We start from the raw sequence: 55090 nt of genomic DNA, 5'->3' as shown, positions 1-55090 counted from the left end.
GTCATTCGCGTCTCCCTGAAACCTGTCCTTCATATGCCCATAGAGGCCGTATATCACAACCCTGTATCGCCCGGCCGCGGCCCAGTATTGCCGCGCGGGCGCTTTGGGCCTATAGGCGGGGCAATTCCATCCTGCCCTGAAAGGACAGCGCATCCCATGGCACCCCGGCGCAAGAAGATCTACGAAGGCAAGGCCAAGATCCTGTATGAAGGCACCGAGCCCGGCACGCTGGTGCAGTATTTCAAGGATGACGCAACCGCCTTTAACGCGCAGAAGAAGGCCACGATCGAAGGCAAGGGCGTGCTGAACAACCGCCTGTCCGAATTCTTCATGCAGGGGCTGACCAATATCGGCGTGCCGAACCATTTCATCCGCCGCATCAATATGCGCGAGCAACTGATCCGTCAGGTCGAGATCATCCCGCTCGAGGTCATCGTGCGCAATTTCGCCGCCGGCAGCCTGGCCAAGCGGCTGGGGCTGGAGGAAGGCACGCAGCTTCCCCGCCCCATTGTCGAATACAGCTTCAAGAATGACGAGCTCGGCGATCCGATGGTGTCCGAGGAATATGTCATCGCCTTCGGCTGGGCCAGCCAGCAGGATCTGGACGATATCGTCAGCCTCGCCCTGCGGGTGAATGATTTCCTGTCCGGCGTGTTTTTCGGCGTCGGGATCAAGCTCGTTGACTTCAAGATCGAGATCGGGCGGATCTGGGACGGCGATTTCATGCGGCTGATCGTGGCCGACGAGATCAGCCCCGATTCCTGCAGGCTCTGGGACGTGAAGACCGGGCAAAAGCTCGACAAGGACGTGTTCCGCCGCGATCTGGGCAATCTGACCGACGCCTATACCGAGGTCGCGCGCCGGTTGGGGCTGATGCCCGCCAATGCCGCGCCGATCAACAAGCCGACCCTGATCAACTGAAGGACTGCCCGATGAAAGCTCGTGTGACAATCATGCTGAAGGATGGCGTGCTCGATCCGCAGGGCGAGGCGATCCGGCACGCGCTGTCCGGTCTGGGTCACAAGGGGGTGGACGCGGTCCGCCAGGGCAAGGTGATCGAACTGGACCTGTCCGCCACTGACAAGGCAGAAGCCGAAGCCGAGGTGGCGCGGATGTGCGAGACGCTGCTGGCCAACACGGTCATCGAGAAATACACGGTCGAGATCGCCTGATCCGACAGGATCGGGCCACGCGCAGGATGACAACGGCGCGGCCGCCCTGCAGCCGGTGTCAGAAGTCGAACAGCTCGCTCAGGAAACTGTCCTTGCGCTTCTTGCGCCTGCGCCGATCGCGATCATCTTCGTCATCGTCAAATCTGTCCCTGCGGTCCCGGCGCCGATCGCCGGTATCATCATGGCGGGTGTCGCGCCGGTCTTCGTCACGCCGATCACGCCGCCATGCCGCTGGATCGACGTCGCGCGGATCGCGGAGGGGCTGACCGAAGGCCGCCTGCGCCTCGGCGGCGGGCTGCGCCAGCATGACGGGCGGCGTGGCCTCGCCCACGCTTTTGTCGATGATCTTGTCCAGCTCGCCGCGATCCAGCCAGACTCCGCGACATTTCGGGCAGTAGTCGATCTCGACACCGCTGCGGGTGGTCATCAGCAGGGTCTCGTCATCGATCGGACATTTCATCGCGGCTTCCTTTGCTTGGGTTCTGCCGTCTAGATGGGGACGGGTCCGGCCCATGCAAGCCGGCGCGGTTGCAGGCGGCCCGCCGGGCGCGTAACACTCTGCCCGAACCCGTCCCGACAGCATGGTGAGACCTATGGTGCGAGAGCTGAAATCCGAACGAAAGGGCCCGGCCAATGCCAGCAGCGCCGTGGTGTTCCTGCATGGCTACGGGGCGGACGGCGCCGATCTGCTGGGGCTGGCCGACGTGCTGGGTCCGCATCTGCCGGACACCGCCTTCTTCGCACCCGATGCGCCCGAACGCAGCGCCGGCAACCCGTTCGGCAAGCAGTGGTTTCCGATCCCGTGGATGGACGGCTCGACCGAGGAGCAGGCGCGCGCCTCGATGGCCCAGTCGGTCGACGACATCAACGCCTTTCTCGATCAGGTGCTTTCGTCCGAGGGGATCGCCCCGGCGCGGCTGGCGGTGGTCGGGTTTTCGCAGGGCACCATGATGGCGCTGCATGTGGTGCCGCGCCGGGCCGAGCCCGTGGCGGGAATTGTCGGGTTTTCGGGTCGTCTGCTGGTGCCAGAACTGCTGGCGGCCGAGGCGCGGTCGAAACCGCCCGTGCTGCTGCTGCATGGCGATCAGGATCCGGTCGTGCCCTTCACCGATCTGGCGAAGGCAGAGGCGGGGCTTTCGGCGGCGGGTTTCGAGGTCGCCACCCATGTGATGGCAGGCACGCCGCACGGCATTTCGCAGGACGGGCTGCTGGCGGCGCTGCAATTCCTCCAGCGTCACCTAGGCGACTAGATACGGCCCACGGCGCCGCGCCCGTTCGCGCCCCGTGGCGCCGAAATTCCGCGCTCCGCCCGCCTGTCACGCATACGTCACGCAGCAGGGTTAAAACAAAACCACATTCTGGGTCTTGCCTGTAGGAGACCCCGATATATAGTCAGGCCAAGGCGGACCGGCGAAGGACCGGCAGGACGGGGTTGGAGATGCTCGACGACCACCACCACGCGGATTTCAGGACGCAGTTCGTGCGCGAACCGGCGGCGCTGAAACATTACCCTGCCCTTGTTCTGAACGCGGATTACCGGCCGCTTTCCTACTATCCCCTGTCTCTCTGGCCCTGGCAGGAGGCGATCAAGGCGGTATTCCTCGACCGGGTCAGTATCATCGCCGAATACGAGGAGGTCGTCAGGTCGCAGCGACAGGCCTTCAGGATCCCCTCGGTCGTGGTATTGAAAGATTTCGTCAAACCCCAGAAGCGCGTGGCATTCACGCGCTTCAATCTTTTTCTGCGGGACGGTTTTGCCTGCCAGTATTGCGGATCGAAAGGCGATCTGACCTTCGATCACGTTGTACCGCGCTCGCGCGGCGGGGTGACAAGCTGGGAAAACGTGGTCGCGGCCTGCTCGCCCTGCAATCTGCGCAAGGCGAACCGATCACTGCGTCATTGCGGGCTGAAGCTGCGGCGCACGCCGCGCCAGCCGACGGCAGAGGACATGCACCGGATCGGCCGGCGCTTTCCGCCGAACCATCTGCACGAGACCTGGATGGATTTCCTGTACTGGGATGCCGAGCTGGACAGCTAGGCGTCAGAGCCTGCGGTCATGCCGCGTGAAATGGACCACCGCCGCCGCGATCAGCGCGGCAAGCGCCAGCGCCACGACCGGAACCCCGTTCGCCAGGCTGAACCACAACGTGGCGGCGGCGGCGAAGACGACGGCTGCGATCATCAAAAGAAACTGCGGCAAAGGCATGTCTGATCCCCCTTCGCTGCCAATATGGGCAACGGCGAAGGGATTGGAAAGGGCTGCGGCCCGAAAGCTGATGATTGTGGACTATGTTCCCGGTATGTTCTAGCCTGTTGTCATGTTACCACCTCGCGATCCCGACGAGATCATCAAGGCCCGCGGCGCCGATACGCGGCCCGCGAACCGATTCGACCGGCTGCATTCCGAGCGCGCGCATGACGGCTGGGACATGGTGGAGGACACCCGGCTGCTGCGCACCGAGGTAACGGACGAACATCCCCGCCGGATCCTGACCCGCAACACCTCGCCGGATGTGCCGTTCGACCGCTCGATCAATCCCTATCGCGGCTGCGAACATGGCTGCATCTATTGCTTCGCGCGGCCCAGCCACGCCTATTGGGGGCTGTCGCCGGGGCTGGATTTCGAGACGAAGCTGACCGCCAAACCCGATGCGGCGAAACTGCTTGCCGCCGAGATCGCCAGGCCCGGCTACCGCGTCGCCCCGATCGCCTTCGGCACCAATACCGATCCCTATCAGCCGGTCGAGGCGAAGCGGCGGATCATGCCGGAGCTTTGGCAGGTGCTCCTGGACTGGAATCACCCGGCCAGCCTGGTGACGCGCGGCCAGATTGTGCTGCGCGACCTGCCGCTTCTGGCGGAAATGGCAGCGCGGCAACTGGTGCATGTCGGCGTGTCCATCACCACGCTGGATGCCGGCCTCGCCCGCAGCATGGAGCCGCGCGCGCCCGCACCCGCCACGCGGCTGAAGATGATCCGCGAGATGGCGGCGGCGGGGATCCAGGTCCGCGTGATGGTCGCGCCGGTCATCCCGGTCCTGACCGAGCCCGAGATCGAACGGATCCTGGCCGCCGCGCGCGAGGCCGGTGCCACGAACGCCAGCATGATCCCGCTGCGCTTGCCGCGCGAAGTCGCGCCGCTGTTCCGCGACTGGCTGGACCGCCACCGCCCCGATGCGGCGGCGCATGTGATGAACCGGGTGCGGGCCATGCGGGGCGGGCGCGACAATGATCCCAGATTCGGCAGCCGGATGCGCGGCGAAGGGATCGAGGCCGATCTGATGATGAAGCGCTTCAGGCTCGCGCGCAAACGGCTGGGATACGCCGAGACGACCCCGCCGCTCGATTCCGGCCGCTTCGGACAGCCGCCACGCAGTGGCGATCAGCTCTCGCTGTTCTAGTTCGCGGGCCAGCCGGGACGGTCGTCGATCGGGGCTGCAAGCGACATGCCGCCGCTGCTCTCGGCACTGCGCTGCAGCGTGCTGACCAGCGGGATCGTGTCGGTCAGGATCAGAAGCCGCGTCATCTTCCCCCAGCGAAGATGAACGACATGAACGCCGTGATTGGTCATCTCGATCCCGTCCGTGCCGCTATTGCGCTCCGTCCACTCGATCGAGGCGATGGTGTTCCAGGGCGTGCCGGCAATATCGATCCGGTGCAGGTCGAAATGGATATCAGGCGTCAGCGCCATCAGCCGCTGATACCAGGCCCGGATCGATTCAGGCCGGTCGCGCCGCCCGGCGAGCGCGTGATCCGCGCCCAGAAACACATGCTCGCCCTCCGGCGCGAAGGCGTCGAGAATCGGCTGCGTATCGCCCCGATTGATCGCGTCGAACAGGCCGCGGATGCGGCGGCGGACAATGGCGTGATACATGTGACCTCCTGCCCCGGACACGGGAAAAGCTGCGGGTTCCGGCCAATGTAAGGCACTCTTACATTGGAACTGCAATGCAACATTTGGCAACTCAGCCGAGCGGACCCGGCCGACGCTCTTCCGACAACATCACATTGGCCTCGACTTGTCCCAGGCCCGGCAGGGTCATGATCCGCCGCCGCAGGATGCGCTCGAAATCCGCGATGTCACGGGCGACGATGCGCAGGCGGTAATCGAACTGGCCGAGGACATGCTGGACAAGCTGCACCTCAGGGATGGCGGTGACGGCGCGCTCGAACTCCTCAAGGCTGGTGCGGCCCTTCGTGGCCAAGCGGATGCCCAGAAACACCGTTACACCGAACCCCAACGCCGCATTGTCCAAGACCACGCGCTGCCCGGCGATCACCCCCGCCTCCTGCAGCCGCCGGATCCGCCGCCAGGTCGCCGGCTGGGTCAGGCCGAGCGCGCGGCCGATCTCCGCCGCGCCCTGCGTCGCGTCCTGCGCGAGCATCCGCAGAATGGCCAGATCGGTCTGATCGACACTCACAGCGGCAACTCCGCGCTGTTCTTGATGGTCGAGACCAGCATCAGCGCGTCGCTCGTCTCCACATGCGGCAGGGTCAGGATGCGTTCGCGATAGATCTCCTGCCAATGCGCCATGTCGCGGGCGATGACCGACAGCCGGAAATCGACACTGCCCAGGAATGTCTGGATCTCGATCACCTCGGGCACCTCGCGGGCGGCGGCGGTGAATTCGTCAAAGCCGCGCGGATTGGTCTTGTCGAGGGTGAAGCGCAAGCTCACCTCGACCTCATAACCCATGCGGCGCCAGTCGATCTGCGCCTGCTGCCCGACGATGATCCCGCTCTGCCGCATCTTGTCGAGCCGCCGCCACAGCGTCGCCGGCGTGACCCCGGCGCGCGCGGCCAGATCCGCCGCCGGCAGATCGGGGTCGGCCAGAAGCTGGCGCAAGATGCGGCGGTCTGTGGTGTCAGGCATGATTTCAGAGCAATTTCTGTGATACCGGCATGATTATTTCAGATTGCGTCGATATACTGCGAAGATTGCGGCGATCACCAGTCCAAACTTCGCTAGAACCTCTCCAGTCAAACGGAAAGGAGCGCATCATGCGCGTGTATTACGACCGCGATTGCGACGTGAACCTCATCAAGGACAAGAAAATCGCCATTCTCGGCTATGGCAGCCAAGGCCATGCCCATGCGCTGAACCTGCGCGATTCGGGTGCCAAGAATGTCGTCGTGGCGCTCCGCGACGGCTCGCCGTCCAAGGCCAAGGCCGAGGGCGAGGGGCTGCAGGTCATGGGCATCGAAGAGGCCGCGCAATGGTGCGACCTGATGATGTTCACCATGCCCGACGAATTGCAGGCCGCGACCTACAAGAACCATGTCCACGACAATCTGCGCGAAGGTGCCGCGATTGCCTTTGCCCACGGGCTGAACGTGCATTTCGGCCTGATCGAGCCGAAAAAAGGCGTCGATGTTATCATGATGGCCCCGAAGGGGCCCGGTCACACCGTGCGCGGCGAATATGTCAAAGGCGGCGGCGTGCCCTGTCTGGTCGCTGTCGATCAGGACGCGACCGGCAAGGCGATGGATATCGCGCTCAGCTATTGCTCGGCCATTGGCGGCGGACGTTCGGGCATCATCGAGACGAATTTCCGCGAGGAATGCGAAACCGACCTGTTCGGTGAACAGGCGGTGCTGTGCGGCGGTCTGGTCGAACTGATCCGCATGGGCTTCGAGACGCTGGTCGAGGCGGGTTACGAGCCCGAGATGGCCTATTTCGAATGCCTGCACGAGGTCAAGCTGATCGTCGATCTGATCTATGAGGGCGGCATCGCCAACATGAATTATTCGATCTCGAACACTGCGGAGTATGGCGAATATGTCTCCGGCCCGCGTATCCTGCCCTATGAGGAAACCAAGCGCCGCATGAAAGAAGTTCTGACCGACATCCAGTCGGGCAAGTTCGTGCGCGACTTCATGCAGGAAAACGCCGTGGGTCAGCCGTCGTTCAAGGCCACCCGCCGCATCAACGACGAACACCAGATCGAGCAGGTCGGCGAAAAGCTGCGCGAGATGATGCCGTGGATTTCCAAGGGCAAGATGGTGGATAAGGCGCGGAACTGAGGCTCGCTTCGGATCCACTCGATGCACGACGAAAGACCCGGGCACGACCCGGGTCTTTTCATATCGTCGCCGAAAAGGACCGTCCCAAGACCGCAATACGAAACCACGACCCCGGCGGACCGTTGTGCCAAGCGGATGCGGTCGGGCCGAGGGCCAACTGCCGGATCTGGATTTGCCATATGAGATCGAGGATCGCGAAATGGGTTACGTCACCACGGACGACAATGTCGAAATCTATTACAAGGATTGGGGCCCCAAGGATGCTCCGGTCATCTTTTTCCACCACGGCTGGCCGCTCAGCGCCGATGACTGGGACGCACAGATGATGTTTTTCCTTGGCGAGGGGTTCCGTGTCGTCGCGGCCGACCGGCGGGGACATGGCCGCTCGGAGCAAGTCTGGGACGGTCACGACATGGATCACTATGCCGACGACACCGCCGCGGTGGTCAAGCATCTGGGCATCGAAGGCGCCGTGCATGTCGGCCATTCGACGGGTGGCGGCGTGGTCGTGCGCTACATCACCCGCCATCACGAGGACAAGGTCGCCAAGGGCGTGCTGATCAGTGCCGTCCCGCCGCTGATGGTGAAGACCGACGACAATCCCGATGGGCTGGACAAGTCGATCTTCGACGACTTTCAGAAGAACACCAAGGAAAACCGCGCGCAGTTCTTCAATGATGTGCCATCCGGACCGTTCTATAATTTCGATCAGGACGGCGTCGAAGCCTCGGAGCCGCTGATCCACAATTGGTGGCGGCAGGGCATGATGGGCGGCGCCAAGGCGCATTACGACAGCATCGTCGCGTTTTCGCAGACCGATTTCCGCGAGGAGATGAAGACCATCACCATCCCGATGCTGGTCATGCATGGCGAGGCGGACCAGGTCGTGCCTTTCGAGATCTCGGGCAAGAAATCGGCCGAGCTTCTCCAGAACTCCACGCTGAAAACCTATCCCGGCTTTCCGCATGGCATGCCCACGACCGAAGCGGACACGATCAACGCGGATCTGCTCGCATTTATCCGAAGCTGAGCGAAACAAGCATCGGGGTCAAACGCCCCGATGCTTCCCGTATCTTCGGAACAGGCTGCAGGCGAGCCTTGCGGCGCAATCGCCGCTACTCGGCCGCGTCGAGCTTGTCCTGCGTCTTCGTCTCGAAATCCGACGCATCATGCCGCTCATGCAACTGCCCTGCGGTATCGCCGGAGGTGCGATTGACCATCATGCCGCGCTGCACGGCCGGGCGCGCGGCGATTTCGTCGTTCCAGCGGACCACGTTCTTGTAGCTCTTGCCCTCAAGGAACGTCACCGCATCGCCATAGACACCGCCGGTGGTCAGCCGACCGTACCAGGGAAAGATCGCCATATCCGCGATGGAATATTCGTTCCCCGCCATGAAACGGTTATCCGCCAGATGCTGGTCCAAAACATCGAGCTGGCGCTTGGTCTCCATCGCGTAGCGGTCGATGGCGTATTTGATCTTCTCGGGCGCATAATGGTAAAAATGCCCGAAGCCGCCGCCGACGAAGGGGGCCGAGCCCATCTGCCAGAACAGCCAGTTGAGCGCCTCGGTCCGCACGGCGGGATCCTCGGGCAGGAACGCCCCGAATTTTTCGGCCAGATAGAGCAGGATCGCGCCGGATTCGAACACGCGGCGCGGCGGGTTGACCGAATGGTCCATCATCGCCGGGATCTTGGAGTTCGGATTGGCCGAGACAAAGCCGCTGCCGAACTGGTCGCCCTCGCCGATATCGATCAGCCAAGCGTCGTATTCCGCGCCCGCATGCCCCTTGGCCAGCAGCTCTTCCAGCATGATGGTGACCTTCTGCCCGTTGGGCGTGGCCAGCGAGTATAGCTGGATCGGATGCTTGCCGACGGGGCTTTCGGCCTGATGGGTCGCGCCGGCGGTTGGCCGGTTGGTGCTGGCGAACTTGCCGCCATTGCCGGGTTCCCATGTCCAGACTGTCGGAGGGGTATATTCGTCGCTCATCTCGCGTCCTGATCCTTCGATTTGTGCTGCCCTGAAGCTGTGGCGTCAGGTCGGGGAATTCAACCGCCCGGCGGCAGGCGCGTTCCTTCCGCCTATTGCTCGATCACGTCCAGCACGCCCGGCACGATGCGCAGATGCTGCCGGGCGGCAGGACTGACAGGGGCGCGGTCGGTCACTTCGACGTCATAGATCTCGTCGTCCTCGTGCAGCCGGACGATCAGCCTGCCGCGTCGGCCGCGATCCTCACCCAGCCTATCAAGAACACCCATCAATCCATTGAAGTCGCAATCATTCGTCACTTCCAGAACCAGCTCGGCCGGACCGACATTGGCGATGGCCTGGTCGAGTGGCACGACCGAGCGCGCCAGCATCTTGACCTCGTCGCCCTGCGGCTCGACCTGGACCTGCATCACGACGTTGCTGCCCGGCTCCAGATGGTCGCGACTGGCTTCCAGCACATCGGAAAACACCACCGCCTCGTAGAGCCCGGTCGGATCGGAGGCGCCGATAAAGGCGAAGCGGTTGCCCTTGGCGGATTTCTTTTCCTGCCGCGAGGAGACGGTGCCGGCGATATAGCTTACCAGCGGGCCGGAGGCGGCCGCGGCGCGGATTTCGGCCAGGGTGTTGACTTCGATCCGGCGCAGGGCGGGCAGGTAATCGTCGATCGGATGGCCGGACAGGTAGAAGCCGATGGCCTGATGTTCCTGCGCCAGCCGCTCGGAGGGCAGCCAGAGCTGCGCCAGCACCGGACGTGGTGGTGGCAGATCCTCCCCCCCGCCGAACAGCGAGGACTGGTTCGAGGCGGCCTGATCGTGGCTGGCCCCGGAGAACGCCACCAGCCCGTCAAGGCTCGCCATCACCCGCGCCCGGTTGTCGTCCAAAAGATCGAACGCCCCGGCCCGCGCCATCATTTCGAGCGCGCGCTTGCCGACCCGGCGCAGATCGACGCGGCGGGCGAAATCGACCATGTCGGTGAAGACGGCATCGCCGCGCGCCTCGACGATGGATTGCATCGCATCGACGCCAACGCCTTTCAGCGCACCGAGCGCGTAATGGATGCGGCCGTCACGCACCGTGAATCGCGCGCCGGAGCGGTTGACGCAGGGGGGCACCACCTCGATCTCCATCCTGTCCAGTTCGCGTTTGTAAACGCTCAGCTTTTCAGTGAGATGGATGTCACAATTCATGACGCCGGCCATGAACTCGACCGGGTGGTTGGCCTTCAGCCAGGCGGTCTGGTAGGACACCACCGCATAGGCTGCGGCGTGGGATTTGTTGAAGCCGTAATTGGCGAATTTCTCCAGCAGGTCAAAGACTTCCCCGGCCTTCTTCTCGTCCACGCCGTTCTCGACGCTGCCCGCAATGAATTTCGGACGCTCCTTCTTCATCTCATCGGCGATCTTCTTGCCCATGGCCCGGCGCAGCAGATCGGCCCCGCCGAGGCTGTAGCCCGCCATGACCTGCGCGATCTGCATCACCTGCTCCTGATAGACGATGATGCCCTGGGTTTCCTCGAGAATATGGTCGATTGAGGGGTGGAGCGGCTGCAGTTCCCGCAGCCCGTTCTTGACCTCGCAATAGGTGGGAATGTTCTCCATCGGGCCGGGGCGATAGAGGGCGACGAGCGCCACGATATCCTCGATACAGGTCGGTTTCATGCGCCTGAGCGCGTCCATCATCCCCGAGCTTTCGACCTGGAACACCGCTACGGTGCGGGCAGAGGCGAACAGATCATAGCTCGCCTTGTCATCCAGCGGGATGGCGTTGATCTGGTTCTCCGCACCCGCAGGCGGGTCGTAAAGCTGGCGTCCGTCCGCCGCGATATGCAGCGGCCTGCCGCCGCCATTGATCAGATCCACCGCGTTCTGGATGACGGTCAGGGTTTTCAGCCCCAGAAAGTCGAATTTCACCAGCCCGGCCTGCTCGACCCACTTCATGTTGAACTGCGTCGCAGGCATCTCCGAGGCCGGATCGCGATAGAGCGGGACAAGCTGGTCCAGAGGCCGGTCCCCGATCACCACCCCCGCGGCGTGGGTCGAGGCGTTGCGATACAGACCCTCCACCTTGGCGGCATAATCCAGCAGGCGGGCCACGACCTCCTCCTTGTCACGCATCTCGCGCAGCCGGGGTTCCTCGGTGAGCGCCTTGGTGACGGAGACGGGCTTGACGCCTTCGAGCGGGATCATCTTCGACAGCCGGTCCACCTGCCCGAACGGCAATTGCAGCACGCGGCCGACATCACGCACCGCGGCCTTGGACAGGAGCGCGCCAAAGGTGATGATCTGGCCGACCTTCTCCGCGCCGTATTTGTCCTGCACATAGCGGATGACCTCTTCCCGGCGATCCATGCAGAAATCGATGTCGAAATCCGGCATCGAGACGCGTTCGGGGTTCAGGAACCGCTCGAACAGCAGCGAGTAGCGCAGCGGGTCGAGATCGGTGATGGTCAGCGCATAGGCCACCAGCGAGCCCGCGCCGGACCCCCTGCCCGGCCCGACCGGAATGTCGTGGTCCTTGGCCCATTTGATGAAATCGGCCACGATCAGGAAATAGCCGGGAAAGCCCATCTGCTCGATGATGCCCAGCTCGAAATCCAGCCGCTTGTGATAATCCTCGACGCTGACGGCATGGGGGATGACCTTCAGCCGGTCCTCCAGCCCTTGCTTGGCCTGGCGGCGCAGCTCCTCGACCTCGTCATCGGCAAAGCGCGGCAGGATCGGCTTGTGACGGCTGACGGCAAAGGCGCAGCGGCGGGCGATCTCGACGGTGCTCTCGATCGCCTCGGGCAGATCCGCGAACAGGACCGACATCTCCTCGGCGCTTTTGAAATCATGGTTCGGCGTCAGGCGGCGGCGCGGCTGGGACTGATCGACATAGGCGCGTTCAGCGATGCAGATCAGCGCGTCATGCGCCTCGTACATCTCGGGTCTCGGGAAATAGACGTCGTTCGTCGCCACCAGCGGCAGTTCCAGCAGATGAGCCAGGCGAATGAACTCATCCTCCGTCGCCGCCTCCGCCGCCATCAGCCGGCCGGAATCGTCCTTGTGGCGCGTCAGTTCGACATAAATCCGGTCGCCGAAGGCCGCCTTGAGCCGCCGCAGCGCCGCCTCCGCCCCGGCCGGATCGCCGGACTGGATCAGCCGGCCCACCGCGCCTTCCGCCGCCCCGGTCAGCAGGATCACACCGCCCGCGCGCGCCGTCAGCTCCTCTTCGGTGATGTGCCACGGCTCGGCGCCCTGCCGAAGATACATGGCCGAGGACAGCGCCATCAGGTTCAGCCACCCCTCGCGGTTCTGCGCAAGCGCGACCATCGGGCCGAACTGGGTGCCGATCTTCACCGTCCACTGGCACCCGATGATCGGCTGCATTCCCGTGTCGAGTGCTTTCACGCTGAACTCGAGCGCGGCGAACATCGCATTCGTGTCGGTCAGCGCCACGGCCGGCATCTGCGACTCCGCCGCCAGTTCGATCAGCTTCTTGATCGGCACCGCCCCTTCCAGCAGCGAATGCTCGGAATGTGTGCGCAAATGGATGAATTTGGGCTGATTATCTACCATGTATTGAAACAATTTCTCGATTAGACCGGGTCGGATTGTCGCGGCTTGTGGTATCTGTCTTAATCGAACGGGAGAGGGACAGGGATACCGAATTGAGCGAGAACGCCATTTTCCGCGCAGAAGGGTTAAGCAAGACCTACCCCGGCGTGAAGGCCAATGACAACATCACATTCTCGGTGACCGAAGGCTGCATCCACGCCCTGCTGGGCGAGAATGGCGCCGGAAAATCGACGCTGGTCAAGACGATCTACGGGCTGGTCCGGCCCGATGAGGGGCGGATGTGGCTGGGCGGTCAGGCCTTCGCGCCCGCCGATCCGCATGCAGCCCGCGCCGCTGGCGTCGGGCTGGTGTTCCAGCATTTCAGCCTGTTCGACGCGATGAGCGTGGCAGAGAACATCGCGCTCGGCCTCGACAACCCGCCGCCGCGCCGCGAGCTGGCCGAACGGATCGCCACGATCAGCCGCGATTACGGCCTGCCGCTCAATCCCAACCGGCTGATCGCGGATCTGTCTGCGGGCGAGCGTCAGCGGGTGGAAATCATCCGCGCCTTGCTGGGACATCCGCGCCTGCTCATCATGGACGAACCGACCAGCGTGCTGACCCCGCAGGAGGCCGAGATCCTGTTCGCCACGCTGCGCCAGCTGGCCGGGGCCGGCACCTCGATCCTCTATATCAGCCACAAGCTCGACGAGATCCGCACCCATTGTGACCGCGCCACGATCCTGCGCGGGGGCCGGGTGGTCGATAGCTGCAATCCCCGCGATCACACGGCGCGCGAGCTGGCCGCGATGATGGTCGGCGGCGAGATGCGCGACATCGACCGTTCGGGCCGCCGTCCCGGCGAGGTTCTGCTGCAGGTGCGTGATCTGAGCCTCGCACCGCTCTCGATTGACGGCACCTCGCTGAAATCGCTGTCGCTGGACTTGCGGGCGGGCGAGGTGCTGGCGATTGGCGGCGTGGCCGGGAACGGGCAGGAGGAGCTGCTGTCGGCCCTGTCGGGCGAGATCACATCTGCGCCCGGCACCATCGCGCTTGAAGGGCAGGACATGTCCCGGCTGGGTCCGGTGGCCCGGCGGCGCGCCGGTCTGCTGGCCGCGCCGGAGGATCGGCTGGGCCATGCCGCCGTGCCGGGTTTCTCGCTCGTCGAGAACGCGCTGCTGACCGCCGCGCCGCGTCAGGATCTGGCACCCGGCGGGATGATCCGCCGCGCCGCCGCGCGCAGCTTCACCGAACGGGTGATCGCGGAATTCGACGTCCGCACGCCCGGCCCGGACACCGCCGCATCGGCTTTGTCGGGCGGCAATCTGCAGAAATTCGTGATCGGGCGCGAGGTGCTTCAGGACCCGCATGTGCTGGTCGTGAACCAGCCCACCTGGGGCGTGGATGCCGGGGCCGCGGCCGCCATCCGGCAGGCGCTGCTGAACCTTGCCGCCGGCGGCGCGGGCGTCATCGTCATCAGTCAGGATCTGGAAGAGCTGCTTGAGCTGGGCGACCGGTTCTGCGCGCTGAACGAGGGCCGCCTGTCCGATCCGCGTCCGACCGACGGGCTCAGCCTTGACGAGATCGGACTGATGCTGGGCGGCGCACATGGGATGGAGGCAGCGCATGTGGCGGCTTGAGCCTCGCAGCGATGCGCCGCTGATCTGGCAATTCGCCACGCCGGTCCTGGCGGTTCTGGCGACGATGCTGACCGGGGCGGTGCTGTTCGGATTGATGGGCTATGACCCGTTCGGGGCGATCCGCACCATATTCTGGGATCCTCTGTTCGGCGCCTCGGCGGGGTATTCGCGCCCGCAGCTCCTGGTGAAGGCGGGCCCGCTGATCCTGATCGCCTGCGGGCTTGCGGTGGGGTTCCGCGCCGGGATCTGGAATATCGGCGCAGAGGGGCAGTTCATCATCGGCGGCATCACCGGCGCAGCCGTCGGACTGGCGGCCTATCCGGCCGAGGGGTGGTGGATCTTTCCGGCGATGATCGTCGCGGGCGCGGCCGGAGGCTGGGCCTGGGGGATGATCCCCGCGCTGCTGCGCAACTGGTTCGGCGCGTCGGAGATCCTGGTGTCGCTGATGCTGGTCTATGTGGCCGAGAAGATCGCGGCCTGGATGGCGTTCGGGCCGATGCGCAACCCGGAGGGCTTCGGCATGCCCGGATCGCGCAATCTCACGCAATACCCGTCCGCCGCCAACCCGGAACTCATTGCCGGGACCGGCATTCACTGGGGCACGATTGCTGCGCTGATCGCGGTCGTTGCGGTCTGGGTGCTGATCTCGCGCCATCTGCGGGGTCTGCAAATCCGCGCGGCAGGCGAAGCGCCCCGCGCCGCGCGGTTCGGCGGTGTGAAGCCCTCGGCGCTCGTCGCCTTCTGTCTCGGCCTGTCTGGCGCATTGGCGGGCCTCGCGGGGCTGTTCGAGGCGGCGGGTCCGGCCGGCCAGATCACCGACGGGTTCGGTGTGGGATACGGCTTCACCGCGATCATCGTGGCGTTTCTGGGCCGCCTGCACCCGGTCGGCATCGTGCTGGGCGGGCTGTTGATGGCGCTGACCTATATCGGCGGCGACATCGCGCAGATGATGATGCAGCTTCCCTCGGCCACCGTGCAGGTGTTCCAGGGGATGATGCTGTTCTACCTGCTGGGCTTCGATCTGTTGACCCGCTACCGCATCCGCAGGAGGCCCGCATGATCGACCCGGTATCCGTGTTCTTGATGCTGCTCTCGGCGGCGACGCCGCTGCTGTTCGCAGCATTGGGCGAGTTGATCGTGGAACGCTCCGGCGTGCTGAACCTCGGCGTCGAGGGGATGATGATCACGGGCGCGCTCGCCGGGTTCGCCGCCGCGGACGCGACCGGCAATCCGCTCATCGGATTCGCCGTGGCGGCGATCGCCGGCTGCGCGATCTCGATGATCTTCGGCGTGCTGACCCAGTTCCTGCTGGCCAATCAGGTGGCGACGGGGCTGGCGCTGGCGCTGTTCGGGCTGGGGCTGACGGCCCTGTTCGGCAAGCCCTATGAGGGCGTCAAGGCGCCGTCGATGGCGCTCGGCCCGCTGCGCATTCACTGGATCGTCTGGCTGGGGTTGGCGATGGTGCCGCTGATCTGGTGGTTCCTGCAGCGGAGCCGCGCCGGTCTGATCCTGCGCGGAATCGGGGAAAACCACCATGCCGCCCATGCGCTTGGCCATAAGGTGCATCTCTACCGGCTGGCCGCGATCGGGTTCGGGGGCGCCATGGCCGGGATCGGCGGGGCCTATATCTCCATTGCCACGGTGCTGCAATGGACCGAGGGCATGACCGCGGGCGCAGGCTGGATCGCCCTCGCGCTTGTCGTCTTCTCCGGCTGGCGGGCCTTCGGTGTCCTCGCCGGGGCGTGGCTGTTCGGCGGCGTCACTGTGCTGCAGTTGCGGCTTCAGGCGGCGGGTATCGCGGTGCCCGTGCAATTGCTGGCCATGGCGCCCTATCTGGCCACGATCATCGCCCTCGTCGTGATCTCGGCCCGCCGCAAGGGCAGCGCCGCGCCAGGATCGCTCGGCAAGATCTTCCACGCGACAAGTTAACAAACTACAAAAGACCAAACCAACAGGAGACCACCATGCTGCGCAGAAATTTCCTTGCCACCTCCACCGCCCTGCTGACGGCGCTGACCGCGCTGCCTGCGATCGCACAGGACGAGCCGCTGAAGGTCGGCTTCATCTATGTGGGCCCGGTCGGCGATGGCGGCTGGACCTATCAGCACGATCTGGGCCGCCAGGCGCTCGAGGAAGAATTTGGCGACCGGATCGAGACCACCTATATCGAAAGCGTCCCGGAAGGCGCCGATGCCGAACGCGCCATCACCCAGCTGGCGCTCGCCGGAAATGACATCATCTTCACCACCAGCTTCGGCTTCATGGACGCCACCATCGCGGTGGCCGAGAAATTCCCCGATATCAAGTTCGAGCACGCCACCGGCTATAAGCGCGCCGAGAATGTCGCCACCTATGACGCCCGCTTCTATGAGGGGCGCGCTGTGATGGGCACCATCGCGGGCCATATGACCGAATCGAACCGGATCGGCTATATCGGGTCGTTCCCGATCCCCGAGGTGATCCAGGGCATCAACTCCTCCTTCATCCATGCCCGCAAGGTGAACCCCGAGGTCGAGATGCGCATCGTCTGGGCCTATAGCTGGTTCGACCCGGCGAAAGAGGCGGATGCCGCCGCGGCGCTCATCGCGGAAGGGGTGGATGTGATCCTGCAGCACACCGATTCGACCGCACCGCTCGCCAAGGCGCAGGAGGCCGGTGCCATCGGCTTCGGGCAGGCCAGCGACATGGCGGCCTTCAAGCCGAGCCCGCGCGTCTCCTCCATCATCGACAACTGGGCACCTTACTATATCGAGCGCGTTCAGGCGGTGCTGGACGGAACCTGGGAGTCCGAGGGCACCTGGGCCGGAATCGCCGGCGGCGAGGTCGAGATCGGCGAAATCACCGATGCCGTCCCCGCCGAGGTCCGCGACGCCGCGCTTGCCGTCAAGGACAGCATCGCCTCGGGCGAGTATCACCCCTTCACCGGGCCGCTGAACAAGGCCGACGGCACGGAATGGCTGGCCGAGGGGCAGACCGCGACGGATGAGGAACTGTCGCAGCTCAACTTCTATGTCGAAGGTATCACCGCCGAGATTCCGCAATAGGAGTTGTGCGGACCGGATTGGTCCGCACTAAAAACAGGGTCGCCGGTTCCTATCACAGGGCCGGCGGCCGACCGCGGGCGGACGCTGCCTGCGCCTAAGCAACAGCGCTTTATGGTGCAGCCACATTGAACAGCTGATCGGCGCGGACCGGCAACGAAGCGGCCGCCCTGGGGGGCGGTCGGCCGCTGGCCCGGCGGGGCTGCGCCCCTTGTTCCTGGCCGGATCTTCTGCAGGAAAGCTGACATGCTTGGGGCGGCACTATGGGCGTCAGTTCCGTCCCGCCTGATCGAGCACACCTGCCAGATACCGCCGCGGCAGCGCCAGCAGCATCTCCGGCGGCGCGGTATCGAGCGCCTGCCGCAGATAAACCCCGTCAATGAGAGCGCCGAGCGTTTCGGCCACAGCCGCCGCCTCGGCCCCTAGAAGCGGGCGCAGATCTGCCATCAGCGTTGAGCGCAGCCGGCGGTGATAGACCCGCAGCAGCCGGTCGGCCTTCCCTCCCTGCTGGGCCAGTACATAGAAGTTCAGCCAGGCCGCCACGATGGCCGAATCGAAATGCTCCGGCCCGAGGCTCGCATCGAGCACCGCGAACAGCCGGGCGCGGTGGTCCTGCACGCCCGTGAGCGCCGCCCGCGCGGCTGCGCCATAGCGCCGCAGGATCTCGCGCATCGCGGAGAGAAATATCTGATCTTTCGAGCCGAAATAATGATGCGCCAACGCGGGCGACATCCCCGCCTCGCGCGCAATATCGGCCACCGTCACATCCAGCGTGCCCGATCGCGCAATCGTCCGGATTGCGGCGTTGATTAATTCGGTTTTTCGGGTAGTCTGCCGGGCACGCCTACGCATCCGCGCACCTCGCGGTCGGTTTGCACCCTGATACCCCGGCTTGATTGACTGGTCAATCAATAAAATTTTTCGAGGAGATAATATGACCCGTTTCGCCGCCCTGCTGCTCGGCGCAGCCTTCGCCCTTCCCGCCACCGGGCAGGAGCCGGACTCCTGCCAATCCGTGTCGTTCTCCGATGTCGGCTGGACGGACATCACCGCCACCACCGCGGTTGCCACGACCATTCTCGACGCGCTCGGCTATGAGACCGAGATCAAGGTGCTGTCGCTGCCGGTCACCTTCACGGCGCTGTCGCAGAACGATGTCGACGTGTTCCTCGGCCTGTGGATGCCGACGATGGAGGCCGATATCGCGCCCTATCGCGATTCCGGCACGGTCGATATCGTCCGCAGCAACCTGACCGGCGCGAAATACACGCTGGCGACCAACGCAGCCGGGGCCGAGTTGGGGATCACCGATTTCGCCAGCATCGCCGCGCATCAGGACGCGCTTGACGGCAAGATCTACGGGATCGAGCCGGGCAATGACGGCAATCGCCTGCTGATCGAGATGGTGGCCGAGGATCAGTTCGGCCTGGGCACGTTCGAGATCGTCGAATCCTCGGAACAGGGGATGCTGGCGCAGGTCGGCCGCGAAACAAATGCCGGAAACCCGGTGGTGTTCCTCGGCTGGGAGCCGCATCCGATGAACAGCGAATACGACCTGACCTATCTGGAAGGCGGCGATGAGATCTTCGGGCCCAACCTGGGCGGGGCGGAGGTGTTCACGACCACCCGCGCGGGCTATGTCGGAGAGTGCGCGAATGTCGGTGCCTTCCTGAGCAACCTCGAATTCACGCTGGAGATGGAAAACCAGATCATGGGCGCGATCCTGAATGACGGCGCGCAGCCCGACGACGCGGCGATGGACTGGCTGAAAGCCAATCCCGACGCGGCGACGGGGTGGCTGGACGGTGTCACCGCACAGGATGGCCGCGACGCGGTGGAGGTTCTGACGGCCGCACTGGAAGGCTGACCGGATCTTGGAACGGCTGACCGAACTTGTCACCGGGCACAAGATCCCCGTCGGCCAGGGCGCCGAATGGGTCTTCGACTGGCTGACCGCCTATGCGGGTGCGCTCTTCAACGCGCTCGCCGCCGGTATGCAGGCGATGATCGACGCGATCCTGTTCGTGCTGACCGCGCCGCATCCCTTCGCGGTGATCGCGGCTTTCATGGCGCTCGCCTATGCGCTGCAACGCCGGGTGCTGATCTCGGCCGGGATCGGGCTGGGTTTCCTGTTCATCCTGAACCAGGGCTACTGGCATGAAACCATGCAGTCGCTGACGCTGGTTCTGGCCGCCTGCGTCGTCTGCATGGGGCTGGGCGTGCCGATCGGGATCGCGCTTGCGCACCGGCCCCGGCTCTATGCCTGGGTGCGGCCGCTGCTCGATCTGATGCAGACCCTGCCGACCTTCGTCTATCTGATCCCGGCCATCGTGTTCTTCGGCATCGGCATGGTGCCGGGGCTGATCGCGACGGTGATCTTCGTGCTGCCTGCCCCGATCCGCCTGACCCAGCTTGGCATCGCCTCGACCCCGGCGGCGCTGCGCGAGGCGGCGGTGGCGTTCGGCGCCACCCCGCGCCAGCTTCTGTGGAAGGTCGAGATGCCAAGCGCCCTGCCCCAGATCATGACCGGGCTGAACCAGACCATCATGCTGTCGCTGTCGATGGTGGTGATCGCGGCGCTTGTCGGCGCCTCCGGGTTGGGCGTGCCGGTCGTGCGGGCGCTCAACAGCGTCAACACCGCGCTGGGATTCGAATCCGGTCTGGTGATCGTCGTCGTGGCCATCATGCTCGATCGGCTTCTGCGGTTTCGGAGAACGTCGTGAACGCCATCGAATTCGACAATTGCTCGGTCATTTTCGGGGGACGGCCCGACCGCTCGCTGGACCTCGCCGATGAAGGGCTGGACCGCGCCGCGATCGAGGAGGCGACGGGCCAGGTGATGGGCGTGCATGACGCCACGCTGGAGGTGGCCGAAGGCGAGATCGTCGTGCTGATGGGGCTGTCGGGATCGGGGAAATCCACCCTGCTGCGCGCCGTGAACGGGCTCAACCCGGTGGCGCGGGGCGATGTCCGGGTGCGGATGGGGGACCAGATGATCTCCGTCCCCGCAGCCAGTCGCGACATGCTGCACCGGCTGCGGCTGAACCATGTCTCGATGGTGTTTCAGCAATTCGGCCTGCTGCCCTGGCGCAGCGTAGCGGATAATGTCGGGCTGGGGATGGAACTGGCCGGCATCGCGAAGGCGCAGCGCCGCTCGCGCGTCGCGGCGCAGCTTGCCACGGTGGGGCTGGAAGGCTGGGCCGACCGTCAGGTGCAGGAGCTGTCGGGCGGGATGCAGCAGCGCGTGGGCCTGGCCCGTGCCTTTGCGACCGAGGCGCCGATCCTGCTGATGGACGAGCCGTTCAGCGCGCTCGACCCGCTGATCCGCACCCGGCTGCAGGATGAACTCATGGAGCTTCAGCGCCAGACCCGCCGCAGCATCCTGTTCGTCAGCCATGATCTGGACGAGGCGTTTAAGCTGGGCAACCGCATCGCGCTGATGGAGGGCGGCCGGATCGTGCAGACCGGCACCGCGCGGCAGATCATCGCCGATCCGGTCAGCGACTACGTGGCCGATTTCGTGGCGCATATGAACCCGCTCGACGTGCTGACGGCGGGGGATCTCTCTGCGCGAGGGGCGGGCGGGCGCGCGGGTGCGGGACCGCAGGCTGAAGAGGCGCCCCTGTCCGCCGACACGCCGCTGCGACAGGTGCTTGCCGCCCTGGCGGAACGGGAGGCACTGCCCGTGCAGGGCGGCGGCGTGGTGCGCCGGGCGGATGTGCTGCGGCGTCTGACCGGCCGATAGGCACGGGCGGGCCGGATCAGCCGCCTGCTGCGCGCTCCGCGCGTTCAGGGAATGTCACCGGGGTCATGCTCGGCGCCGCGCAACCGCGCCTCACGCCAAGTGATATAGCTGATCGCGGCGATCATCATGCCGCCACCCAAGAGCACCATTGGATCCAGCGGCTCTCCGAACAGCAGCACACCCAGCAGGCTGGCCCAGATGAGCTGCAGGAAGGTCACCGGCTGCGTGACGGCCATAGGCGCGGCGGCGAAGGCGCGGGTCATCGTGTAATGTCCGGCCGTGGCAAAGACCGCGACCATGGCCAGCCCACCCAGTTGCGGCAGGCTTGGCGGCACCCAGACGGCCAGGGCAATCGGCGCCAGCCCGATCGAGACGGTGACCGACATCATCGCCACCACCACCTGCGCCGAACAGCGCTGCGCCAGCTTGCGCGCGACGATATAGGACAGGCCGAACGCAAGCGCGGCGGTCAGTTGCGACAGATGGCCCAGCTCCAGCGTCCGCATCCCCGGCCGCAGCACCACGAGCGCCCCGATCAGCGCCACGCCGATGGCCACGCCACGCCGCCAGGAGATCGCCTCTTTCAGCAGGATGGCCGCGCCCACCGTCGCCACGATGGGGTTGAGGAACCCGATCGCCGTGACCTCCGCAATCGGGATCCGGGTCATGGCGAAGAACCACAAAATGACCGCGACGATATGCAGCGCGCCGCGCAGCACGAAGGGGCCATAGAGATCGCGCGGAATGCCGGAGATGACAATCTGGTGCAGCACCGGCGCCAGAAGGATCAAGCCGAACAGGAATCGCAGGAAGGCGGATTGCGCGGCGGGCAGACCGGCGCCAAAATACTTGACCAGAACATTGACGGCGACGAACAGCAAACCGGTCAGAACCATCCAGCCGACACCGGCCAAGTCGCGTCTCTGCCCCTGATTCACGGGCTATCCCCATAGCAGCTTCAGGGCGATAGACCACATTATCAGGGCGATGGCCAGATCGAGCATCTGCCAGGCACGCGGCCGCGCAAAGACCGGCGCCAGCAGCCGCGCGCCATAGCCGAGCGCGAAGAAGAACAGGAACGAGCCGGTGATCGCGCCGGCCGCGAAGGCCTGCTTGTCGGCGAAATCGGACGAAATCGCGCCCAGCAGGACCACCGTGTCCAGGTACACATGCGGGTTCATCCAGGTGATCAGCGCGACCGCCCCCATGGTGGCCCAGAACCCGCGCGCCGCACCTTGGGCGCGCAGCGCGTCGCCGCCGCGCCAGGCCGAGATCGCGGCCCGCAACCCGTAGACCAGCAGAAACGCGGCGCCGCCCCAGGTCATCGCGGTGTTGAACCGCGGCGCGATGCTGGCCAGCAGCCCGGCCCCGAAAACGCCGAGCGTGACCAGGATGGCATCCGACACCGCACAGAACAGGCAGACGGCAAAGACGTGACTCCGCAGCAGTCCTTGCCGCAGAACCAGCGCGTTCTGCGCGCCGATGGCGACGATCAGGGATAATCCGGTCCCCATGCCGGCAAGAAAGGTGGTCATCGTGATACGCGCTCCAATTCGGGTCGGGACGGTCTTGCCTGATCGGCGGAAATAATGGAAATTGATAATTCTGCTTGTGGATAAACTTGACTTATGCTGGACTACCCCGCCCTGGCCGCACTGGCAGAGATCGCACGGCGCGGCTCCTTCGAGGCCGCGGCGCTCGCGCTTGGCATCACCCAGCCCGCCGTGTCGCAGCGGATCAAGTCGCTCGAGGCGCGGGTCGGCCAGATCCTGCTCGACCGCGGCCCGCCGGTCATGCCGACCGCTGCCGGGTTGCGGCTGATTGCGCATGTCGACCAGGTGCGGCTGCTGGAACAGGAAATCGCGGGCGCGGCCGGCGCGGATACGGGCGCCGCGACGATCCGCATTGCCGTCAACGCCGACAGCCTGGCAAGCTGGGCCGTGGCGGCACTCGCGGCCGCGCCCGGGCTGCTGGATCTGGTGATCGACGATCAGGATCATGCCGAAACCTGGCTGCGCGCCGGGTTGGTCAGCGCCGCCATCACCAGCCAGTCAAAACCGATTGGCGGCTGCGACAGCCACAAGCTCGGCGCCATGCGCTATGTCGCCTGCGCGACGCCCGACTTCATCGCCCGGCATTTCGCCGACGGAGTCACCGCCGAGGCGCTGCCGCGTGCCCCGGCAATCACCTTCAACAGCAAGGACGATCTTCAGAACCGCTGGGTGCGGCAGCAGACCGGCCGCCCGATTGCCCTGCTCACCCATCTGATCCCCACGAGCGAGGGATTTGCCCAAGCCGTCCGACTTGGCATGGGTTGGGGGATGAATCCGTTGCTGATGGTGCGCGACGATCTTCGCGCCGGACGGCTGAGACCGCTGGTACCGGATGCGGAATTATCGGTGCCGCTCTCATGGCAGATCGCGCGGATCATGGTCCCCGCAATGGCGCCATTGACGCGGGCGATCCGCGCAGCGGCGCGGGACGCCCTTGATCCGCCCTGATCAGAGCTGTGCCGCGACCTCGTCGGAAATATCGAAATTGCCGGTCACGTTCTGCACGTCGTCGTCATCTTCCAGCGTCTCGATCAGCTTCATCAGCTTCTGTGCGGTCTCCAGATCCGTCACCTCGGACGGCGCCTGCGGCTTCCAGATCAGCTTCGCGGTCTCGGACTCGCCCAGCTCGGCCTCAAGCGCAGAGGAAACGTCGTTCAGATCGGTGTCGGCGCAATAGATCCAGTGGCCGTCCTCGTCGGATTCCACGTCATCCGCGCCGGCCTCGATCGCCGCCATCATCACCGTGTCGGCGTCGCCCACATCCGCGCCGTACTTGATCTCGCCCACCCGGTCGAACATGAAGCTGACACTGCCGGTCTGGCCCAGATCGCCGCCATTCTTGGTGAAGGTCGAGCGCACATTCGACGCCGTGCGGTTGCGGTTGTCGGTCATCGCCTCGACGATGATGGCGATCCCGTTCGGGCCGTAGCCTTCATAGCGGATCTCGTCGTAATTCTCGGCGTCCCCGCCCTGGGATTTCTTGATGGCGCGGTCGATCACGTCCTTGGGGACGGAATTGGACTTGGCTTCCTTCACGGCCAGGCGCAGCCGCGGGTTCTTCTCGGGGTCCGGGTCGCCCATCTTCGCGGCGACGGTGATTTCCTTCGAGAGTTTGGAAAACAGCTTTGAACGGATCGCGTCCTGGCGTCCCTTGCGGTGCTGGATATTCGCCCATTTGGAATGGCCTGCCATGGTCGATGGTCCTTCGCGGTCAGCGGCAATCTGGATTCGGGCGCTTGTAATCCAGCCCATGCCCGGATCGCAAGGGACAGGGCGGCGCAGGCGCAGATTGCCAAGCGGCGCGGCTGGGGTAAGGTGAGGCGATTATCCCGGACCGGTTCATCGCATGACATTTCCCCAGATCACCCTGTTCTCGATTTTCGGTGCCGTGATGGTGCTGATGTTCAGCGGCCGCTGGCGCCACGATCTCGTGGCCTTCGCGGGGCTGATGGCCGCTGTGGTGCTGGGGGTGGTCCCGGCCGAGGCGGCGTTTGCCGGGTTCGGGCACCCCGCGACCATGGTGGTTGCGCTGATCCTGATTACCACGGCAGGGCTGATGCGGTCGGGGGCCGTCGCTGCGCTGACCCGGCTGGTGGTGGTCGAGAACCGCCCGATCAGCCTGCATATCGCGGTGATGTCGGGCATTGGCGGGTTCCTGTCGGGGTTCATGAACAACATTGCGGCGCTCGCGATACTCATGCCCATCGACATGCAGGTGGCGCGCAGGGCCGGCCGCGCCGCGCGTCTGACGCTGATGCCGCTGGCTTTCGCGACGATCCTGGGCGGGATGCTGACGCTGATCGGCACCCCGCCGAACCTGATCGTGTCGGGGTTCCGCCGCGAGGTGCTGGGCGAGCCCTACCGGATGTTCGATTTCATGCCGGTGGGGGGGGCGGTGGCCATCGCCGGAATCATCTTCATCGCGCTCATCGGCTGGCGGCTGATCCCGAAACGCCGCGCCGATGACGCGCAGCAGGGCGAGCGCAGCCGCCCGCGCCGCTACCAGTCCCAGCTTGTCGTCACCGACGAGACGACGTTTCTGGACAAATCACTGGCGGAGATGCAGGAGGCGGTGCGCGCCGCCGGTGCCAAGCTGATCCGGCACCGGCATCATCATCACGAGGTGGAGGCCGAGCCGGCCGACATCACCATCGCCTCAGGCGATGTCGTCACCATCCTGGCCGATTCCGAATTGCTGGACGAGGTGCGCTCCTCGCTGAAGCTCAGCTACCCGGATGGCCGCAGCGAGCCGCGCGCGCGGCCGCGCGGAGAGGGGCGCGAGGATCTGATCGAATGCCTTGTGCCGGTCGGCGCGGAGATTGCCGGGCGCACGGTCCAAAGCCTGGGGCTGATCAACCGGCACGATTCGGTGCTGATCGGGCTGCGGCGGCAAGGGCGCATCATCACCGGCAATCTGCATCGCGAGATCATCCGGCCCGGCGATCTGATGCTGCTGCTCGTGTCGGAGAACCGGCTGGACGACCTGGTCGCAGCACTCGGCCTGCTACCGCTGGAGGGGACCGGGCGGTCGGTCATGCGCGAATGGCAGATGGCGCTGACGCTCGGGCTGTTCGTGGCGGCGGTGCTGCTGACCAGCTTCGGTCTGGTCACCATGCCCATCGCGCTTGGCTGTGTGATCGTCGCCTATGTGCTGTTCGGCGTGCTGTCCATCACCGAGATCTACGATTTCGTGGACTGGTCGGTGGTGGTGCTGCTGGGGTCGATGATCCCGCTCGGGCTCGCGCTCGACAGCACCGGCGGCTCGGCGCTGATCGCGGGCGGGCTGGCCAGCCTGACGGCCGGGTTTCCGGCCTGGGTGGCACTGGCGCTGCTGATGGTGACGACCATGTTCATGTCCGACATCCTGAACAACAATGCCACCACCATCATCGCCGCCCCGGTCGGGATCCGGCTGGCCGAGCAGTTGGGCGTGAACCCCGATGCATTCCTGATGGGGGTCGCCGTGTCCGCTGCCTGCGCCTTCCTGACGCCGATCGGGCATCAGAACAACACGCTCATCATGGGGCCCGGAGATTACGGCTTCGGCGATTACTGGCGCATGGGTCTGCCGCTGGAATTCATCGTGATGCTGGTCTCGGTGCCGATGCTGCTGATCGTCTGGCCGCTCTAGCCTTGCCGGTCACAACGGCCAGAAGATCGGGATCACCATCGAGGCGGTCAGCGCCATCAGCAGGTTCAGCGGCAGACCCACGCGGATGAAATCGCTGAACCGGTATCCGCCCGGTCCATAGACCAGCGTGTTGGTCTGGTAACCGATGGGGGTGGCGAAACTGGCCGAAGCCCCCAGCATCACGGCGATGATCAGCGGGCGCGGCTCCACCCCAAGCGACATGGCCAGGCTGATCGCCACCGGCGTCACGATCACCGCCACGGCGTTGTTGGTGACGGTTTCGGTCAGCGTCGTAGCCAGCAGATAGACCGACAGCACGAGCGCCCAGCTGGGCAGGGTCGAGAGCGTTGGCGAAATCCAGGAGACGACCAGTTCGACCGCCCCGGAATTGTCCAGACCGACCCCAACCGCCAGCATGGCGAAGATCAATGCAAGCAGCCGGCCATCGACGAAGCTCAGCGCCTCGTCCGCGTCGATGCAGCGCGTGCCCAGTACTATGGCAACCCCGATGAAGGCCAGCAGCAGGATCGGCGCGACCTCAAGCGCCGACAGCACCACCACAGCGGCCAGCACCGCGACCACGATCGGCGCATGCTTGCGACGGAACGCCCGGTCAGACGGGGCATTGACCTCGACCATTTCCATATCGGCGGCGAGCCGCTGGATATCGGCGGAAGCCCCTTCCAGCAGCAGCGTGTCGCCCACCCGGACCACGAGATCATCCAGTTGCCGGCCGATATTCTGGTTCTTCCGATGCGCCGCGAGAACGTAAACCCCGTAGCGCCGCCGGAGCCGCATCGACCCCAGGGAGCGGCCGACCATGTGACAACCGGGCGTGATCAGCACCTCGACGGTCGATGTCTGGACGGAGCTGAGCTTGTCGACCATCCGCAGATTGCGGTTGCCCTGAAGCCCAAGCACCTCCGACATCGGCGTGCGCAGCACCACCCGGTCGCCCGCCTCCAGCGTGACCGCGCCGAGATCGCGGCGCAGCGAGGCATCGCCCCTGAGCACGTCGATCACGCGGGCATTCTCGCGCGTGAAGATATCAACCTCGTCCAGCTTGCGTCCGATCAGGCCGCTGTCTTCCGGGATCGCGACCTCGGTGAAGAATTTCATCTTCGACCGGGTGGACATGAGCGAGGACATGGAGTCCCGCTCCGGAAGCAATCTGGGCGCGACGAAGAGAAGATAGAGTAGTCCCACACAGGCCATGGCCAGACCGACCGGCGTGATCTCGAAAATCCCGAAGGCGGGCTGGCCTGCCTGACGCGCGACACCGTCCACAAGGAGGTTGGTCGAGGTGCCGATCATCGTCACCGTGCCGCCGAGGATGGACAGGTAGGACAGCGGCATCAGCAGTTTCGACGGCGCCTGCTCCAATTCGCGGGCGAGCTGCATGAAGATCGGCATCATCACCACCACAAGCGGGGTATTGTTGACGAAGGCCGACATCGCCAGCACCGTCGCCGACAGCCCGGCCAGCGTCACGAAGGGGCGCAGCTTGGCGTGGCGCGCCGCATGCTGGCCGATCCAGTCGAGCGCGCCGGTCCTGACCAGGCCGCCGACAATGATGAACATGAAGGCGATGGTCCAGGGTGCCGGGTTGGCCAGCACGTCGCCTGCCCGCTCGATCGGCAGGATGCCGAGTGCCAGCAGCACCGTCGCGCCGAGGATTGCCGTCACCTCCGGCGGGTAGACCTCGCGCACGAAGAGGGTGAGCATCCCGACGATGATGAACAGCGTGGCGATGGCGGATGCCGTGCCGGTGAGTTCGAAGCCGAACATTCAGTCCCCTGACTCGCAGCCGGCGGGGCCGGCCAATCGGCGCATCTTTGGCCGAATGGCACAGGCTATGCAAGCGCGGTTCAGCCCTGCACGCCTGCCTCGGGCATGGCCGGCTGCAGCCTGCCGCCGTCACGCACCGGCCAGATGGCCTTCGCCAGCCCGGTGCGGTCATCCGTCTCCACCAGCACGCCGCACAGCGTGACCTCGCCCATCGCCGGGGTGAAGCGCTCGCGCGTCATGCCGGTCACGAAGCGGCGCATCGGCTCGGCCTTCTCCATCCCGATGACGCTGTCGTAATCGCCGCACATCCCGGCATCGCTCAGATAGCCGGTGCCGCGCGGCAGGACCTGCGCGTCGCCGGTCGGCACGTGGGTATGGGTGCCGACGACCAGGCTGGCGCGGCCGTCGCAGAAATGTCCCGCGCCCATCTTCTCGGAAGTGACCTCGGCGTGAAAATCGATCAGCGCCGCCTGCACCCCCGCCATGGCGCCCATCGGATGGGCGCGCAGCACCCCGTCGAGCGCCGAGAACGGATCATCGAAGGCGCGGCGCATGAACACATTGCCCAGGACCTGCGCCACCAGGATGCGGCGCCCCCGGCTGACCTCGAACACGCCCGCACCGCGGCCCGGCGCCGTCTTGGCGTAATTGAGCGGGCGCAGAACGCGCGGCTCCTTCTCGATGAAGCCCAGCATGTCCTTCTGGTCGAAGGCGTGATCCCCCAGCGTGACGACATCCGCCCCGGAATCCAGCAGGCGCTGCGCATGCCCGCCGGTCAGCCCCATCCCGCCCGAGGCGTTCTCGCCGTTGACCACGCAGAAATCCACGCGCAGTGCCGCGCGCAGCCCGGCCAGCCGGTCGGCAATCGCGCCGCGTCCGGCCCGGCCCATCACATCGCCCAGAAACAAAATCCGCATGACAGCCCCTTGCAGTGCGCGGCCTTGTTAGGCCGGGCGCCCCGATCTGTCCATGCCGCCCGCCCCGCCCGGCCCTCCCGCCCGTGCCGGTCAAGCAGTTCTTAAAGTTTCGCCGCTATGAGTCGGTGCGAACAGCGAAACGAGGACGGCGATGACCGACAGCAAGCAGATCAACGACAACGACCGGGTCAAGGCGCTCGGTCTGGCCCAGGCCATGATCGAATTCACCCCCGATGGCATCATCGTGGAGGCGAATGACAATTTCCTTCAGCTCATGGGCTATCGCCGGGACGAGGTGCTGGGCAAGCATCACCGCATCTTCGCCCGGCCGGATTTCGCCAACAGCCTGGAATATTCGGACTTCTGGCGGCAACTCGGTTCCGGCGCGGCCTTCACCGGGGAATTCGAGCGGCTGAACCGCGCTGGCCAGCCGGTCTGGATCAATGGCAGCTACGTGCCTCTGCTGGACGAGTCCGGCCGTGTCGCCGGGGTGCTGAAAATGGCCACCGACATCACCGAGAAGAAGGCCGCCATCTCCAGCATCATCGACGGGCTCGGCCAGTTGGCAGAAGGCAAGCTGACCTGCCGGGTGACCCGCGACATGCCGGCCGAATTCGTCGAGGTGCGCGACAGCTATAACCGCACGGTGGAGAATTTCGCCACCATGGTGAACGACATCCGCGAACGCGCCGCGATGATCCATCAGGAGGCCAGCCAGATCGCCCAGGGCGCCGACGATCTGGCACGGCGCGGCGAAAGCCAGGCCGCCTCGCTGGAGGAAACGGCCGCCGCGGTGGAGGAGATCTCGGGCAACACCTCCATGACCAGCACAACCGCGCAGGAGGTCAACAACGCCGCCCAGGACGCCGAGAAGGTGGTGAAACACGGCAATGACGTGGTCGGAGAGGCGGTCTCCGCGATCGAACGGATCGAGCAGCACACCAAGAGCATGGGCGAATTCACCCGCGTGATCGAGAATTTTGCCTTCCAGACCAATCTCCTGTCGATCAACGCCGCCGTCGAGGCCGCGCGGGCCGGCGAGGTCGGGCGCGGTTTTGCCGTCGTCGCGCAGGAGGTGCGCAATCTCGCGCAGCAATCCGGCAAGGCGTCGCAAAGCATCGCCGACCTCATCGGCAAGAGCGAGGCAGAGGTGCAGTCAGGTGCCGATCTCGTCCGCCAGACCGGCAGCGCGCTCAATGACATCAGATCGGCGGTGCGCGGAGTGGTGGACAACATCTCCGGCATCGCCCATGCCACGGCGGAACAATCCACCGGCGTGCAGGAGGTTTCCTCGGCGCTGTCGCATCTCGACAGCGTCAACCAGGCCAACCTGTCCATGTCCGAAAGCTATGCGACGGCTGCGGCGTCCCTGTCTTCGCAGGTCGATGAGCTGACGCAGCTTTTGCAGAAATTCGACACCGGTGCTGCGCCGGTTGCCGCTCAAGCGCCGCCCCGCAAGGTCGCGTGATCGCACCTGGCCGCCGCGTGCAGCAAAAGCGCCGCAGTGGTCGGGACATGGAAGGATCCGTCGCGCAGCCCTGCGCGGCGGGCTCGGCTTTCACGCCCGCGCTCGGAGTTCGGCCATCGGACGTTCACTCGGCCGCCCTGTGCGATGATCGGTTCGACGGGGCGGCACAGGATCACCCCCGGTTGCCCGGAAGGTTGCGCGTTGCGCTACCGACCGGGCAGATCAGACAGAAGGTCGATGTCGCGCAACCGTTCGCGCGGCGCCGGGACGCGCTGCGACGCGGGCAGCTCTTGCAAGATCTCCCGCGCGCCGCGATCGCCGCGAAGCCCGATCAGGCGACCGAACCAGCCCCGCGGGACCACCGCAGGCGGGGACGGTGCCCCCTCGGACCACATGCAGGCGGGCAGATCGGCAGGCGCCGACAGCAGGGCGCTGAAATCCTCGTCCGCCAGATAGGGCATGTCCCCGAGGGCAAGCACGCAACGCTGCGCTTGCAGGCGCTGCATCTCCGTCAACCCGGCCGACAGGCTCACCGATTGGGGCTGACCGGCGGGGATGGTCACGATGCGGAAGCCGGTTTCCCTGAGCAGCGCCCCCACCTGCGCCGAGGACACGGTGGCGACAAGCAGATCCGGCCCCGCGCGGCGCAGCGCCAGAGCCGCGTGACGGACCAGCGGGAAGCCATCCAGATCCGCCAGCAGCTTGTCTTCCGGGCCGAACCGCCGCGAGGCGCCGGCGGCCAGAAGCAGCCCGCCCAGCCTCACGGCAGACGCGCCTGTTCCACCGCCTGCGCCAGCACCGAGACCGCCAGCGTGCGCGGATCGCGCGCCGAGGGGATCAGTCCGAACGGCGAGGCCAGCCGCGCGATCAGCTCCTCCGCCACGCCCAGATCCGACAGCGCGGCACAGCGCGCGCGATGCGCGCGCAGGCTGCCCTGCGCGCCGACAAAGAAGGCCTGCGACCGCAACGCCGCAGCCAGCAGCACGGGTTCCCAGTCGTGATCGTGGAAGAAGATGGTGACCGCGGTCCTGGCATCCACCGCCAAATCGGCGGGCCATTCCGGCGTTCGCAGCCGCTCGCCCCGCGCCGGACCATGCAGCGTGTCATCATCTGGCGCGAACAGCTCGACCTGATACCCGGCCGAGCGTGCCAGTGCTGCAAAGCAACTGGCCTCCGGACCCTTCCCGAAGACGAGAAACCTCAGGCCGGGATGGATGTCCAGCGTCACCGGGCCAAGCTCCAGCACCGCATGTTCGCGCCCGGCCAGCAGGTCGCGGGCGCGGCCGAGCCGGACCGGGTCCGGGCGCGGCAGCACCGCGATGTCGAGACCACCGCCACAGGGCAGTTCCAAGTCCCGAAACGGCGAACCCACGCCGTAGCGCAGATGCCTAGCCCGGCCATCCTCAAGCGCCTGCACCGCCTGCAAGGCCACGTCGCGGTCGATGCAGCCCGAGGAGAGATTGCCCGTCATCCGCCCATCGGCGTCCACCGCCATGACCGCACCGACGGGGCGATAGGACGGGCCCTCGACCCCGGTGATGACCGCCAGCGCGAATGCCCCGTCATCAGGGATCGCGTGGAGCGGGACATCCGCCTCGCTGATCGGGATCAGGGCCGCGCCGCCGCGGTGGCCAAGCTGGGGATCGGGTCTGGTCATCGCTCAGCCGGGGCAGGCCGCGCCCGTATCGATCCAGGCGCGGGTCAACTGGCCGAACATCTCCTGGCTGCCCGGCGCGGGCTCACGGCCTTCGCCCGGGTGCCATCCCCAGCCGACCAGCCCGTCTTCCGCGTGATGTTCATGGATCTCCTCCAGCGTCTTGCCGCCATTGCGCGCGGGATCCTTGATCTGGGCGCAGATCTCGCCAAGGCTCAGGCCCTGCCAGCCCATGCTGACGGGCGCGAGCATCCAGATCTCATGGCCCGGAATGCTGCCGGCCTCGGTCACGAATTCCACATTCTCGGCGCTGTGACAGGTGCTGCAGTTCATGCCCACCGCGCCGAAATCCGCCTCGCCGCGGAACACGGGCGGCGAATGGGGCTGCATGTCGTCGCCCTGGGTCGGCCCGCCGGTCACCGGGTGGCAATTCAGGCAGCGGGGATGGGTCAGCACCTTGCCCATCTCCTCGAACAGCGCCGCGGAGCGGGTCTGCTCATCGGCGATATCGGAAAACGCATCCGGTCCCGACAGCCCCTCCTGCGCATGGATCGGCGCGGCCCAGAGAAGGAGCGCCCCGGCCAGCCAAGCTCTTGCCATCATGCGACGCTCCCCCCGCCGAAGGGCAATTCGTATTGGCGATTGCCGGTCAGCGCCCGCCACGCATTGGCCATCGCCGGGGCCAGCGGCGGCACGCCCGGCTCCCCCACCCCGGTCGGGTCAGCGTCGCTCTGAATGATCTCCACCTCGACCTGCGGCATCTCCGAGATTCGCAGCATCGGGTAGTCGTCGAAATTCGACTGCTCGACCTCGCCGCCGGGCGAAAAGCTGATCCGGTCATGCAGCGCGGTGCCGAGCGCATAGCCGATCCCGCCCTCCATCTGGGCGCGGATCACGTTGGGATTGACGGCGATGCCGCAATCCACCGCGCACCAGACCCGCGTGACATGGGGCGACCCGCCGCGATCCTCGATCTCGACCACCTCGGCGACATAGGTGTTGAAGCTCTTGGTATAGGCCACGCCGTAGCCCTTGTCGCCCCGCACCGAGCCGGACCAGCCGGACATCTCCGCCACCTTCTCGATCACCCCGCGCTCTCGCGCCGCATCACCCGGCAGCAGATCCAGCCGGCCCTGCACCGGATCCTTGCCCGCGGCGGCCAGAAGCTCGTCCAGGAAGGTCTCGACCGCATAGGCAGTGTGGGTGTGCCCCACGGATCGCCACCACAGCACAGACACGGGGTTCTCCATCTCGGCCCAGCCGATGCGGCTTGCACCGAATTGATAGGGCAGATTCGTCGATCCTTCGTAGGAGGTCGCGTCCGGCCCGCCCTGCAGCATCATCTCCATCGCCGTGCCGCGCAGGATCGACTGGTTGGCCACCACGTTTTCCCAGCCGACGATGTTGCCATCCGCATCCAGCCCGGCGCGCAGCCTGTGCACCGTCATGGGACGGTAATGCCCGCCCTTCACGTCATCTTCGCGGGTCCAGACCAGCTTGAACGCGCCATCACGCCCGGCCGCCTTGGCGACCTCTGCGGCTTCGGCGGCGAGATGCGCGGTCCCCTGCGCGCGACGCCCGAAGGAGCCACCGGCGAGCAGCACGTTGATCTTCACATCGTCCTGCGGCAGGCCCAAAATCTCGGCCACCGTCGGCTGATCGAGGCCGGGGAACTGGCTGCCGAACCACATTTCGGCGCGTTCGCCGCCCAACTCGATCACCGCATCCAGCGGCTCCATCGGGGCATGGGCGAGGAAGGGGAAGCGGTATTCCGCCTCCAGCACCTGCGCGGCCCCGTCGAGTGCGGACAGATCGCCCGTCTCCTCGACCGTCTGGCCACCTTCGGCGGCGGCAGCCGAGTAGCTGTCGAACATCTGGGCGGTGCTGCGCGTCTCGGCCCCGGTCATGTCCCAATCGACCTTCAGCGCGTTGCGCCCTTTCATGGCGGCAAAGGTGTTGGTGGCGTAGACCGCCACGCCGGACGGGATCTGGCGCACCATCTCCACCCCCGGCACGGCGAGTGCGTCGCCGTCATCGAACCCGGCCACGGTTGCGCCGAATTTCGGCGGATGAGCAACCAGCACGGTCAGCATGTTGTCTCGATAGACATCCATGGTGAACTGCGCGCTGCCATTCGATTTTGCCACCGTGTCCAGCTTGGGCCGGTCGGTGCCGATCAGCACGAAATCCTCCGCCGCCTTGACGGGCGGATCCTCCGGCACGGGCAGGCGGGAGGCCGCCTGGCTCAGCGCGCCGAAACCGGAGCTGCGGCCCGTCCCCTCATGCGCGACCACCCCCGCCTTCACCGTGATCTCAGCCGCGGGGACGCCCCATTCCTCGGCTGCGGCGGCAACCAGCATGGCACGCGCGGCAGCACCCGCCTTGCGCATCTGCATGAAGCTGTTGGCGATGGCGGTCGAACCGCCGGTCAACTGCACCCCCATGGCGAGATTGGCATAGGCCTGACCGTCAGCAGGCGCGCCCTCGGCCCGCATCTGCGACCAGTCGGCGTCAAGTTCCTCGGCCACCAGCGTCGCCAGCCCGGTATAGGGCCCCTGCCCCATCTCGATATGCTTGATCATCACGGTGACGACGTCATCCGTGCCGATCCGCACGAAGGCATTCGGCGCGAAGGGACCGGTCGCCGCCTGCTGCGCCATGCCGCGCCCGAAGGGCAGTGTCAGCCCCAGAAGCAGCCCGGCACCACCGGCCAGCACGCCCCTGCGCGTGGTCTGGATTCTTGCCATGATTCAGCCCTCCAGCGTTGCGGCGGCGTCATGGATGGCCTGCCGGATGCGGACATAGGTCGCGCAGCGGCAGACATTGCCCGCCATGGCGTGGTTGATCTCTTCATCCGTCGGGTTCGGGATCTGCTGCAGCAGGGCGGTGGCCGACATGACCTGACCGGACTGGCACCAGCCGCATTGCGGCACGTCGATCGCTTCCCAGGCCGCTTGCACGGCCGAGATCTCTGGGCCGTCCATGCCTTCGATGGTGGTGATCTCGCTGCCCTCGACCATCGAGATCGGGGTGACGCAGGCGCGGCGCGGCATGCCGTTCATCATCACCGTGCAGGCCCCGCATTGGGCGATGCCGCAGCCGAATTTCGTCCCCGTCAGGCGCAGTTCGTCGCGCAGCACCCAGAGCAGCGGCGTATCGGGATCGATGTCGAGATCGTGGTCTTGTCCGTTGACGCGAAATGTCGTCATGCCTGGCCTCCTGGCTGGGTCCGCCCCCGATGATGGCGGCTGACCGGGGGAGGTCAAGCGCGGCACAGACCCCGCGCGGCGCGGAGACCCCGCCGGCGCGGCCCCGCCAGCGGTTCAACCGTCTGAACTTGCGACTTTCCGGTGCGGATCCTCTGCCTTCGACACTGCGGAAGATTTTTTTCGCAGCTTGCGCCGGTGTGGCCGAAAACCCGCTACGCGCGCGGGAGCCGATAGAATTCCTGCGCCGTGCCGGCCCAGATTCGGTTGCGGTCGGCCTCGGGCAGATCGGCGATGATGCTGGCCACCATCTCCACCCAGCCCGCGTAATCCCCGGCCAGGTTCAGGACCGGCCAGTCACTGCCGAACATCAGCCGTTCGGCCCCGAAACAGGCGATCAGGTGATCGGCGGCGGGGCGGATCCGGTCATGGGTGGGCGTATCGCCCGCCTCGGTCAGCAGGCCGGAGAGCTTGCACATGCAGGCGGTCTCCTCCGCGATCCGGGCAATCTCGCGCTGCCACTCGTCGATCCGGCCGCTCGCAATCTCCGGCTTTGCGCCGTGGTCGATCACGCAGCGCAGACTGGGATGCCGCCGCATCCGCATCTGCAGCGGGGCGAGATGGCGCGGCAGCACCAGGGCATCGAAGGACAGATCCTCGGCGACCAGCGTATCGAAGACCGGGTCCAGATCGCTGCGCATGATCCACGCGTCATCCGCCATCCCCTGGATCATCGGGCGGATGCCCACGAATTTCGGATTGCGCGCGAGGCGTTTCAGCGTTGCGACCGCCTCCGGCGCCTCCATGTCGATCCAGCCGACCACGCCGTCGATCCGCGCGGTTTCGGCCGCGCAGTCCAGAAGAAATTCCGTCTCAGCGACCGACGGGGCGGCCTGGACGACGACCGTCCGGTCAATCCCGGCGGCATCAAGCAGCGGCTCGAGATCCGCCACGGTGAAATCGCGGTAGATCGCGCCCAGATCCGGCGTCAGCCAGCCATAATCGCCGCGCGACAGGGTCCAGAGATGGTGATGGCTGTCAACCTTCATGCGTCTTCTCCTTGCGGGGTTGGGGCGGCCTCGTGCAGCAGGCCGGCGGTTTTCAGATCCGACCAGAAGGATGTCGGGATCGGGCTGTGCCACCATTCGACGATCTGGTTCATCTCGCGCGGGCTGCGCGGTCCGGGGATGGTGCTTTTCACCAATGGATGGGCACGGCAGAACGCCAGCGCGGCGGCGGGAAGCGCCACGCCGTGATCGGCGCAGATGCGGCGGATTGCCGTGACCCGATCGGCGATGGCAGGCGGGACGGCGCCGTAATCGAAACTGTCGGCGCCCGCCAGAACGCCGGAATTGAACGGACCGCCGATGACGATGTCGGTGCCTGCGGCCGTGCAGCGCGGGAACAGATCGTCAAGCGGCACCTGTTCCAGCAGGCTGTAGCGGCCCGCGAGCAGGAAGGCGTCCCATTGCCCCTGCGCCAACGCGGCCAGACAGACCTCCGATTCGTTCACACCCAGACCGATGGCCCCGACAACGCCCGCATCGCGGAGCTCCTCCAGCGCGCGATACCCGTCGCCCAAGGCCTGCGCAAACAGCGTTGGGCCGTCTTCTTCGCCATGTGTCCGGTTGCCGATGTCGTGGATGAACAGGATCTCGATCCGGTCGCGACCCAGACGCTGCAGCGAATCCTCGAAGCTGCGCATGATGCCGTCATAGGAATAGTCATAGACCGGCGTGAACGGCAGCGCCTGCACCCAGGCACCGGGGTCGGGCGCGGCCCCCGGCCGCAGCAGCCGACCCACCTTGGTGGAGATGACCGCCTCACATCCGCGCAGCGCTTGGCCAAGCCGGTGCTCGGCCAGGCCGTGGCCATAGAACGGGGCTGCGTCGAAATAGGTGACCCCTGCAGAGGTGGCGGCGTCGATCACCTGTCCGGCATCCGCATCGGAAACCGGTGAGAACAATCCCCCCAGCGTCGCGCAGCCCAGCCCGAGCTGGCTGATCTCCGGCCCCGCCTGACCGAGCCTGGTGCGTCTGATTGCGGCCATTCTGCTCCTCCCCTTTCATCGGTTTGGCTGGTCATTGCACGGGGTTTCGCCGAGGCCCTGACCCTGCGCATTTCTATATCCCGAACAAAGCCGTTGACACAAATAGTTTTTTCATGGACAAAAATAAATTATCAAATACGAAAGGCTTCAAGTGGCTTCGGGAGGGAATCAATGAAGACCGTGACATTCGCACTTGCCTCGACGGTGGCGGCGGCCTGCCCGGCCATGCCGGCACAGGCGCAGGATTACGGGACGTTCGAGGGCTATACGCTGCGCGTGAAGCTGATCGGCGGTGCGCAGTATGAACCGCTCTACGCGCTCATCCCGCAATGGGAGGAGGCGACCGGCGCCAAGGTGGAGATCCTTTCGCGCAAGAGCCATTTCGAGCTGGACCGCGAAATGAAACAGGACATCGCGGCCGGGAATATCGGCTATTGCGTGTTCTCCAGCCACACCAATTTCGCGCCGCAATACACGGCGATGAACCAGCCGCTTGATGACCTGATCCCGGCCGAGGTGCTGGAGGCGTTCTCGCCCCTTGTGATCGAGCATTCGACGGTGGACGGAGAGCTGGTGGAACTGCCGCGTCACTCCGACGTGTCGAACATGTTCTATGTGAAGTCGCTCTACGAGGACGCGGAGAACAAGGCGAAGTTCAAGGAACGCTTCGGCTATGATCTGACCCCGCCGGAGACCTGGGACCAGGCCAGCGACCAGGCGATCTTCTTTGCAGATCCGCCGGACCGCTACGGCACGCATTTCGCCGGCAAGGACGAGGCCATCGCCGGCCGGTTCCTGGAAATGCTGGTTGCGAATGGCGGTCGGCTTCTGAATGACGACTGGACCCCGGCATTCAACGGGCCGGAGGGTCAGGAGGCGCTGAACTGGTTCGTGAAGCTCTACCAGGACAAGGCGGTTCCGGCAGGCACGACGAACTATGTCTGGGACGATCTGGGGCTGGGCTTTGCCGCCGGCAGCGTGGCCTACGATCTCGACTGGGCCGGATGGGCCGCCTATTTCAACAGCCCGGATTCGAATGTGCAGGGCGATGTCGGCGTGGCCCTGGCCCCCAAGGGGTCGGGCGGCAAGCGCAGCGGGTGGTCGGGCTCGCACAGCTTCTCGATGACCAAATCCTGCGACAACAAGGATGCCGCCGCCAGCTTCATGATGTTCCTGACCAGCCATGACGCCCAGATGATCGAGGCGCGGGCCGGGCTGCTGCCAACGCGCAGCAAGGTCTGGGACGACGTGACGGCCGAGTTCGAGGCCGACGGCAACGACTTCATGGTCGAGGTCTTCGAGGTCTGGGGCGAATCGATGCGCGATCATGCATTCACCCCGCCGCTTGTCGCGGAATGGGGCGAGATCTCCAATGCGCTGTGGCCGCAATTGCAGGCCGCGATCCTGGGCGACAAGACAACCGAGGAGGCGCTGAACACCGCCGCCGAAGAAGTCACCGAGATCATGGAGGATGCCGGCCGCATCTAGGCCGCGCACCCGCCTGAGAGATCCCGCCGCGCCGCCTTGCGCGGCGGGACCGGACACATCGCCGCGCCCGTCGCGGCTGCCAATCACATGAGACGAAGATGGCCCGATTGCGCCGATTTATCCGGGACAATGCCGTACCGCTTGCGCTTTTGTCGCCGGCCGTGCTGGTGATCCTGCTGGTGGTTCTGCTGCCGCTGATCTTTTCCTTCTATACCAGCTTCTCGAATTACCGCCTGATCCGGCCGGACTCGCTCTGGGATTTCGTGGCGTTCCGAAATTACGCCCGCGTGCTGGGCGATGGCGAGTTCTGGTCGGCGCTGTGGCGCACGGTGCTGTTCCTGACCTTTGCGCTGAACCTCGAGATGCTGCTCGGGCTGGGCCTCGCATTGCTGGTGAACCGCATCACCTGGGGGCAGCGCACCATGCGCACGATCATGATGTTCCCGATGATGTTCTCGCCCATCCTGGTCGGGTTCCAGTTCAAATACATGTTCAACGACACGATTGGCGTGGTGAACAACGCGCTGCAGTCGCTGGGTCTGGCGCAGGAGGCGATTCCGTTCCTGGTCGATCGCTGGCTGGCCTTCGCCTCGATCCTGTTTGCCGAGATCTGGATGTCGACCGCGATCTTCGCGATCCTGATCCTGGCGGGGCTGTTTGCCATGCCGCGTGACCCGGTCGAGGCGGCGAAGGTGGATGGCTGCAACAACTGGCAGGTGTTTCGCCACATCACCCTGCCCTTCCTGATGCCGTTCATCTACATCGCCATGACCATCCGCTCGCTCGACGTGGCGCGGGCCTATGACATCGTCGATGTGATGACGGGCGGTGGGCCGGCCGGGCGGACCGAGCTTCTGTGGACGCTGATTGCGCGCACCGCCTATGACGACGCGCGGATGGGGCGGGCCAATGCCATGGCCTATGTCTCGATCCTGCTGTCGATCTTCTTCACATGGTTCTTCTTCCGCAAGCTGATGGCGGCGCGGAAACATCTGGGGGCGTTCTGATGAGCCGCAAGCAGAAAGACATCCTGACCTGGCTGGCCACCTTCATCGTGATGCTGATCATCTGCCTGCCCGGACTGTGGGTGGTGCTGTCGGCCTTCCGCCCGAATGGAGAGATCCTGACCAAGCCCGCCGTGTGGATCCCGCGCGATCTGTCGCTGGACAATTTCCGCGCCATTTTCGGCATGGGTGAGGATGTGGTGGGCATTCCGGTCGCGTCCTATTTCCGCAACTCGGTGGTGATCTCCGTCACCTCGACCGTCATCGCGGTGCTGATCGGAATGTCGGGCGGATATGCCTTTGCGCGCTATCGCTTCCCCGGCAAGGGCGCGGCCTTCCTGTGGCTGATGCTGTCGCGCTGCGTGCCCGGCATCGCGCTGTCGCTGCCGCTGTTCATCCTGTGGAGCTGGACCGGGCTGATCGACACCCAGATCGGGGTGATCGTGGTCTACACGGCGATCAACGTGCCCTTCACCGTCTGGCTGACCGAGGGTTTCTTCCGCCAGGTGCCGCGCGATCTGTCCGAAGCCGCGCAGATCGACGGCTGCACCCCCTGGCAGGCCTTCTGGAAGGTCGAGTTTCCGCTGGCCAAGTCCGGCATCGCAAGTGCTGCCATCTTCGCCTTCCTGACCTCCTGGAACGAATATGCGCTAGCCAGCCAGATCACGCGTTCGACCGACAGCAAGACCTTGCCGGTCGGGCTGATGGATTTCACCGCCCAGTTCACCATCGACTGGGCCGGGATGAGCGCCATGGCAGTCATCATCATCAATCCCGCACTCATCCTGACATTCCTGGTGCAGAAGCACCTGATTGCCGGGCTGACATTTGGCGGGGTCAAGGGATAGGAACATGGCAGAAGTCTCTCTGAACAACGTCGTCAAACGCTACGGCGCCGTCGATGTCGTCCACGGCATCAACCTGGACATCGCGCATAACGAATTCGTCGTGCTGGTCGGCCCCTCGGGCTGCGGCAAATCCACCACGCTGCGCATGATTGCAGGACTTGAGGAGATCTCCGACGGCGAGATCGCCATCGGTGAGCGGGTGGTGAACCATCTGGCGCCCCGGCAGCGCAATATCTCCATGGTTTTCCAGAATTACGCGCTCTATCCGCATATGTCGGTGCGCGAAAATCTGGGCTTCAGCCTGAAGATCGCGGGGCGGCCGCAGGACGAGATCGCGCGCGCGGCGCAGGACGCCGCCCGGATCCTCGGGCTGGAGCCGTATCTCGACCGCACACCGGGCGAGCTCTCTGGCGGTCAACGCCAGCGCGTTGCCATGGGCCGCGCCATCGTGCGCCGCCCGGATGTGTTCCTGTTCGACGAGCCGCTGTCCAATCTCGATGCCAAGCTGCGCACCCAGATGCGGATAGAGATCAAGAAGCTGCACGCCCAGGTCGGCACAACCATCGTCTATGTCACCCATGACCAGGTCGAGGCGATGACGCTGGCCGACCGGATCGTCATCATGAAGGATGGTCATATCGTGCAGACCGGCACGCCCCTGGAGGTGTTCGAGCGTCCGGTGAACACCTTTGTTGCGACCTTTATCGGATCGCCGCCGATGAACCTGATTGACGGGGTGGTCGATGCCGGCGCGGTGCGGCTCAGCGACGGCTCGGCACTGCCCCTGCCGACCCGCACGGGCCCCATCCGCGACGGTCAGCGCGTCACCTACGGGTTCCGCGCCGACAATCTGATGCCGGAGGGGCATGGCCCGGCCGAAACCGGGCCGGTGGCCACGATCGAGCTCCCGATCACGCTGGCCGAACCGCTGGGTGCGGAATCGCTGATCCTGACCGAGATCGCGGGGGTCGAGGTGCAGGGCAAGATGCTGACCCCCCGGCCGACGCGGCCGGGCGAGGTTCTGCGCTTCCAACTCGCGCTCGACCACTGCCACCTCTTCGATGCCGACACCGGCGTCAGGCTGGGCCAATGATCCGGCAACATCGCGGCGCGGCTGCGCCAAGTTCCGGGCAAGACGAGATTTCGGAAGGATCACACCATGACTGACCTAGCTCAGATGAGCCGCGATCTGGGCGGCTGCTATACCGGCGTCGTGCATGACATCATGCGCGCGATGGGGCTGCGCAACTTCACCCTGCCCGCCGGGATCACCCCGCTGATGCCGGAGGCAACGCTGTGCGGTCCGGCCTTCACCATCGAGGGGCATCCCGACGACACCGCCGATCCACATGAGACGCTTTTGCAATGGACCGGGCTTTTGTCGAAGGCCCCGGCCGGACATATCTGGGTCTGCCAGCCGCACACGCATGATCTGGCCCAGATGGGCGAGCTGTCCGCCGAGACGCTGAAGAACAAGGGCGTGCTGGGTTGCGTGCTCGACGGTCTGGCGCGGGACACGCATTTCCTGATGGAGATCGGTTTCCAGACCTGGCGGCGAGGGCACACGCCGAAGGACGTGGTGGGCCGCTGGCTGCCGACCGGGACGGGTCACATGATCCATATCGGCGATGTCGCCATTCAGCAGGGTGATTTCCTGCTGGGCGACCGTGACGGCATGGTGCGGGTGCCGCGTTCCGTTCTGGGCGAGGTCACGGCCAGATCGGTCGAGGCCATGCAGACCGAAAGCAAGGTGCGGAGCGCGATCCTGGCGGGGACGGACCCGCAGGACGCCTATCTGCGCTACGGGAAATTCTGATGCGCATCGCCGGTCTGGAGATCCGCGCCTGCAGCGCCGAACCACCCGCGGGCGGTGACGAATTGCGCGGCGATGGCGGCGGCAAACGCCATGAATTCCTGGTCTACACGCTGCGCACCGAATGCGGGCGGAGCGCGTCGATGTTCGGGTTCTCGGGCGCAAGCGCCAAGGGATCGGCGCATCTGGCCAAGACCCTTGCGCCGTTCCTCATCGGTCAGGACGGCCGCGACCGCGAGGCGCTGTGGCAGGCCTTCCGGCTCAAGAACCGGATGTGGGGGCATTTTCCCATCTATGTGTGGGGTCCGATCGATTGCTGCCTGTGGCTGCTGGCGGCCGAGGCGGCGGAGATGCCGCTCTACCGCTATATCGGTGGCGCGCGGAACGAGGTTCCGGTCTATCTCAGCTCGATGTTCCTCGACAGCGGTGAAGACTACGTGGCCGAGGCGCTCGCGGCGAAGCTGGATCGCTACGCGGCCTACAAGCTGCACCCGCCGGGCCGGTCGGTCGATGAGGATCTGGAGATCCATGCGGCGGTGCGCGCGGCGGTGGGGCCGGACTATACGCTGATGAGCGACCCGGTCGCCACCATGACCCTGCCCGAGGCGCTGCGCTACGGGCGCGGGCTGGAACGGCTTGAATACGCCTGGTTCGAGGAACCGATGCCGGATGAAAACATCCCGGCGCTTCGCGAACTGACCCGGCAGCTCGATATTCCCGTCGTCGGGACCGAGACGCTGGCCGGTCATCCCTATTGCCTCGCTGACATCGTCGCCCGGCAGGTGGTGGACGTGATCCGCGCCGATGTGAGCTGGACGGGCGGGATCACCGGGGTGCTGAAATCCGCGCATCTGGCGGAATCCTTCGGGATGAACTGCGAGATCCACACCTCGATCTTCCACCCGCTGGAGATGGTGAACCTGCATCTTTGCGCCGCGATCAGCAATTGCAGCTATCTGGAGCTGCTTGCCCCGGTTGCCGATTTCTCCTTCGGCCTGGCTGGCGATCTGCCGATCAGCCGGGGTGTCGCGACACTGCCCGACCGGCCCGGCCTCGGGGTCGATCTGGACTGGGACATGATCGACGGCGCGACGCGGGAGCTGCTGTGATGGCGGAGGACGACCTCGTGGCGGGCAGCCGTCTGTTGCGGCTCGATCCGGCAGATAACGTGCTGGTCGCCACCGGTGCGGTGGGCCCCGGACCGGCGGGGTTGCATGGCGGCGGCACGCTGCGTCTGCTTGATGCGGTCACGCTGGGCCACAAGGTCGCCGCCCGCGACATCTCCGCGGGCGAGAAGATCCTGAAATACGGCGTCCCGATCGGATCGGCCGTTTGCAATATCGCGGCAGGCAGCCACGTCCATCTGCACAATATGAAAAGCGACTACACCCCCACTCACGCACTGGCCGAAACCGCGAAGGGACACCCGGATGCTTGACGGCTTTCTGCGCAGCGACGGCCGCAAGGGCATCCGCAACCATCTGGCGGTGGTCTATCTAGTCGAATGCGCGCATTTCGTGGCCAGCGAGATTGTGCTGCCCTATCGCGATCTGGGCGCGCAGGTGATCGGCTTTCCCGGCTGCTACCCGAATGAATACGCGCAGCGCATGCTGGAACGGCTCTGCACCCATCCCAATGTCGGGGCGGTGCTGCTGGTGTCGCTCGGCTGCGAAAGCTTCAACCGCTTCCGGTTGGAAAAGACCGTGGCCGCCACCGGACGGCCGGTCGAAACCATCGTCATCCAGCGCAGCGGTGGCACACGCGCGGCGATTGCGCAGGGCCGGGACTGGCTGGCCGCGCGGCTTCCCGAACTGGCGGCGGCACGGCGCGTGCCGATGGCGCTGTCCGAACTGGTCGTGGGCACGGTCTGCGGTGGCTCCGACGGCACCAGCGGCATCACCGGCAACCCGGCGGCCGGCATCGCCTTCGACCGGCTGGTCGCAGCGGGCGCACGCTGCATCTTCGAGGAAACCGGAGAGCTGATCGGCTGCGAACGCATCATGGCTGCCCGCGCCACAACGCCTGAGCTTGCGGCGGAGCTGACCGCCTCCGTCGAGAAGGCCGCTGCCTATTACGCCACGCTGGGATATGGCAGCTTCGCGGCCGGCAATGCCGAAGGCGGGCTGTCGACGATCGAGGAAAAATCGATGGGCGCCTATGCCAAATCCGGCTCATCCCCGATCAGCGGCTTGCTCAAACCCGGCGACATCCCCCCGAAAACCGGGCTGTATCTGCTGGACGTCGTGCCGGATGGCGAGGTGCGGTTCGGATTTCCCAATATCTCCGACAATGCCGAGATCGTGGAGATGATGGCCTGCGGGGCGCATCTGACCTTTTTCGTGACCGCGCGCGGCTCGGTCGTCGGCTCGGCATTGGCCCCCGTCATCAAGATCTGCGCCAACCCGGACACTTATGCGCGGATGGCCGGGGATATGGATGTCAATGCCGGGCGCATCCTGTCCGGCACGCCGCTGGAAGAGGTCGGGGCGGAGATCTTTGATCTGGCCATCGCCGTGGCGCGGGGTCGCAAGACCGCGTCGGAGGCGCTCGGCCATGCCGAATTCATCCTGACCTACAAGAGCTTCGAGCCGATCGGCCCGGCCTGCCTGCCCGCCTGAGGAGACATCATGGGACTACTGACCGGAAAAACCTGCCTCATCACCGCCGCAGGCCAGGGCATCGGCCGCGCCACCGCGGAGGCCTTTCTGCGGGAGGGCGCGACGGTCTGGGCCACAGACATCAACCCTGCGGGCCTGGCCGAGATCTCCGGCGCGGTGTCGCGCAGGCTCGACGTGACCGACATGGCCGCCATCGCGGCGCTTCGCGCAGAGATCGGCGGTCTCGACGTGCTGTTCAACTGCGCGGGCTTCGTCCATGCGGGCAGCATTCTCGACTGCCCGGAAAGCGACTGGGATTTCGCCTTCGAGCTGAACGCCAAGGCGCAATACCGCATGATCCGGGCCTTCCTGCCCGGCATGCTGGAGCGCGGCGGCGGGTCGATCATCAACATGTCCTCGGTCGCCTCCAGCGTGAAGGGGGTGCCGAACCGCTTTGCCTATTGCGCGTCGAAGGCGGCGGTGATCGGGCTGACGAAATCCGTCGCCGCCGATTTCATCACCAAGGGCATCCGCTGCAACGCGATCTGTCCGGGCACGGTTGACAGCCCGTCTCTGCATGACCGGCTGCGCGCAACGGGGGATTACGACAGCGCCATGCGCGATTTCATCGCCCGCCAGCCGATGGGCCGGGTCGGCAAGGCAGAGGAAATCGCCGCACTCGCGCTCTACCTGGCCGGCGACGACAGCGCCTTTACCAGCGGCCAATGCCATATCATCGACGGGGGATGGGCGATCTGAGCCGGGCCTCCGCTTGCCTCACAGCAGAAGGCAATTGTGGCGCGCGGCGTCGGATCCGCTCTATCGGCTTCGTGCCGGATCGGCGCCGCGCACTCAGCCCATCTCGCCGCAATAGAAGGCGCTGAGTTCGGCGGCGAGCTCGGTCAGCATCGCGTGCACCTTGTCGACCGACGGCACCTCGAATTCGTCGATCCGCTCCAGATAGGGGCAGGTGACCGCCGCCACGGCCCGCCCGTTCTCATCCATCACCGGATAGGCCATGTTCGTCACCCCGACCGTGGCCGATGACGGCATCCGCTCATAGCCGTTGCGCCGCACACGCTCCAGATGGCGCATCAACTCGTCGCGGTCCAGCTCGGGCTCGCCGAGCGCGGGGCGGTGGCGGTTCAGCAGTTCCTCCAGCTCGTCCTCGCTGCGGAACGCCGCCAGAACCCGTCCCGAGCCGGTGTTCCACAGCCCGACCACCGATCCGACCCGCAGTCCCAACGCCCAATTGCCGGGCGACTCGGCCGAGGAGACGATGACGATATCGCCGTTATTCTCCATGGCCAGATGGCAGGACTGCCACGCGTGCAGCGCAAGCGTCCGCATCTTCGGGCGGGCCACATCCAGCAGCCGGTTGACCGGCGCGTGACGTTGCGACACGGCGAACATCTTGAGACTGAGCGAGAAGCGGTCATCCTCGGCCGACCGCACGACATAGCCGCGCCGGACCAGCGTGGTGATCATCCGGTAGATCTCGCTTTGCGACTTGTCGAGCGCGCGCGCGATTTCTCCCAGGGTCATCCCATCGACGAAGCCGGCCAGCAATTCGACGATGTCCAGCCCCTTGTCGAGCGCCGGCGCGCGGTATCTGTTTTCGGCCTTGTCGTTCGCCAAGCGATCCATCTCCTGCAATGCCGCGTAGTCTTGTCCAAAGCCGCGTGCGACTGCAAGCCGGGCCGTCACGACCCGGCGACAGCGCCGCGTGGCCGGCCCGACCGGTCGATGCCGAAGACACGCAGCGGACAAGCGCAATTTCAACAGCTTATCAGCACTTCGCCAAATAAGAAAAGGTTTTTCATATGTGGTTAAACCGCCGCCATGCAGGTCTGCATGCGCGCGTTCCACCGGCACCGCCCCGCGGCGCGCGGAATGGCCAGGGCATCGGCGGGGTTGGTGGAAGGACGTGGTGAGCCGTGCAGGATTCGAACCTGCGACCCACTGATTAAAAGTCAGTTGCTCTACCAACTGAGCTAACGGCCCACATCACAGGGCGCTTTCCTAGTTTTGCGCATCGGTGGGGTCAAGCGCAAAAAACACGCTTCTGGCGAAAACTTTCCGGGGCGACTATATGGCGGGCATGGAACACGCCCGCACCCCCGGCCTGCCCTTCATGAAGATGCACGGGCTTGGCAATGACTTCGTCGTCATCGATCTCCGTCACGGGATCGAGGCGCCCGATGCTGCCACGATCACGGCCATGGCGGACAGGCATTTCGGCGTGGGTTTCGACCAGATGGCAACCATCGCGCATGACGATGAGGTCGATGCGCGGCTGGTGTTCTTCAACGCCGACGGGTCGCGCTCGGCCGCGTGCGGGAACGCGACACGCTGCATCGCGCGGTTCGTGATGGACGGGACGGGACGCGACCGGCTGCGGCTGCGCACCGATCATGCCGTGCTGGCGGCCGAGGATGCGGGCTGTGGGCTGACGCGGGTGAATATGGGCCCGCCGGTGCTCGAGTGGCGCGACATTCCGCTGGCCGAGGCGGTGGATCTCGACCACCTGCCGATCGAGGGCGATCCGGTGGCCACGGGGATGGGCAATCCGCATATGACCTTCTTCGTCGACGACCCGGGCGGGATCGGCAATTTCGACGCGTTCGGTGCGCGCCACGAGGTTCATCCGCTTTTTCCCGAACGCACCAATGTCGAGGTGGCGCAGCTCATCGCGCCCGATACGCTGCATGTGCGCATCTGGGAACGCGGCGTGGGCAAGACGCTGGCCTCTGGCTCGTGCTCCTGCGCGGCGGCGGTGGCGGCGGCGCGGCGCGGGCTGACCGGGCGCAAGGTGCAGGTGGAGCTCGCCGGCGGCACGCTCTGGATCGACTGGCGCGAGGATGGGGTCTGGATGACCGGGCCGACCGCGCATGTCTTTGACGGGGTGTGGCGGGGATGAGCGCGCCGGATCTGAAACAGGCGGTGTTCTCCACCCATGGCTGCCGGCTCAACGCTTACGAATCCGAGGCGATGCGCGAGATGGCCGCCTCTGCCGGGCTGCAAGGCGCGGTGATCGTGAACACCTGCGCCGTGACCGCCGAGGCGGTGCGCAAGGCGCGACAGGACATCCGCCGTCTGGCCCGCGACAACCCCGGCGCGCCGGTCATCGTCACCGGCTGCGCGGCCCAGACCGAGCCCGAAACCTTTGCCGCCATGCCCGAGGTGACGCGTGTTATCGGCAACTCAGAGAAGATGCAGCCCTCGACCTGGGCCAGCCTGACCCCTGATCTGATCGGCCGGACCGAGCGGGTGATCGTCGATGACATCATGTCGGTCGAGGAAACGGCCGGCCATCTGATCGACGGGTTCCGGCGGCACCGCGCCTATGTGCAGGTCCAGAATGGCTGCGACCATCGCTGCACCTTCTGCATCATTCCCTATGGTCGCGGCAATTCGCGTTCCGTGCCTGCGGGTGTGGTGGTGGACCAGATCAAGCGGCTGCGGGATCGCGGCTTCAATGAGGTCGTACTGACCGGGGTGGACCTCACCTCCTGGGGCGCCGATCTGCCCGGAACGCCGCGGCTTGGCGATCTGGTCATGCGGATCCTGAAGCTGGTGCCGGATCTGCCGCGGCTGCGGATCTCGTCCATCGATTCCATCGAGGCCGACGACAATCTCATGCAGGCCATCGCGACCGAAAAACGGCTGATGCCGCATCTGCATCTCTCGCTTCAGGCCGGGGACGACATGATCCTGAAGCGCATGAAACGCCGCCATCTGCGCGACGATGCCATCCGCTTCTGCGAGGAGGCTCGCCGCCTGCGCCCCGAGATCGTCTTCGGCGCCGACATCATCGCGGGTTTTCCGACCGAGACCGAGGCGATGTTCGAGAACTCGCTGAAGCTGGTCGGGGATTGCGGACTGACCTTCCTGCATGTCTTTCCCTATTCGGCGCGCAAAGGCACCCCCGCCGCGCGGATGCCCGCAGTGAACGGCAAGGCGATCAAGGATCGTGCCGCCCGGCTGCGCGCGGCGGGCGACGCCGCCCTACGCACCCATCTGGAGGCGCAGACCGGCCGCAGGCACCGCATCCTGACCGAAGGGCCGCGCATCGGGCGGACCGAGCAGTTCACCGAGGTCGCGTTTGACCGCGACATGCCCGAAGGCACGCTGGTGGAGTGCGACATCACCGGGCATGACGGGGTCCGCCTGACCGCGTGACCGCGGCGTGGCGCGGTGTCTCGCGCGCTCTGGCAATCACCGCGTGATGCGCTAGAACAGGCCGCCAGAAGGAGGCCGCATATGTCCGACCAGCCGACCCCGATGATGGCCCAGTATCTCGCGATCCGCGAGGCCAATCCGGGTGCGCTGCTGTTCTACCGGATGGGCGATTTCTACGAGATGTTCTTTGACGACGCGGTCTCGGCCGCAGCTGCCCTCGATATCGCGCTGACCAAGCGTGGCACGCATCAGGGCCAGCCTATCCCGATGTGTGGCGTCCCGGTCCATGCCGCCGAGAGCTATCTTCTGACGCTGATCCGCAAGGGGTTCCGCGTCGCCATCGCCGAGCAGATGGAGGATCCGGCCGAAGCCAAGAAGCGCGGCAGCAAATCCGTCGTGGCCCGCGATGTGGTGCGGTTGGTGACGCCCGGCACGCTGACCGAAGAGACGCTGCTGGAGGCGCGGCGCCATAATTTCCTGGCGGCGTTTGCGCAGGTGCGCGACGACACCGCGCTGGCATGGGCCGATATCTCGACCGGCGCGTTCCGGGTCATGGCCTGCCCGCAGGCGCGGCTGGCCCCGGAACTGGCCCGGATCGCCCCGCGCGAATTGCTGGTGGCCGAAGGCGCGCGGCTTGAGGATCTGGCCGAAGAGGCCGGGGCGGCGCTGACCGAATTGCCGCAGGGGAGTTTCGAATCCACCGCCGCCGTGCGTCGTCTGACCGCCCTGTTCAAGGTCGAGACGCTGGACGGGTTCGGCAGCTTCTCACGCGCGGAACTCGCCGCGATGGGGGCGATTGCGGATTATCTGGAACTGACCCAGAAATCCCAGCTACCTCTGCTCCGCCTGCCGCAGCGCGAGCAGATCGCGGGCGCGATGCAGATCGACGCGGCGACGCGGCGCAATCTGGAACTGACACAGGCGCTGTCGGGCGGGCGCGACGGCTCGCTGCTGGCGTCCATCGACCGCACCGCGACCGCCGCCGGGGCGCGATTGCTCGAACGGCGGATTTCTGCGCCCTCGCGCGATCTCGACACGATCCGGGCGCGACATGATGCGGTGCAGCATCTGGCCGAGGATGCCGGCCTGACCGCCGATCTGCGCGAGGCGCTGTCGCGTGTGCCGGATATGGACAGGGCGCTGTCACGGCTGGCGCTTGACCGGGGCGGGCCGCGCGATCTGGGCGCGATCCGGTCCGGGCTGACCCAGGCGATCACGGTGGCCGGGATGTTGCAGGACGACTCCCCGACCCTGCTGAGAGAGGCGGCGAAAGATCTGACCGGGCATGAGGAACTGATCGATCTGCTGGACGACGCGCTGATCGCCGAGCCACCATTGCTCGCCCGCGATGGCGGCTTCGTGGCCTCGGGCTTCGATGCCGATCTGGACGAGACGCGGCAATTGCGCGACGAAGGCCGGGGCGTGATTGCGCGGATGCAGGGCGAATATGCCGAACTGGCCGGTGTCGCGAGCCTCAAGATGAAGCACAACAATGTGCTGGGCTATTTCATCGAGACCACGGCGACCCATGCGCAGAAGATGATGGCACCGCCCCTCTCGGAGACTTTCATCCACCGCCAGACCACCGCCAACCAGATCAGATTCACGACGGTCGAGTTGTCCGAGCTGGAGACCCGCATCGTCAACGCCCGCGACCGCGCGCTGGAGATGGAGCGGGCGATCTTCGCCCGTCTGCGCGAGGCGGTGCTGACGGCCGCGGCGCCGATCGGACAGGCGGCCCGTGCCCTGGCCGAGATCGACCTGAGCGCCGCCTTCGCCGATCTGGCCACTGGCGAAGGCTGGACCCGCCCGCTTGTCGATGACAGCCGCGCCTTTCGGATCGAGGCCGGGCGGCATCCGGTCGTCGAACGCGCGCTGAAACGCAAGGCGGAAAGCTTCGTCGCCAATGACTGCGCGCTGACCGAGGGCGAGACCCCGGCGATCTGGCTGCTGACCGGACCCAACATGGCCGGGAAATCGACCTTTCTGCGCCAGAACGCGCTGATCGCCATTCTCGCGCAGGCAGGCGCGTTCGTTCCTGCGGCGCGCGCGCATATCGGGCTGGTCAGCCAGCTCTTCAGCCGCGTCGGCGCGGCGGATGATCTGGCGCGGGGCCGTTCGACCTTCATGGTCGAGATGGTCGAGACGGCCGCCATCCTCAATCAGGCCGATGACCGCGCGCTTGTCATCCTGGACGAGATCGGGCGCGGCACCGCAACTTGGGACGGGCTGTCGATCGCCTGGGCGGTGATGGAAAACCTTCAGGCCGTCAATCGCTGCCGGGCGCTGTTTGCGACGCATTATCACGAACTGACCGCGCTCGCCGCCAAGCTGGACGGGGTCGAGAATGCCACCGTCGCCGTGCGCGAATGGGAGGGCGAGGTGATCTTTCTGCACGAAGTCCGCAAGGGCGCCGCCGACCGCTCCTACGGGGTGCAGGTGGCCCGGCTGGCCGGGCTGCCCGATGCGGTGGTGACGCGGGCGCGCGACATTCTGAACCTGCTGGAATCGGGCGAGCGCGAGGGCGCGGTCCATCCCGCCGAGATCATCGACGATCTGCCGCTGTTCCGCGCGGCCCCGCCCCCGGCTGCGGCTCCGGCGGCGGACAAACCCAGGGACAGCGAGGCCGAAGCCCGGCTGCGGGACATCAACCCCGACGCGCTGTCGCCGCGCGAGGCGCTCGATCTGATCTACGAGCTGAAATCTCTGAGCTGATCGCGCAAGCCGCCGCCTAAAGCGGCATCTGCACGAAGGCTTCGCGCAGCGCCTCGGACCAGGCGTCGGACATGGCCGAGAATTGCGCATCGCTCTGCATGATGCGGCGCTTGGCGCTGATCTGGCAGGCATCCTTCTCGATGATCGCAAGATCCAGCGGCATGCCCACGGAGAGGTTCGATTTCATCGTCGAATCCATCGACAGCAGCACCGCCTTCTGCGCGTCCTCCAGGCTGGTCGCGGGCGTCACCACCCGGTCGAGGATCGGCTTGCCGTATTTATGCTCTCCGATCTGCAGATAGGGCGTGTCCTCGGTGGCCTCGATATGGTTGCCCTCGGGATAGATCAGAAACAGCCGCATCTCGCCGCCCGCACGCTGCCCGGCCACGATCATGCTGGCCGAGGCCTGGCTCTGGCGCAGATCGGCATGCTGCGCGGCGATTTCGCGGCGCGTCCGCGACAGCGTCTCACCGATGACACCGACCACACCCAGCATCGAGGAGGCCTTCATGATCGAGTTATGCTCGCCCGAATCGGGGTGATCGATCGCCTCCTGCAGCCGCGCAATGGTGGTCTGCGTCACCGACAGGCTGCCCGCGGTCATGATCGCGATCACCCGCTCGCCTGGTTCCTCGAAGAAGAACATCTTGCGATAGGTCGATATATTGTCGAGCCCGGCATTGGTCCGCGTATCGGACAAAAGCACCAGCCCGGCATTCAGCTTCAGCGCGACGCAATAGGTCATCTTAGACTCACGGTTCCCGTTGCGGCGCTGTCTACGCCTCGACCCGGCTCACCGCAACAGTGACCTCGAGCTTCTCGGCGCCGCCCATCGCGGTGACACCCCGGATCGGTGCGGCGTCGCGGGAATCGAGGCCAGAGCCGGTGCGGACATAGAGATCGTTGGGACAGGTCGCGTTTGCCGCGTCGAACCCGACCCAGCCGAGCCCGCCGACATGGATTTCCGCCCAGGCATGTGCCGCCTCGTGGATATTGCCCTCCGCATCGGCGTGCAGGTAGCCCGAGACATAGCGCGCCGGCAGGCCGCGCGCGCGCGCCACGGCCATCAGCACATGCGCGTGATCCTGACAGACGCCGCCGCCTGCCGCCAGAACCTCTGCGGCGGTGGACAGACCATTGGTCACACCGGTCCGATATGCCACCTTCTCATGCACCAGATGCGACAGCGCATGGGCCAGATCCAGATCGCCCAGCCCCTGCTCGGGGCCTGCCGCCAGGTCGCGCAGCGCCTCGTCGGGTTCGGTCATCTTGGTCGTTTGCAGATAGACCATCGGGTGGATCACCTCGCGATGACCGCGCAGGACGCCGGCCAGATCGGTGGTGACGACCTCGCCCTCGATCCGCACCGGCACTTTCGAAATCGGGCCGTGGATCGTCCAAAGCTGGACCCAGTCCCCGGCCCCGTCGCGATAGCCGGCGCCGGCCTCGCTCGTGTCGCCCATATCCACCTGCCAGTCGATGACCTTCTGGCCCTCGAACACGGATGGCGTGACCCGCAGCGACTGCACCCCGAAACTGACCGGGCGTTCGTAGTCGTAGACCGTGTGATGGGTGATCCTGAGCCGCATCTTCAGCCCCTTCCGTAGAAATAATCGGTTTGCACGCAATTCGCGATCTGCCCGATCTCGATGATGAAATCGGTCAGGAACTCGTGCAGCCCCTCGTCGAAAATATCCTCAATGCTCAGCGCACCCAGCCGATCCACCAGGCCGCGCGCCCGGTCGCGCGCCGTGTGCGGCACGTCATCGCCGTAACGGCGCACAAGCGCATCGAGATGCCACAGCGCCTCATGGACCGAGGTGGTCAGCGAACGCGGCGCCTCGCCGTTCAGGATCAGGAAATGCGCGACCCGCCCGGCGCTGACATCGTCGCCATAGGCCCAGTGAAAGGAGCGATGCGCGGACAGCGCCCGCAGGATCACCTGCCATTGATAGCTGTCGAGGCCGGAGCCCACGAATTCCACCCGCGGCAGCAGCACGAAATACTTCACGTCCAGCACCCGAGCCGTGGAATCCGCCCGTTCCAAGGCATAGCCCAGCTTCATGAAGTGGAACCCGTCATTGCGAAGCTGGGTGCCGTCAATCGCGCCGTGGACGGTAGAGGCGTGGCGCGCGACCATATCGGCCAGATCCGCCGCATCCTCCTGCCCCGGATCCATCGCGCGCAGCTCCTGCCAGGCGACGTTCAGCGCATCCCAGACCCGGCTGGTCAGCGCCGTGCGCACGATGCGGCCGGATTCGCGGGCGTTGTACATGCAGCTCGCCACCGAGCCTTGGTGGTCGCGGTCGAAGATCATGAATTTCTCCATGTTCTCCTCGTTCACCTCGGCATATTTGCCCTTGTAAAGCTGCGAGGAGGCCGAGGCGCGCAGAAGCGATTCCCATTCGTTGCGATACCCCTCGGCGGTGTTGGGCAGCAAGGTGATGCGCGCGCCGACCTCGAACAGGCGCGAGGCGGTTTCGGCGCGTTCCATATGGCGGCCGAGCCAGAACAGGTTGGATGCGGTGCGGCTGAGCATGTTCTCTCCCCCTCCTTATTCCGACAAGACCCAGGTGTCCTTGACGCCCCCGCCCTGCGACGAGTTGACGACAAGGCTGCCTTCCTTCAGCGCCACCCGCGTCAGCCCGCCCGGCACCAGCTCGATCCGCTCGCCGCACAGGCAATAGGGCCGCAGATCGACATGGCGGGGGGCGATGCCGTCTTCCACGAAGGTCGGGCAGGTCGAAAGCGACAGGGTCGGCTGCGCGATGTAGTTATGCGGATTGGCCTCGATCAGCTTGCGGAACTCGGCGATTTCCGCCTTGGAAGAGCGCGGCCCGACCAGCATCCCGTAGCCGCCCGAGCCGTGGACCTCTTTCACCACCAGCTCTTCCAGATTGTCCATCACGTAGCGGTAATCATCGTCTTCCCACAGCGTCCAGGTATCGACATTCTTAAGGATCGGCTCCTCGCCGAGGTAGAAGCGGACCATCTCAGGCACGAAGGTGTAGATGGCCTTGTCGTCCGCCACGC

At 65.7% G+C, this 55090-nt stretch carries 55 protein-coding genes and 1 tRNA gene (2 of these 56 cut by a window edge); 29 read left to right on the top strand and 27 right to left on the bottom strand.

The features are described from left to right. Window positions 1–5, bottom strand: partial view of a DUF1476 domain-containing protein gene (locus BLT73_RS13175; RefSeq protein ID WP_090524497.1) — the start only. Its footprint begins 310 nt before the window's first position; only the first 5 of its 315 coding nucleotides appear in the window; the start codon lies at window positions 3–5; its stop codon lies beyond the left edge, outside the window. Between the two features lie 151 nt (window positions 6–156). On the opposite strand from BLT73_RS13175, the gene purC reads away from it, so the two are divergent. After that, complete coding sequence (gene purC / locus BLT73_RS13170) at window positions 157–921, top strand: phosphoribosylaminoimidazolesuccinocarboxamide synthase (protein ID WP_090524495.1); 765 nt, start codon at window positions 157–159, stop codon at window positions 919–921. Between the two features lie 11 nt (window positions 922–932). Further along, the gene (purS, locus tag BLT73_RS13165; protein WP_090524493.1) at window positions 933–1172 is read left to right on the top strand and encodes a phosphoribosylformylglycinamidine synthase subunit PurS; all 240 of its coding nucleotides are present in this window, start codon (window positions 933–935) and stop codon (window positions 1170–1172) included. 58 nt (window positions 1173–1230) lie between these two features. On the opposite strand, the gene BLT73_RS13160 is transcribed toward purS, so the two are convergent. Beyond that, complete coding sequence (locus BLT73_RS13160; RefSeq protein WP_090524490.1) at window positions 1231–1632, bottom strand: TFIIB-type zinc ribbon-containing protein; 402 nt, start codon at window positions 1630–1632, stop codon at window positions 1231–1233. 133 nt (window positions 1633–1765) lie between these two features. Between BLT73_RS13160 and BLT73_RS13155 the strand changes: the two genes are divergently transcribed. Both BLT73_RS13155 and BLT73_RS13150 read left to right on the top strand, forming a co-directional pair. After that, window positions 1766–2422, top strand: a complete 657-nt coding sequence (locus tag BLT73_RS13155) for an alpha/beta hydrolase (protein WP_090524488.1) — start codon at window positions 1766–1768, stop codon at window positions 2420–2422. 188 nt (window positions 2423–2610) lie between these two features. Continuing rightward, a complete protein-coding gene (locus tag BLT73_RS13150) occupies window positions 2611–3210 on the top strand; it encodes an HNH endonuclease (protein ID WP_090524486.1) in 600 nt (199 codons plus the stop codon). A gap of 3 nt (window positions 3211–3213) precedes the next feature. Here BLT73_RS13150 and BLT73_RS17335 read toward each other — a convergent pair whose 3' ends face one another. Then, window positions 3214–3354, bottom strand: coding sequence for a hypothetical protein (locus BLT73_RS17335; RefSeq protein ID WP_176805076.1), 141 nt, complete (start codon window positions 3352–3354; stop codon window positions 3214–3216). Window positions 3355–3490: 136 nt separating this feature from the next. Between BLT73_RS17335 and BLT73_RS13145 the strand changes: the two genes are divergently transcribed. Then, complete coding sequence (locus tag BLT73_RS13145; RefSeq protein WP_090524485.1) at window positions 3491–4570, top strand: PA0069 family radical SAM protein; 1080 nt, start codon at window positions 3491–3493, stop codon at window positions 4568–4570. On the opposite strand, the gene BLT73_RS13140 is transcribed toward BLT73_RS13145, so the two are convergent. The 3 genes from BLT73_RS13140 to BLT73_RS13130 all read right to left on the bottom strand — a co-directional run bounded on the left by BLT73_RS13140 (window position 4567) and on the right by BLT73_RS13130 (window position 6042). Continuing rightward, on the bottom strand, window positions 4567–5043 hold the full coding sequence (locus BLT73_RS13140) for a nuclear transport factor 2 family protein (RefSeq protein WP_090524483.1): 477 nt from the start codon (window positions 5041–5043) through the stop codon (window positions 4567–4569). The genes BLT73_RS13145 and BLT73_RS13140 overlap by 4 nt on opposite strands. A 91-nt stretch (window positions 5044–5134) precedes the next feature. Next, the gene (locus tag BLT73_RS13135; protein ID WP_281246298.1) at window positions 5135–5590 is read right to left on the bottom strand and encodes an Lrp/AsnC family transcriptional regulator; all 456 of its coding nucleotides are present in this window, start codon (window positions 5588–5590) and stop codon (window positions 5135–5137) included. After that, window positions 5587–6042 carry an Lrp/AsnC family transcriptional regulator gene (locus BLT73_RS13130; RefSeq protein ID WP_090524481.1) on the bottom strand — a complete coding sequence of 152 codons (456 nt, stop codon included), beginning with the start codon at window positions 6040–6042 and terminating at the stop codon, window positions 5587–5589. Before BLT73_RS13130 ends, BLT73_RS13135 begins: the two co-directional genes overlap by 4 nt. A gap of 128 nt (window positions 6043–6170) precedes the next feature. Between BLT73_RS13130 and ilvC the strand changes: the two genes are divergently transcribed. Together ilvC and BLT73_RS13120 are read left to right on the top strand one after the other, a co-directional pair. Further along, window positions 6171–7193, top strand: a complete 1023-nt coding sequence (ilvC, locus tag BLT73_RS13125) for a ketol-acid reductoisomerase (protein ID WP_090524479.1) — start codon at window positions 6171–6173, stop codon at window positions 7191–7193. Between the two features lie 172 nt (window positions 7194–7365). Then, window positions 7366–8223, top strand: coding sequence for an alpha/beta fold hydrolase (locus BLT73_RS13120; RefSeq protein ID WP_425438825.1), 858 nt, complete (start codon window positions 7366–7368; stop codon window positions 8221–8223). Window positions 8224–8308: 85 nt separating this feature from the next. On the opposite strand, the gene yghU is transcribed toward BLT73_RS13120, so the two are convergent. Next, the gene (gene yghU / locus BLT73_RS13115; protein ID WP_090524477.1) at window positions 8309–9181 is read right to left on the bottom strand and encodes a glutathione-dependent disulfide-bond oxidoreductase; all 873 of its coding nucleotides are present in this window, start codon (window positions 9179–9181) and stop codon (window positions 8309–8311) included. 92 nt (window positions 9182–9273) lie between these two features. After that, window positions 9274–12738: a DNA polymerase III subunit alpha gene (dnaE, locus tag BLT73_RS13110; protein WP_090524475.1), complete on the bottom strand. Its 3465-nt coding sequence runs from the start codon at window positions 12736–12738 to the stop codon at window positions 9274–9276. A gap of 92 nt (window positions 12739–12830) precedes the next feature. On the opposite strand from dnaE, the gene BLT73_RS13105 reads away from it, so the two are divergent. The 4 genes from BLT73_RS13105 to BLT73_RS13090 are packed head-to-tail and all read left to right on the top strand — an operon-like array spanning window position 12831 to window position 17401. Further along, window positions 12831–14357, top strand: coding sequence for an ABC transporter ATP-binding protein (locus BLT73_RS13105; protein WP_090524473.1), 1527 nt, complete (start codon window positions 12831–12833; stop codon window positions 14355–14357). Continuing rightward, window positions 14344–15417 (top strand): ABC transporter permease, encoded by a 1074-nt coding sequence (locus tag BLT73_RS13100; RefSeq protein WP_090524471.1) that lies wholly within the window; start codon window positions 14344–14346, stop codon window positions 15415–15417. Before BLT73_RS13105 ends, BLT73_RS13100 begins: the two co-directional genes overlap by 14 nt. Then, complete coding sequence (locus BLT73_RS13095) at window positions 15414–16286, top strand: ABC transporter permease (protein ID WP_090524469.1); 873 nt, start codon at window positions 15414–15416, stop codon at window positions 16284–16286. The genes BLT73_RS13100 and BLT73_RS13095 overlap by 4 nt, the downstream gene beginning before the upstream one ends. 35 nt (window positions 16287–16321) lie before the next feature. Beyond that, complete coding sequence (locus tag BLT73_RS13090) at window positions 16322–17401, top strand: BMP family ABC transporter substrate-binding protein (protein WP_176805089.1); 1080 nt, start codon at window positions 16322–16324, stop codon at window positions 17399–17401. A 267-nt stretch (window positions 17402–17668) separates the two neighbouring features. Here the strand turns inward: BLT73_RS13090 and betI are convergent, their stop codons facing one another. Beyond that, a complete protein-coding gene (betI, locus tag BLT73_RS13085; RefSeq protein WP_090524467.1) occupies window positions 17669–18250 on the bottom strand; it encodes a transcriptional regulator BetI in 582 nt (193 codons plus the stop codon). An 82-nt stretch (window positions 18251–18332) separates the two neighbouring features. Between betI and choX the strand changes: the two genes are divergently transcribed. The 3 genes from choX to choV are packed head-to-tail and all read left to right on the top strand — an operon-like array spanning window position 18333 to window position 21143. Continuing rightward, on the top strand, window positions 18333–19265 hold the full coding sequence (gene choX / locus BLT73_RS13080; protein ID WP_090524465.1) for a choline ABC transporter substrate-binding protein: 933 nt from the start codon (window positions 18333–18335) through the stop codon (window positions 19263–19265). A gap of 7 nt (window positions 19266–19272) precedes the next feature. Further along, complete coding sequence (choW, locus tag BLT73_RS13075) at window positions 19273–20121, top strand: choline ABC transporter permease subunit (RefSeq protein WP_090524463.1); 849 nt, start codon at window positions 19273–19275, stop codon at window positions 20119–20121. Beyond that, window positions 20118–21143 carry a choline ABC transporter ATP-binding protein gene (gene choV / locus BLT73_RS13070; RefSeq protein WP_090524462.1) on the top strand — a complete coding sequence of 342 codons (1026 nt, stop codon included), beginning with the start codon at window positions 20118–20120 and terminating at the stop codon, window positions 21141–21143. Before choW ends, choV begins: the two co-directional genes overlap by 4 nt. 44 nt (window positions 21144–21187) lie before the next feature. Here choV and BLT73_RS13065 read toward each other — a convergent pair whose 3' ends face one another. Beyond that, window positions 21188–22081, bottom strand: coding sequence for a DMT family transporter (locus tag BLT73_RS13065; RefSeq protein WP_342705171.1), 894 nt, complete (start codon window positions 22079–22081; stop codon window positions 21188–21190). A 3-nt stretch (window positions 22082–22084) separates the two neighbouring features. After that, window positions 22085–22678, bottom strand: a complete 594-nt coding sequence (locus tag BLT73_RS13060) for a LysE/ArgO family amino acid transporter (protein ID WP_090524460.1) — start codon at window positions 22676–22678, stop codon at window positions 22085–22087. A 93-nt stretch (window positions 22679–22771) separates the two neighbouring features. Between BLT73_RS13060 and BLT73_RS13055 the strand changes: the two genes are divergently transcribed. Then, window positions 22772–23644 carry a LysR family transcriptional regulator ArgP gene (locus BLT73_RS13055; protein ID WP_090524458.1) on the top strand — a complete coding sequence of 291 codons (873 nt, stop codon included), beginning with the start codon at window positions 22772–22774 and terminating at the stop codon, window positions 23642–23644. On the opposite strand, the gene BLT73_RS13050 is transcribed toward BLT73_RS13055, so the two are convergent. Next, a complete protein-coding gene (locus BLT73_RS13050) occupies window positions 23645–24388 on the bottom strand; it encodes a YebC/PmpR family DNA-binding transcriptional regulator (RefSeq protein ID WP_090524456.1) in 744 nt (247 codons plus the stop codon). Between the two features lie 154 nt (window positions 24389–24542). Between BLT73_RS13050 and BLT73_RS13045 the strand changes: the two genes are divergently transcribed. Then, the gene (locus tag BLT73_RS13045; protein WP_090524455.1) at window positions 24543–26327 is read left to right on the top strand and encodes an SLC13 family permease; all 1785 of its coding nucleotides are present in this window, start codon (window positions 24543–24545) and stop codon (window positions 26325–26327) included. Window positions 26328–26336: 9 nt separating this feature from the next. On the opposite strand, the gene BLT73_RS13040 is transcribed toward BLT73_RS13045, so the two are convergent. Both BLT73_RS13040 and BLT73_RS13035 read right to left on the bottom strand, forming a co-directional pair. Further along, window positions 26337–28115, bottom strand: a complete 1779-nt coding sequence (locus BLT73_RS13040; protein WP_090524453.1) for an SLC13 family permease — start codon at window positions 28113–28115, stop codon at window positions 26337–26339. A gap of 80 nt (window positions 28116–28195) precedes the next feature. Next, window positions 28196–29032 carry a TIGR00282 family metallophosphoesterase gene (locus BLT73_RS13035; RefSeq protein WP_090524451.1) on the bottom strand — a complete coding sequence of 279 codons (837 nt, stop codon included), beginning with the start codon at window positions 29030–29032 and terminating at the stop codon, window positions 28196–28198. A 151-nt stretch (window positions 29033–29183) separates the two neighbouring features. On the opposite strand from BLT73_RS13035, the gene BLT73_RS13030 reads away from it, so the two are divergent. Continuing rightward, on the top strand, window positions 29184–30500 hold the full coding sequence (locus BLT73_RS13030; protein ID WP_090524449.1) for a methyl-accepting chemotaxis protein: 1317 nt from the start codon (window positions 29184–29186) through the stop codon (window positions 30498–30500). 206 nt (window positions 30501–30706) lie between these two features. Here BLT73_RS13030 and BLT73_RS13025 read toward each other — a convergent pair whose 3' ends face one another. The 7 genes from BLT73_RS13025 to BLT73_RS12995 form a co-directional block, all read right to left on the bottom strand. Beyond that, window positions 30707–31264: a nucleotidyltransferase family protein gene (locus BLT73_RS13025; protein ID WP_090524447.1), complete on the bottom strand. Its 558-nt coding sequence runs from the start codon at window positions 31262–31264 to the stop codon at window positions 30707–30709. After that, window positions 31261–32157, bottom strand: coding sequence for an XdhC family protein (locus tag BLT73_RS13020; protein WP_090524445.1), 897 nt, complete (start codon window positions 32155–32157; stop codon window positions 31261–31263). Before BLT73_RS13020 ends, BLT73_RS13025 begins: the two co-directional genes overlap by 4 nt. 3 nt (window positions 32158–32160) lie before the next feature. After that, window positions 32161–32757 carry an Isoquinoline 1-oxidoreductase subunit gene (locus BLT73_RS13015; protein WP_425438824.1) on the bottom strand — a complete coding sequence of 199 codons (597 nt, stop codon included), beginning with the start codon at window positions 32755–32757 and terminating at the stop codon, window positions 32161–32163. Next, on the bottom strand, window positions 32754–34901 hold the full coding sequence (locus BLT73_RS13010; protein ID WP_090524443.1) for a xanthine dehydrogenase family protein molybdopterin-binding subunit: 2148 nt from the start codon (window positions 34899–34901) through the stop codon (window positions 32754–32756). Before BLT73_RS13010 ends, BLT73_RS13015 begins: the two co-directional genes overlap by 4 nt. Window positions 34902–34904: 3 nt before the next feature. Next, window positions 34905–35363 (bottom strand): (2Fe-2S)-binding protein, encoded by a 459-nt coding sequence (locus BLT73_RS13005; RefSeq protein ID WP_090524441.1) that lies wholly within the window; start codon window positions 35361–35363, stop codon window positions 34905–34907. Window positions 35364–35575: 212 nt separating this feature from the next. Further along, a complete protein-coding gene (locus BLT73_RS13000) occupies window positions 35576–36409 on the bottom strand; it encodes an amidohydrolase family protein (protein WP_090524439.1) in 834 nt (277 codons plus the stop codon). Next, window positions 36406–37410, bottom strand: coding sequence for an aldo/keto reductase (locus BLT73_RS12995; RefSeq protein ID WP_090524437.1), 1005 nt, complete (start codon window positions 37408–37410; stop codon window positions 36406–36408). The genes BLT73_RS13000 and BLT73_RS12995 overlap by 4 nt, the downstream gene beginning before the upstream one ends. A 171-nt stretch (window positions 37411–37581) precedes the next feature. Between BLT73_RS12995 and BLT73_RS12990 the strand changes: the two genes are divergently transcribed. The 9 genes from BLT73_RS12990 (at window position 37582) to BLT73_RS12950 (ending at window position 45919) form a co-directional block, all read left to right on the top strand. After that, window positions 37582–38898, top strand: a complete 1317-nt coding sequence (locus BLT73_RS12990) for an ABC transporter substrate-binding protein (RefSeq protein WP_090524434.1) — start codon at window positions 37582–37584, stop codon at window positions 38896–38898. Between the two features lie 98 nt (window positions 38899–38996). Next, entirely contained in the window at window positions 38997–39905 is a 909-nt protein-coding gene (locus BLT73_RS12985; protein WP_090524432.1) for a carbohydrate ABC transporter permease, read from the top strand. Then, the gene (locus BLT73_RS12980) at window positions 39905–40750 is read left to right on the top strand and encodes a carbohydrate ABC transporter permease (RefSeq protein ID WP_090524430.1); all 846 of its coding nucleotides are present in this window, start codon (window positions 39905–39907) and stop codon (window positions 40748–40750) included. The genes BLT73_RS12985 and BLT73_RS12980 overlap by 1 nt, the downstream gene beginning before the upstream one ends. Before the next feature lie 4 nt (window positions 40751–40754). Further along, window positions 40755–41843 carry an ABC transporter ATP-binding protein gene (locus tag BLT73_RS12975; RefSeq protein WP_090524428.1) on the top strand — a complete coding sequence of 363 codons (1089 nt, stop codon included), beginning with the start codon at window positions 40755–40757 and terminating at the stop codon, window positions 41841–41843. Window positions 41844–41909: 66 nt separating this feature from the next. Continuing rightward, complete coding sequence (locus BLT73_RS12970) at window positions 41910–42566, top strand: RraA family protein (protein WP_090524426.1); 657 nt, start codon at window positions 41910–41912, stop codon at window positions 42564–42566. Next, window positions 42566–43672 (top strand): enolase C-terminal domain-like protein, encoded by a 1107-nt coding sequence (locus BLT73_RS12965; RefSeq protein ID WP_090524423.1) that lies wholly within the window; start codon window positions 42566–42568, stop codon window positions 43670–43672. Before BLT73_RS12970 ends, BLT73_RS12965 begins: the two co-directional genes overlap by 1 nt. Beyond that, window positions 43672–44001 (top strand): UxaA family hydrolase, encoded by a 330-nt coding sequence (locus tag BLT73_RS12960; RefSeq protein ID WP_090524421.1) that lies wholly within the window; start codon window positions 43672–43674, stop codon window positions 43999–44001. The genes BLT73_RS12965 and BLT73_RS12960 overlap by 1 nt, the downstream gene beginning before the upstream one ends. Further along, the gene (locus BLT73_RS12955; RefSeq protein ID WP_090524419.1) at window positions 43994–45181 is read left to right on the top strand and encodes a UxaA family hydrolase; all 1188 of its coding nucleotides are present in this window, start codon (window positions 43994–43996) and stop codon (window positions 45179–45181) included. The genes BLT73_RS12960 and BLT73_RS12955 overlap by 8 nt, the downstream gene beginning before the upstream one ends. A 9-nt stretch (window positions 45182–45190) precedes the next feature. After that, window positions 45191–45919 carry an SDR family oxidoreductase gene (locus tag BLT73_RS12950; protein ID WP_090524417.1) on the top strand — a complete coding sequence of 243 codons (729 nt, stop codon included), beginning with the start codon at window positions 45191–45193 and terminating at the stop codon, window positions 45917–45919. A gap of 93 nt (window positions 45920–46012) precedes the next feature. On the opposite strand, the gene BLT73_RS12945 is transcribed toward BLT73_RS12950, so the two are convergent. Further along, entirely contained in the window at window positions 46013–46807 is a 795-nt protein-coding gene (locus BLT73_RS12945) for an IclR family transcriptional regulator (RefSeq protein ID WP_090524415.1), read from the bottom strand. 281 nt (window positions 46808–47088) lie between these two features. Beyond that, window positions 47089–47164: transfer RNA gene (locus BLT73_RS12940), tRNA-Lys, on the bottom strand. Window positions 47165–47261: 97 nt separating this feature from the next. On the opposite strand from BLT73_RS12940, the gene dapF reads away from it, so the two are divergent. The 3 genes from dapF (at window position 47262) to mutS (ending at window position 52057) form a co-directional block, all read left to right on the top strand. Continuing rightward, entirely contained in the window at window positions 47262–48080 is an 819-nt protein-coding gene (gene dapF / locus BLT73_RS12935; protein WP_090524551.1) for a diaminopimelate epimerase, read from the top strand. Continuing rightward, window positions 48077–49342: a tRNA (N(6)-L-threonylcarbamoyladenosine(37)-C(2))-methylthiotransferase MtaB gene (mtaB, locus tag BLT73_RS12930; RefSeq protein ID WP_090524413.1), complete on the top strand. Its 1266-nt coding sequence runs from the start codon at window positions 48077–48079 to the stop codon at window positions 49340–49342. The genes dapF and mtaB overlap by 4 nt, the downstream gene beginning before the upstream one ends. Window positions 49343–49423: 81 nt before the next feature. Next, window positions 49424–52057: a DNA mismatch repair protein MutS gene (gene mutS / locus BLT73_RS12925; protein WP_090524411.1), complete on the top strand. Its 2634-nt coding sequence runs from the start codon at window positions 49424–49426 to the stop codon at window positions 52055–52057. A 16-nt stretch (window positions 52058–52073) separates the two neighbouring features. On the opposite strand, the gene BLT73_RS12920 is transcribed toward mutS, so the two are convergent. The 4 genes in view from BLT73_RS12920 to BLT73_RS12905 are tightly spaced (at most 31 nt apart) and all read right to left on the bottom strand, a layout consistent with a single transcriptional unit that may run on beyond the window. Further along, window positions 52074–52802 (bottom strand): proteasome-type protease, encoded by a 729-nt coding sequence (locus tag BLT73_RS12920; protein ID WP_090524408.1) that lies wholly within the window; start codon window positions 52800–52802, stop codon window positions 52074–52076. A gap of 31 nt (window positions 52803–52833) precedes the next feature. Beyond that, window positions 52834–53646, bottom strand: coding sequence for a transglutaminase family protein (locus BLT73_RS12915; protein ID WP_090524406.1), 813 nt, complete (start codon window positions 53644–53646; stop codon window positions 52834–52836). Between the two features lie 2 nt (window positions 53647–53648). Continuing rightward, window positions 53649–54596 (bottom strand): alpha-E domain-containing protein, encoded by a 948-nt coding sequence (locus tag BLT73_RS12910; protein ID WP_090524404.1) that lies wholly within the window; start codon window positions 54594–54596, stop codon window positions 53649–53651. 15 nt (window positions 54597–54611) lie between these two features. Next, window positions 54612–55090, bottom strand: partial view of a circularly permuted type 2 ATP-grasp protein gene (locus BLT73_RS12905; protein ID WP_090524402.1) — the final stretch only. The gene runs 931 nt beyond the window's last position; only the last 479 of its 1410 coding nucleotides appear in the window; the start codon falls outside the window, past its right edge; it ends in the stop codon at window positions 54612–54614.

The sequence above is a fragment of the Paracoccus isoporae genome (assembly GCF_900101865.1).
GTDB classification, from domain to species: Bacteria; Pseudomonadota; Alphaproteobacteria; order Rhodobacterales; family Rhodobacteraceae; genus Paracoccus; species Paracoccus isoporae.
The sequence above is the reverse complement of the archived record's forward strand: the minus strand, read 5'-3'. Positions and strand labels throughout refer to the sequence as shown.

What these genes read in the sequence shown, in the direction of transcription:
- purC (WP_090524495.1), top strand. Translation starts at nt 157, where the DNA reads ATGGCACCCCGGCGCAAGAAGATCTACGAAGGCAAGGCCAAGATCCTG.
- purS (WP_090524493.1), top strand. Translation starts at nt 933, where the DNA reads ATGAAAGCTCGTGTGACAATCATGCTGAAGGATGGCGTGCTCGATCCG.
- BLT73_RS13160 (WP_090524490.1), bottom strand. Translation starts at nt 1,632, where the DNA reads ATGAAATGTCCGATCGATGACGAGACCCTGCTGATGACCACCCGCAGC.
- BLT73_RS13155 (WP_090524488.1), top strand. Translation starts at nt 1,766, where the DNA reads ATGGTGCGAGAGCTGAAATCCGAACGAAAGGGCCCGGCCAATGCCAGC.
- BLT73_RS13150 (WP_090524486.1), top strand. Translation starts at nt 2,611, where the DNA reads ATGCTCGACGACCACCACCACGCGGATTTCAGGACGCAGTTCGTGCGC.
- BLT73_RS17335 (WP_176805076.1), bottom strand. Translation starts at nt 3,354, where the DNA reads ATGATCGCAGCCGTCGTCTTCGCCGCCGCCGCCACGTTGTGGTTCAGC.
- BLT73_RS13145 (WP_090524485.1), top strand. Translation starts at nt 3,491, where the DNA reads ATGTTACCACCTCGCGATCCCGACGAGATCATCAAGGCCCGCGGCGCC.
- BLT73_RS13140 (WP_090524483.1), bottom strand. Translation starts at nt 5,043, where the DNA reads ATGTATCACGCCATTGTCCGCCGCCGCATCCGCGGCCTGTTCGACGCG.
- BLT73_RS13130 (WP_090524481.1), bottom strand. Translation starts at nt 6,042, where the DNA reads ATGCCTGACACCACAGACCGCCGCATCTTGCGCCAGCTTCTGGCCGAC.
- ilvC (WP_090524479.1), top strand. Translation starts at nt 6,171, where the DNA reads ATGCGCGTGTATTACGACCGCGATTGCGACGTGAACCTCATCAAGGAC.
- yghU (WP_090524477.1), bottom strand. Translation starts at nt 9,181, where the DNA reads ATGAGCGACGAATATACCCCTCCGACAGTCTGGACATGGGAACCCGGC.
- dnaE (WP_090524475.1), bottom strand. Translation starts at nt 12,738, where the DNA reads ATGGTAGATAATCAGCCCAAATTCATCCATTTGCGCACACATTCCGAG.
- BLT73_RS13100 (WP_090524471.1), top strand. Translation starts at nt 14,344, where the DNA reads ATGTGGCGGCTTGAGCCTCGCAGCGATGCGCCGCTGATCTGGCAATTC.
- BLT73_RS13095 (WP_090524469.1), top strand. Translation starts at nt 15,414, where the DNA reads ATGATCGACCCGGTATCCGTGTTCTTGATGCTGCTCTCGGCGGCGACG.
- BLT73_RS13090 (WP_176805089.1), top strand. Translation starts at nt 16,322, where the DNA reads ATGCTGCGCAGAAATTTCCTTGCCACCTCCACCGCCCTGCTGACGGCG.
- betI (WP_090524467.1), bottom strand. Translation starts at nt 18,250, where the DNA reads ATGCGTAGGCGTGCCCGGCAGACTACCCGAAAAACCGAATTAATCAAC.
- choX (WP_090524465.1), top strand. Translation starts at nt 18,333, where the DNA reads ATGACCCGTTTCGCCGCCCTGCTGCTCGGCGCAGCCTTCGCCCTTCCC.
- BLT73_RS13060 (WP_090524460.1), bottom strand. Translation starts at nt 22,678, where the DNA reads ATGACCACCTTTCTTGCCGGCATGGGGACCGGATTATCCCTGATCGTC.
- BLT73_RS13055 (WP_090524458.1), top strand. Translation starts at nt 22,772, where the DNA reads ATGCTGGACTACCCCGCCCTGGCCGCACTGGCAGAGATCGCACGGCGC.
- BLT73_RS13050 (WP_090524456.1), bottom strand. Translation starts at nt 24,388, where the DNA reads ATGGCAGGCCATTCCAAATGGGCGAATATCCAGCACCGCAAGGGACGC.
- BLT73_RS13045 (WP_090524455.1), top strand. Translation starts at nt 24,543, where the DNA reads ATGACATTTCCCCAGATCACCCTGTTCTCGATTTTCGGTGCCGTGATG.
- BLT73_RS13040 (WP_090524453.1), bottom strand. Translation starts at nt 28,115, where the DNA reads ATGTTCGGCTTCGAACTCACCGGCACGGCATCCGCCATCGCCACGCTG.
- BLT73_RS13035 (WP_090524451.1), bottom strand. Translation starts at nt 29,032, where the DNA reads ATGCGGATTTTGTTTCTGGGCGATGTGATGGGCCGGGCCGGACGCGGC.
- BLT73_RS13030 (WP_090524449.1), top strand. Translation starts at nt 29,184, where the DNA reads ATGACCGACAGCAAGCAGATCAACGACAACGACCGGGTCAAGGCGCTC.
- BLT73_RS13020 (WP_090524445.1), bottom strand. Translation starts at nt 32,157, where the DNA reads ATGACCAGACCCGATCCCCAGCTTGGCCACCGCGGCGGCGCGGCCCTG.
- BLT73_RS13015 (WP_425438824.1), bottom strand. Translation starts at nt 32,757, where the DNA reads ATGATGGCAAGAGCTTGGCTGGCCGGGGCGCTCCTTCTCTGGGCCGCG.
- BLT73_RS13010 (WP_090524443.1), bottom strand. Translation starts at nt 34,901, where the DNA reads ATGGCAAGAATCCAGACCACGCGCAGGGGCGTGCTGGCCGGTGGTGCC.
- BLT73_RS13005 (WP_090524441.1), bottom strand. Translation starts at nt 35,363, where the DNA reads ATGACGACATTTCGCGTCAACGGACAAGACCACGATCTCGACATCGAT.
- BLT73_RS13000 (WP_090524439.1), bottom strand. Translation starts at nt 36,409, where the DNA reads ATGAAGGTTGACAGCCATCACCATCTCTGGACCCTGTCGCGCGGCGAT.
- BLT73_RS12995 (WP_090524437.1), bottom strand. Translation starts at nt 37,410, where the DNA reads ATGGCCGCAATCAGACGCACCAGGCTCGGTCAGGCGGGGCCGGAGATC.
- BLT73_RS12990 (WP_090524434.1), top strand. Translation starts at nt 37,582, where the DNA reads ATGAAGACCGTGACATTCGCACTTGCCTCGACGGTGGCGGCGGCCTGC.
- BLT73_RS12985 (WP_090524432.1), top strand. Translation starts at nt 38,997, where the DNA reads ATGGCCCGATTGCGCCGATTTATCCGGGACAATGCCGTACCGCTTGCG.
- BLT73_RS12980 (WP_090524430.1), top strand. Translation starts at nt 39,905, where the DNA reads ATGAGCCGCAAGCAGAAAGACATCCTGACCTGGCTGGCCACCTTCATC.
- BLT73_RS12975 (WP_090524428.1), top strand. Translation starts at nt 40,755, where the DNA reads ATGGCAGAAGTCTCTCTGAACAACGTCGTCAAACGCTACGGCGCCGTC.
- BLT73_RS12970 (WP_090524426.1), top strand. Translation starts at nt 41,910, where the DNA reads ATGACTGACCTAGCTCAGATGAGCCGCGATCTGGGCGGCTGCTATACC.
- BLT73_RS12965 (WP_090524423.1), top strand. Translation starts at nt 42,566, where the DNA reads ATGCGCATCGCCGGTCTGGAGATCCGCGCCTGCAGCGCCGAACCACCC.
- BLT73_RS12960 (WP_090524421.1), top strand. Translation starts at nt 43,672, where the DNA reads ATGGCGGAGGACGACCTCGTGGCGGGCAGCCGTCTGTTGCGGCTCGAT.
- BLT73_RS12955 (WP_090524419.1), top strand. Translation starts at nt 43,994, where the DNA reads ATGCTTGACGGCTTTCTGCGCAGCGACGGCCGCAAGGGCATCCGCAAC.
- BLT73_RS12950 (WP_090524417.1), top strand. Translation starts at nt 45,191, where the DNA reads ATGGGACTACTGACCGGAAAAACCTGCCTCATCACCGCCGCAGGCCAG.
- BLT73_RS12945 (WP_090524415.1), bottom strand. Translation starts at nt 46,807, where the DNA reads ATGGATCGCTTGGCGAACGACAAGGCCGAAAACAGATACCGCGCGCCG.
- dapF (WP_090524551.1), top strand. Translation starts at nt 47,262, where the DNA reads ATGGAACACGCCCGCACCCCCGGCCTGCCCTTCATGAAGATGCACGGG.
- mtaB (WP_090524413.1), top strand. Translation starts at nt 48,077, where the DNA reads ATGAGCGCGCCGGATCTGAAACAGGCGGTGTTCTCCACCCATGGCTGC.
- mutS (WP_090524411.1), top strand. Translation starts at nt 49,424, where the DNA reads ATGTCCGACCAGCCGACCCCGATGATGGCCCAGTATCTCGCGATCCGC.
- BLT73_RS12920 (WP_090524408.1), bottom strand. Translation starts at nt 52,802, where the DNA reads ATGACCTATTGCGTCGCGCTGAAGCTGAATGCCGGGCTGGTGCTTTTG.
- BLT73_RS12915 (WP_090524406.1), bottom strand. Translation starts at nt 53,646, where the DNA reads ATGCGGCTCAGGATCACCCATCACACGGTCTACGACTACGAACGCCCG.
- BLT73_RS12910 (WP_090524404.1), bottom strand. Translation starts at nt 54,596, where the DNA reads ATGCTCAGCCGCACCGCATCCAACCTGTTCTGGCTCGGCCGCCATATG.